The organism is Serratia sp. DFXYC6, assembly GCF_057196085.1.
This window is the reverse complement of record NZ_JBXUNV010000001.1, coordinates 2,471,446-2,527,236: the sequence shown is the minus strand read 5'-3', so window position 1 is coordinate 2,527,236 and position 55,791 is coordinate 2,471,446. Positions and strand designations below refer to the sequence as shown.

The 55,791-nt window shown below is 59.6% G+C and carries 55 protein-coding genes (2 of these 55 cut by a window edge); 25 read left to right on the top strand and 30 right to left on the bottom strand.

All coding sequences use genetic code 11. The features are described 5' to 3' along the window. Positions 1 to 570: the final stretch of a M3 family metallopeptidase gene (locus tag AC2CGQ_RS12355; protein ID WP_156865339.1), read on the top strand. Its footprint begins 1,287 nt before the window's first position; 570 of the gene's 1,857 nt are visible here — the last part of the coding sequence; the start codon falls outside the window, past its left edge; its stop codon occupies positions 568 to 570. A 63-nt stretch (positions 571 to 633) separates the two neighbouring features. Here AC2CGQ_RS12355 and AC2CGQ_RS12350 read toward each other — a convergent pair whose 3' ends face one another. The 3 genes from AC2CGQ_RS12350 to AC2CGQ_RS12340 form a co-directional block, all read right to left on the bottom strand. Next, complete coding sequence (locus tag AC2CGQ_RS12350; protein ID WP_004939270.1) at positions 634 to 1,269, bottom strand: carbonic anhydrase; 636 nt, start codon at positions 1,267 to 1,269, stop codon at positions 634 to 636. Between the two features lie 287 nt (positions 1,270 to 1,556). Next, positions 1,557 to 1,817 carry a multiple stress resistance protein BhsA gene (bhsA, locus tag AC2CGQ_RS12345; RefSeq protein ID WP_004939265.1) on the bottom strand — a complete coding sequence of 87 codons (261 nt, stop codon included), beginning with the start codon at positions 1,815 to 1,817 and terminating at the stop codon, positions 1,557 to 1,559. A 168-nt stretch (positions 1,818 to 1,985) separates the two neighbouring features. Then, entirely contained in the window at positions 1,986 to 2,615 is a 630-nt protein-coding gene (locus AC2CGQ_RS12340; RefSeq protein WP_015377149.1) for a flavin reductase family protein, read from the bottom strand. A 118-nt stretch (positions 2,616 to 2,733) separates the two neighbouring features. On the opposite strand from AC2CGQ_RS12340, the gene rlmF reads away from it, so the two are divergent. The 6 genes from rlmF (at position 2,734) to AC2CGQ_RS12310 (ending at position 10,922) form a co-directional block, all read left to right on the top strand. Next, complete coding sequence (rlmF, locus tag AC2CGQ_RS12335) at positions 2,734 to 3,699, top strand: 23S rRNA (adenine(1618)-N(6))-methyltransferase RlmF (protein ID WP_166444974.1); 966 nt, start codon at positions 2,734 to 2,736, stop codon at positions 3,697 to 3,699. A 210-nt stretch (positions 3,700 to 3,909) separates the two neighbouring features. Further along, entirely contained in the window at positions 3,910 to 6,912 is a 3,003-nt protein-coding gene (locus AC2CGQ_RS12330) for a DUF4214 domain-containing protein (protein ID WP_484593684.1), read from the top strand. 308 nt (positions 6,913 to 7,220) lie between these two features. After that, positions 7,221 to 8,525: a methyl-accepting chemotaxis protein gene (locus tag AC2CGQ_RS12325; protein ID WP_015377151.1), complete on the top strand. Its 1,305-nt coding sequence runs from the start codon at positions 7,221 to 7,223 to the stop codon at positions 8,523 to 8,525. A gap of 182 nt (positions 8,526 to 8,707) precedes the next feature. Next, a complete protein-coding gene (locus tag AC2CGQ_RS12320) occupies positions 8,708 to 9,277 on the top strand; it encodes a TetR/AcrR family transcriptional regulator (RefSeq protein WP_004939249.1) in 570 nt (189 codons plus the stop codon). Between the two features lie 11 nt (positions 9,278 to 9,288). Continuing rightward, a complete protein-coding gene (locus tag AC2CGQ_RS12315; RefSeq protein WP_277496272.1) occupies positions 9,289 to 9,927 on the top strand; it encodes a GNAT family N-acetyltransferase in 639 nt (212 codons plus the stop codon). Next, complete coding sequence (locus AC2CGQ_RS12310; RefSeq protein WP_484593683.1) at positions 9,915 to 10,922, top strand: alpha/beta hydrolase family protein; 1,008 nt, start codon at positions 9,915 to 9,917, stop codon at positions 10,920 to 10,922. The genes AC2CGQ_RS12315 and AC2CGQ_RS12310 overlap by 13 nt, the downstream gene beginning before the upstream one ends. A gap of 2 nt (positions 10,923 to 10,924) precedes the next feature. Here the strand turns inward: AC2CGQ_RS12310 and ybiO are convergent, their stop codons facing one another. The 6 genes from ybiO to dps form a co-directional block, all read right to left on the bottom strand. Further along, entirely contained in the window at positions 10,925 to 13,141 is a 2,217-nt protein-coding gene (gene ybiO / locus AC2CGQ_RS12305; protein ID WP_053091211.1) for a mechanosensitive channel protein, read from the bottom strand. 154 nt (positions 13,142 to 13,295) lie between these two features. Then, the gene (gene glnQ, locus AC2CGQ_RS12300) at positions 13,296 to 14,018 is read right to left on the bottom strand and encodes a glutamine ABC transporter ATP-binding protein GlnQ (protein WP_004939230.1); all 723 of its coding nucleotides are present in this window, start codon (positions 14,016 to 14,018) and stop codon (positions 13,296 to 13,298) included. Beyond that, a complete protein-coding gene (glnP, locus tag AC2CGQ_RS12295; protein ID WP_004939229.1) occupies positions 14,015 to 14,674 on the bottom strand; it encodes a glutamine ABC transporter permease GlnP in 660 nt (219 codons plus the stop codon). The genes glnQ and glnP overlap by 4 nt, the downstream gene beginning before the upstream one ends. A 102-nt stretch (positions 14,675 to 14,776) precedes the next feature. Continuing rightward, entirely contained in the window at positions 14,777 to 15,520 is a 744-nt protein-coding gene (gene glnH, locus AC2CGQ_RS12290) for a glutamine ABC transporter substrate-binding protein GlnH (RefSeq protein WP_004939223.1), read from the bottom strand. A 338-nt stretch (positions 15,521 to 15,858) separates the two neighbouring features. Further along, positions 15,859 to 16,125, bottom strand: a complete 267-nt coding sequence (locus tag AC2CGQ_RS12285; protein ID WP_015377155.1) for a DksA/TraR family C4-type zinc finger protein — start codon at positions 16,123 to 16,125, stop codon at positions 15,859 to 15,861. 140 nt (positions 16,126 to 16,265) lie between these two features. Then, entirely contained in the window at positions 16,266 to 16,769 is a 504-nt protein-coding gene (gene dps / locus AC2CGQ_RS12280; RefSeq protein ID WP_004939215.1) for a DNA starvation/stationary phase protection protein Dps, read from the bottom strand. 355 nt (positions 16,770 to 17,124) lie between these two features. Between dps and AC2CGQ_RS12275 the strand changes: the two genes are divergently transcribed. Continuing rightward, on the top strand, positions 17,125 to 17,676 hold the full coding sequence (locus AC2CGQ_RS12275; RefSeq protein ID WP_131164492.1) for a P-loop NTPase family protein: 552 nt from the start codon (positions 17,125 to 17,127) through the stop codon (positions 17,674 to 17,676). On the opposite strand, the gene nanQ is transcribed toward AC2CGQ_RS12275, so the two are convergent. Together nanQ and rhtA are read right to left on the bottom strand one after the other, a co-directional pair. Beyond that, positions 17,658 to 18,125 carry an N-acetylneuraminate anomerase gene (gene nanQ, locus AC2CGQ_RS12270; RefSeq protein WP_015377157.1) on the bottom strand — a complete coding sequence of 156 codons (468 nt, stop codon included), beginning with the start codon at positions 18,123 to 18,125 and terminating at the stop codon, positions 17,658 to 17,660. The genes AC2CGQ_RS12275 and nanQ overlap by 19 nt on opposite strands. Positions 18,126 to 18,257: 132 nt before the next feature. Next, positions 18,258 to 19,145 carry a threonine/homoserine exporter RhtA gene (gene rhtA / locus AC2CGQ_RS12265; RefSeq protein WP_004939202.1) on the bottom strand — a complete coding sequence of 296 codons (888 nt, stop codon included), beginning with the start codon at positions 19,143 to 19,145 and terminating at the stop codon, positions 18,258 to 18,260. A gap of 400 nt (positions 19,146 to 19,545) precedes the next feature. Here rhtA and ompX point away from each other — a divergent pair, with 400 nt between their 5' ends. Further along, positions 19,546 to 20,064: an outer membrane protein OmpX gene (gene ompX, locus AC2CGQ_RS12260; RefSeq protein WP_004939201.1), complete on the top strand. Its 519-nt coding sequence runs from the start codon at positions 19,546 to 19,548 to the stop codon at positions 20,062 to 20,064. Between the two features lie 90 nt (positions 20,065 to 20,154). Here ompX and AC2CGQ_RS12255 read toward each other — a convergent pair whose 3' ends face one another. Continuing rightward, the gene (locus tag AC2CGQ_RS12255; protein WP_015377158.1) at positions 20,155 to 21,135 is read right to left on the bottom strand and encodes a nitrilase family protein; all 981 of its coding nucleotides are present in this window, start codon (positions 21,133 to 21,135) and stop codon (positions 20,155 to 20,157) included. A 91-nt stretch (positions 21,136 to 21,226) separates the two neighbouring features. Here AC2CGQ_RS12255 and AC2CGQ_RS12250 point away from each other — a divergent pair, with 91 nt between their 5' ends. Then, entirely contained in the window at positions 21,227 to 22,099 is an 873-nt protein-coding gene (locus AC2CGQ_RS12250) for a LysR family transcriptional regulator (RefSeq protein ID WP_021504266.1), read from the top strand. A 4-nt stretch (positions 22,100 to 22,103) separates the two neighbouring features. Here AC2CGQ_RS12250 and AC2CGQ_RS12245 read toward each other — a convergent pair whose 3' ends face one another. From AC2CGQ_RS12245 to ltnD, 6 genes are all read right to left on the bottom strand, one after another. Beyond that, the gene (locus tag AC2CGQ_RS12245) at positions 22,104 to 22,634 is read right to left on the bottom strand and encodes a GNAT family N-acetyltransferase (RefSeq protein WP_099981698.1); all 531 of its coding nucleotides are present in this window, start codon (positions 22,632 to 22,634) and stop codon (positions 22,104 to 22,106) included. Between the two features lie 63 nt (positions 22,635 to 22,697). Further along, a complete protein-coding gene (locus AC2CGQ_RS12240) occupies positions 22,698 to 24,068 on the bottom strand; it encodes a GntP family transporter (protein WP_015377160.1) in 1,371 nt (456 codons plus the stop codon). 106 nt (positions 24,069 to 24,174) lie between these two features. Further along, positions 24,175 to 24,951, bottom strand: a complete 777-nt coding sequence (gene otnI / locus AC2CGQ_RS12235) for a 2-oxo-tetronate isomerase (RefSeq protein ID WP_099981697.1) — start codon at positions 24,949 to 24,951, stop codon at positions 24,175 to 24,177. 3 nt (positions 24,952 to 24,954) lie between these two features. Beyond that, the gene (gene otnC / locus AC2CGQ_RS12230; protein ID WP_015377162.1) at positions 24,955 to 25,587 is read right to left on the bottom strand and encodes a 3-oxo-tetronate 4-phosphate decarboxylase; all 633 of its coding nucleotides are present in this window, start codon (positions 25,585 to 25,587) and stop codon (positions 24,955 to 24,957) included. Continuing rightward, positions 25,584 to 26,843, bottom strand: a complete 1,260-nt coding sequence (gene otnK / locus AC2CGQ_RS12225) for a 3-oxo-tetronate kinase (protein WP_080497485.1) — start codon at positions 26,841 to 26,843, stop codon at positions 25,584 to 25,586. Before otnK ends, otnC begins: the two co-directional genes overlap by 4 nt. Next, positions 26,843 to 27,757, bottom strand: a complete 915-nt coding sequence (gene ltnD / locus AC2CGQ_RS12220; protein ID WP_031299813.1) for an L-threonate dehydrogenase — start codon at positions 27,755 to 27,757, stop codon at positions 26,843 to 26,845. The genes otnK and ltnD overlap by 1 nt, the downstream gene beginning before the upstream one ends. Positions 27,758 to 28,040: 283 nt before the next feature. Between ltnD and ygbI the strand changes: the two genes are divergently transcribed. Continuing rightward, a complete protein-coding gene (ygbI, locus tag AC2CGQ_RS12215; RefSeq protein ID WP_103085776.1) occupies positions 28,041 to 28,811 on the top strand; it encodes a DNA-binding transcriptional repressor YgbI in 771 nt (256 codons plus the stop codon). A gap of 149 nt (positions 28,812 to 28,960) precedes the next feature. On the opposite strand, the gene AC2CGQ_RS12210 is transcribed toward ygbI, so the two are convergent. From AC2CGQ_RS12210 to AC2CGQ_RS12195, 4 genes are all read right to left on the bottom strand, one after another. Next, a complete protein-coding gene (locus tag AC2CGQ_RS12210; RefSeq protein ID WP_103085775.1) occupies positions 28,961 to 29,488 on the bottom strand; it encodes a hypothetical protein in 528 nt (175 codons plus the stop codon). Between the two features lie 122 nt (positions 29,489 to 29,610). Continuing rightward, positions 29,611 to 30,378, bottom strand: coding sequence for a molybdopterin-dependent oxidoreductase (locus AC2CGQ_RS12205; RefSeq protein ID WP_484593682.1), 768 nt, complete (start codon positions 30,376 to 30,378; stop codon positions 29,611 to 29,613). Then, positions 30,371 to 30,976, bottom strand: a complete 606-nt coding sequence (locus AC2CGQ_RS12200) for a cytochrome b/b6 domain-containing protein (RefSeq protein WP_099981694.1) — start codon at positions 30,974 to 30,976, stop codon at positions 30,371 to 30,373. The genes AC2CGQ_RS12205 and AC2CGQ_RS12200 overlap by 8 nt, the downstream gene beginning before the upstream one ends. A 13-nt stretch (positions 30,977 to 30,989) precedes the next feature. Next, positions 30,990 to 31,616, bottom strand: coding sequence for a hypothetical protein (locus AC2CGQ_RS12195; RefSeq protein ID WP_004939163.1), 627 nt, complete (start codon positions 31,614 to 31,616; stop codon positions 30,990 to 30,992). Between the two features lie 140 nt (positions 31,617 to 31,756). Here AC2CGQ_RS12195 and AC2CGQ_RS12190 point away from each other — a divergent pair, with 140 nt between their 5' ends. Next, entirely contained in the window at positions 31,757 to 32,428 is a 672-nt protein-coding gene (locus AC2CGQ_RS12190; RefSeq protein ID WP_021504273.1) for a heavy metal response regulator transcription factor, read from the top strand. Beyond that, a complete protein-coding gene (locus AC2CGQ_RS12185; RefSeq protein ID WP_075685803.1) occupies positions 32,425 to 33,843 on the top strand; it encodes a heavy metal sensor histidine kinase in 1,419 nt (472 codons plus the stop codon). The genes AC2CGQ_RS12190 and AC2CGQ_RS12185 overlap by 4 nt, the downstream gene beginning before the upstream one ends. Positions 33,844 to 33,856: 13 nt before the next feature. On the opposite strand, the gene AC2CGQ_RS12180 is transcribed toward AC2CGQ_RS12185, so the two are convergent. Both AC2CGQ_RS12180 and AC2CGQ_RS12175 read right to left on the bottom strand, forming a co-directional pair. Continuing rightward, positions 33,857 to 35,323, bottom strand: coding sequence for a sensor histidine kinase (locus tag AC2CGQ_RS12180; protein WP_484593681.1), 1,467 nt, complete (start codon positions 35,321 to 35,323; stop codon positions 33,857 to 33,859). Positions 35,324 to 35,326: 3 nt separating this feature from the next. Continuing rightward, positions 35,327 to 36,040 (bottom strand): response regulator transcription factor, encoded by a 714-nt coding sequence (locus tag AC2CGQ_RS12175; protein WP_021504276.1) that lies wholly within the window; start codon positions 36,038 to 36,040, stop codon positions 35,327 to 35,329. Positions 36,041 to 36,190: 150 nt separating this feature from the next. On the opposite strand from AC2CGQ_RS12175, the gene AC2CGQ_RS12170 reads away from it, so the two are divergent. The 4 genes from AC2CGQ_RS12170 to AC2CGQ_RS12155 all read left to right on the top strand — a co-directional run bounded on the left by AC2CGQ_RS12170 (position 36,191) and on the right by AC2CGQ_RS12155 (position 38,460). Continuing rightward, positions 36,191 to 36,802 carry a cytochrome b/b6 domain-containing protein gene (locus AC2CGQ_RS12170; RefSeq protein WP_156865357.1) on the top strand — a complete coding sequence of 204 codons (612 nt, stop codon included), beginning with the start codon at positions 36,191 to 36,193 and terminating at the stop codon, positions 36,800 to 36,802. 10 nt (positions 36,803 to 36,812) lie between these two features. After that, a complete protein-coding gene (locus AC2CGQ_RS12165; RefSeq protein WP_103686858.1) occupies positions 36,813 to 37,589 on the top strand; it encodes a molybdopterin-dependent oxidoreductase in 777 nt (258 codons plus the stop codon). Positions 37,590 to 37,648: 59 nt separating this feature from the next. Next, entirely contained in the window at positions 37,649 to 37,924 is a 276-nt protein-coding gene (locus tag AC2CGQ_RS12160) for a pentapeptide MXKDX repeat protein (protein ID WP_033633740.1), read from the top strand. A 65-nt stretch (positions 37,925 to 37,989) separates the two neighbouring features. After that, a complete protein-coding gene (locus AC2CGQ_RS12155) occupies positions 37,990 to 38,460 on the top strand; it encodes a YkgB family protein (RefSeq protein ID WP_049278850.1) in 471 nt (156 codons plus the stop codon). A gap of 44 nt (positions 38,461 to 38,504) precedes the next feature. Here AC2CGQ_RS12155 and AC2CGQ_RS12150 read toward each other — a convergent pair whose 3' ends face one another. Next, the gene (locus tag AC2CGQ_RS12150; protein ID WP_004939112.1) at positions 38,505 to 40,544 is read right to left on the bottom strand and encodes a choline transporter; all 2,040 of its coding nucleotides are present in this window, start codon (positions 40,542 to 40,544) and stop codon (positions 38,505 to 38,507) included. Between AC2CGQ_RS12150 and AC2CGQ_RS12145 the strand changes: the two genes are divergently transcribed. The 4 genes from AC2CGQ_RS12145 to betA all read left to right on the top strand — a co-directional run bounded on the left by AC2CGQ_RS12145 (position 40,535) and on the right by betA (position 44,837). Then, positions 40,535 to 40,873 carry a hypothetical protein gene (locus tag AC2CGQ_RS12145; protein ID WP_134954089.1) on the top strand — a complete coding sequence of 113 codons (339 nt, stop codon included), beginning with the start codon at positions 40,535 to 40,537 and terminating at the stop codon, positions 40,871 to 40,873. The genes AC2CGQ_RS12150 and AC2CGQ_RS12145 overlap by 10 nt on opposite strands. 71 nt (positions 40,874 to 40,944) lie before the next feature. Continuing rightward, a complete protein-coding gene (gene betI, locus AC2CGQ_RS12140; protein WP_033633738.1) occupies positions 40,945 to 41,547 on the top strand; it encodes a transcriptional regulator BetI in 603 nt (200 codons plus the stop codon). A gap of 14 nt (positions 41,548 to 41,561) precedes the next feature. Then, positions 41,562 to 43,034: a betaine-aldehyde dehydrogenase gene (gene betB / locus AC2CGQ_RS12135; protein WP_016928486.1), complete on the top strand. Its 1,473-nt coding sequence runs from the start codon at positions 41,562 to 41,564 to the stop codon at positions 43,032 to 43,034. 135 nt (positions 43,035 to 43,169) lie between these two features. Beyond that, the gene (gene betA, locus AC2CGQ_RS12130) at positions 43,170 to 44,837 is read left to right on the top strand and encodes a choline dehydrogenase (RefSeq protein WP_004939099.1); all 1,668 of its coding nucleotides are present in this window, start codon (positions 43,170 to 43,172) and stop codon (positions 44,835 to 44,837) included. A 108-nt stretch (positions 44,838 to 44,945) separates the two neighbouring features. On the opposite strand, the gene AC2CGQ_RS12125 is transcribed toward betA, so the two are convergent. The 3 genes from AC2CGQ_RS12125 to AC2CGQ_RS12115 form a co-directional block, all read right to left on the bottom strand. Continuing rightward, complete coding sequence (locus AC2CGQ_RS12125; protein ID WP_015377182.1) at positions 44,946 to 46,571, bottom strand: FMN-binding glutamate synthase family protein; 1,626 nt, start codon at positions 46,569 to 46,571, stop codon at positions 44,946 to 44,948. Between the two features lie 184 nt (positions 46,572 to 46,755). Continuing rightward, positions 46,756 to 47,346, bottom strand: a complete 591-nt coding sequence (locus tag AC2CGQ_RS12120; protein WP_004939094.1) for a LuxR family transcriptional regulator — start codon at positions 47,344 to 47,346, stop codon at positions 46,756 to 46,758. Positions 47,347 to 47,367: 21 nt separating this feature from the next. Further along, positions 47,368 to 48,084 (bottom strand): EAL domain-containing protein, encoded by a 717-nt coding sequence (locus tag AC2CGQ_RS12115; RefSeq protein WP_004939091.1) that lies wholly within the window; start codon positions 48,082 to 48,084, stop codon positions 47,368 to 47,370. A gap of 514 nt (positions 48,085 to 48,598) precedes the next feature. Here AC2CGQ_RS12115 and AC2CGQ_RS12110 point away from each other — a divergent pair. The 4 genes from AC2CGQ_RS12110 (at position 48,599) to AC2CGQ_RS12095 (ending at position 53,568) form a co-directional block, all read left to right on the top strand. Further along, the gene (locus AC2CGQ_RS12110; protein WP_004939088.1) at positions 48,599 to 49,126 is read left to right on the top strand and encodes a fimbrial protein; all 528 of its coding nucleotides are present in this window, start codon (positions 48,599 to 48,601) and stop codon (positions 49,124 to 49,126) included. Positions 49,127 to 49,192: 66 nt separating this feature from the next. After that, complete coding sequence (locus tag AC2CGQ_RS12105) at positions 49,193 to 49,876, top strand: fimbrial biogenesis chaperone (RefSeq protein ID WP_004939085.1); 684 nt, start codon at positions 49,193 to 49,195, stop codon at positions 49,874 to 49,876. Positions 49,877 to 49,903: 27 nt separating this feature from the next. Beyond that, positions 49,904 to 52,519, top strand: coding sequence for a fimbria/pilus outer membrane usher protein (locus tag AC2CGQ_RS12100; RefSeq protein ID WP_015377184.1), 2,616 nt, complete (start codon positions 49,904 to 49,906; stop codon positions 52,517 to 52,519). A gap of 11 nt (positions 52,520 to 52,530) precedes the next feature. After that, positions 52,531 to 53,568: a fimbrial protein gene (locus AC2CGQ_RS12095; protein WP_015377185.1), complete on the top strand. Its 1,038-nt coding sequence runs from the start codon at positions 52,531 to 52,533 to the stop codon at positions 53,566 to 53,568. 75 nt (positions 53,569 to 53,643) lie between these two features. Here AC2CGQ_RS12095 and AC2CGQ_RS12090 read toward each other — a convergent pair whose 3' ends face one another. Together AC2CGQ_RS12090 and AC2CGQ_RS12085 are read right to left on the bottom strand one after the other, a co-directional pair. Further along, the gene (locus tag AC2CGQ_RS12090) at positions 53,644 to 54,102 is read right to left on the bottom strand and encodes a helix-turn-helix domain-containing protein (RefSeq protein WP_004939075.1); all 459 of its coding nucleotides are present in this window, start codon (positions 54,100 to 54,102) and stop codon (positions 53,644 to 53,646) included. 205 nt (positions 54,103 to 54,307) lie between these two features. Next, positions 54,308 to 55,791, bottom strand: partial view of a malate:quinone oxidoreductase gene (locus AC2CGQ_RS12085; RefSeq protein WP_015377186.1) — the 3' portion only. It continues 97 nt past the right edge of the window; only the last 1,484 of its 1,581 coding nucleotides appear in the window; the start codon falls outside the window, past its right edge; its stop codon occupies positions 54,308 to 54,310.

Below are 55,791 nucleotides of genomic sequence, written 5' to 3'. Positions count from 1 at the left end.
TACTTCGAGTGGGCGCTGTATCAGTGGGATGACGAGCAGCGCACGCCGGAAGCCATCACCGCGCTGGCGCGTGAGGTTGAGCAGAAGATCCTCGGCATCAGCGGCAGCCCGCGCCCGACGTTGGCGATCCCGCACCTGCTGTCGCTGGAGTCCGCCTGTTCCTATCAGGGTTATTTGCTGGCGATGATGGCGGTGGAGCAAACCCGTCACTTCTTCCTGCAGCGCGACGGTTATCTGACGGACAACCCGGCCATTGGCCCGGATCTGGCGCAACACTACTGGTTGCCGGGCAACAGCGTCAGCCACGACGACACGCTGCGCAGCCTGACCGGCGAAGGGTTTAATCCGGACTATCTGGCGCAGGCCTGCAACCAGACGGTGGCGCAGGCGTGGCATGAGGCGCAGCAGACGATGGCCGCCGCCGCTGCACGCCCGCAGCCGCCGGCGGATTTCGATTTGCAGGCGCATATTCGGGTGGTGGATGGCGAGACGGTATTGGCAGACAACGCCGACGGTGACGAACGGATGTGCCGCGACTTCGCTGCGGCGATAGAGGCGCGTTTGGTTTAAGGCTGACAGTAAAATCCACGCGGAAGCGTGGATTTTATTTAATGGTTAAAACCAGGCGTGATTTTATTCGAAATACACGTCGGGATTATCGGCCAAAGACACGAAGCTCTTGGTGTTTCTATCCAGCGTGCGAATTTCGCCGCTTTCGATATCGTACACCCAGCCGTGCAGGCGCAGCCCGCTGTTGCGCAGACCCACCGCCACAGAAGGATGGGTTTTGATATTATTTAGCTGAGCAATAACGTTCTCTTCCACCATAGCGTTAACTTTGTCTGTTTCGCTATTCCAGGTTTTCTTCTCGACCACTGCTTTGGCCGCATCCGCATAGTGCAGCCAGTGAGCTACCGCAGGCATGGGGTCGAGGCACTGGCAGGACGCGATAGCCTTCATGGCGCCACAGTTTGAGTGGCCACAAATCACGATATCAGTAACACCCAATGCCACCACCGCGTACTCGATGGTGGCAGAAACCCCGCCCGGCTCCGGGCCGAAGGAAGGGACGATGTTGCCGGCGTTGCGGATAACGAACAGTTGCCCAGGTTCTTGCTGCGTCACCAGCTCGGGCACCAGACGGCTGTCAGAACAGGAGATGAAAAGCGCTTTAGGATTTTGGCTGGAGGCAAGGCTGCGAAACAGTTCCTTACGCTGTGGGAAAATCTCTTTCTGGAAACTGAGGAAACCTTCAATGATATGTTGCATACAACGCTCTCTGCATCTGTAGTCTGCGTAACATGATAATCATCCTCTCCTGTTAGTCCAGCCATGGGCAGGTAAAAAAATGTGTGTGCAAGCCCCCCGCAATCCCCATTGAATACAGGGTTTCTGCCTGTTTGCGACAGAATTTTCCGGTTCGTTTACTCGTGGGGGGATGATAATGCGGGGCGGCAAGAAATTCGCTGTTGTGCCCATTCAGCGCTGACGTACGCGAACATAAAAAAGCCCGCCGGGGTGATATCCGGCGGGCTTTTTGACGTCTGGGGCGGCGATTATTTGTAGATAACCGCGGTGGCGTGCATCAGGTTATTGCCGCTGGTGGAGGTGATGGTGAAAGCCTTGGCGCCTGCGGCATCGGCTTTGGCGGCCAACTGAGACTTCAGGCTGCTCAGGTCGGTTGCGCCGCTGGCGACGATCACGCCGGCTTTTTCGAATTGGGCGGCATCCTGGGCGCTGACGTGTTCAGCGGCGAAAGTGGTGAAAGAAGCGGTGGCCAGGGCGATAGCGGCAGCAAAAGTTTTGATGGTTTTCATGTGGGTAATTCCTGTCAAAGTGAATTAGGGAGAAAGGGGTTTGCCTTTCGATGGGAGGATTATTGCGCAGTGACAGGCAGGATGAAATCGGAGAGTGTTGATAGTTTTATTCAAATTTTTTGATGTTTAATTCCCCCGTTCATCTTCTGCATAAACAGGGGGAGACGATCAGCGCGTCGGGCGCGCCAGATCGAAACGGTGCTGTTCGGAAATGCCATAGTAGGCGGTTGGGCCGCCGGCGCGCAGGATAGGTTCGGCAGCGGCGGTCTGGTAGACGCCGTGTTCGTCCAGCAGCGCCGGATCGAGGTGCACCGCCACTACTTCGCCCAATATCAGCCAGGTCTCCACCTGTTCGCCGGCGGCGGTTTGCAGCTGAATGCACTGGGTCAGGCGGCATTCGAAGTTCACCGGGCTTTCGGCCACGCGCTCGGCTTTGACCCGGCGTCCGGGCAGCGGCGTGACGCCGGCGAAGGCGAATTCATCTTCGCCGCGCGGCAGGTTGATGGCACTGTGGTTCATCGCTTCCGCCAGCGGGCGTGTCGCCAGGTTCCAAACGAACTCGCCGGTTTCCACGATATTCGCCACGCTGTCTTTCCAGCCGGTGCTGGCGAAACCGATGATCGGCGGGCGATAGTTGAAGCAGTTAAAAAAGCTGTAGGGTGCCAGATTACGCAAGCCGGCGGCGCTGCGGGAAGAGATCCAGCCGATGGGGCGCGGGCCGACGATGGCGTTCAGCGGATCGTGCGGCAGGCCGTGGCCGGCGGCGGGTTCATAATAATAACGAGATTCACGGTTCATGGGGGATCCTGCGGCAATCGATGAAGCTTTCATTGTGCCGGGTTTCCCGCCGCTGCGCCATTGCGGGCCGGATGTGTTATCTTACGCGCCGGAAATCCCTTCAAGAGAGCCCGTCACGGTGGAAAAAAAGAAAACCTTCCCGCAGCAGAAAAGCGGCCTGCATCCGCGCAACCGTCATCGTTCGCGCTACGACTTCCCGGCGCTGATCGCCAGCTGCCCGGCGCTGGCGCCGTTCGTAAAACCGAACGCCTGGGGCGATGTCTCGGTGGACTTCGCCGATCCGGCGGCGGTGAAAATGCTCAACCGTGCGTTGCTGCAACACTTTTACGGCATCGAACACTGGGATATTCCGGCTGATTATCTGTGCCCGCCGATCCCCGGCCGCGCTGACTATCTGCATCACCTGGCGGATCTGCTGGCGACCAGCAACGGCGGCGAGATCCCGCGCGGCAAGGGCGTGGCGATCCTCGACGTCGGCGTCGGCGCCAACTGCATTTACCCGATCGTCGGCCTGCGCGAATACGGTTGGCGTTTCACCGGCTCCGAAATCGATCCGGTGTCGCTCAACTCGGCCAAGATGATCGTCGAGATGAACCCGACGCTGCGCAACAGCGTGCGCCTGCGGCTGCAAAAACAGCCTGAGCTGATTTTTAGCGGCATTATCGGCGCGGCCGAGAAATTCGACGCCACCCTGTGCAACCCGCCGTTCCACGCGTCCGAGCAGGAAGCGCGCGCCAGCACCCGCCGCAAGCTGCATAAACTGGGCAAAGGGGAAGTGGCCGACAAGCCGGTGCAAAACTTCGGCGGCAAGAACAACGAGCTGTGGTGCGAAGGCGGTGAAGAAGCCTTTGTGCGCAAGATGGTGGCAGAGAGCGTCGGCAAGGCCAACAACTGCCTGTGGTTCACCTCGCTCATCTCGAAAAACACCACGTTGCCGGCCATCTACCATGCGCTGAAAGTGGCGGGGGCGGCCGAGGTGCGCACCATCGAGATGGCGCAAGGGCAGAAGATCAGCCGCTTCGTCGCCTGGACCTTCCACGACGCCGAGCAACAGGCCGCCTGGGCAGCCGAACGCTGGCGCTAGGTCTTCAGGTGCTTCGGTATGGGAGCAAAGTCCCATACCGAGGATCGGTTTTCCCCGTTTTATTGACTTATCGCATCAGCATTTCTTAACTGTAGTCATACCTATAAAAACCCCTCCAGGCAGTGTGCAATGTCTCTCTTCGCGATGTAGGAGACAGGCCGCGGCGCAGCCATGCCGCGAACTTAGTCCATTACACTGACGGGATTTATTATGATTCCTTTAGCTACGCAACAAGAGGTCGGCGCCTTAATCATCGGCATTTTCGGGCGTTTGCCGACGGCGGCGGAAATCGATTACTACGACAGCGCATTTGATATCGGCAGCCAGCCGCCCGCCTATATGGCCAGCATTTTAATGAGCCAACCCGATGCCGGTTGGATGAGCGGCCAAAGCGAATACGACATTCTCAGCCAGGTTTATTTCTCCGTTTACAATACCGCTCCCGATCCGGATTACATCAATGCCTTACTGCAACAGGGGCATTTCAACAGCGCTGTCGCCAGCGTTGTTATCGACCTCTTTAACTATCTGGGGGACGATCCGGTGATGCTGGCGCAGCGTGATGCGCTCGATCAGCGCATTGCTGAAGGTTTGTACCCCGGCACGGCCGCCGATGCCGCCGGCGGAAGCGGCGACGCGCAGGCGATGTTTTATCTGCTGCGAGCGCCCTGGCAGACCGATGAAATTGCGCATGACGGCAAGCTGCTCAATCAGGGGGGCGATCTGGCTGGGTTGGCGCAGAGCAAGATTGCCACCCTGCCGCTTAACGATCTTTCCGATCATGACTTCATTTTGCATCTGTTCGCACAGGGATTCGAACGGCCGCCGACGGCGCCTGAACTGGCCGCTTACCAGCAACGGCTGGCGGAAGGCGCGACGCGCGGCGATCTGCTGGTGGATATGATCGCGCAGTTGCGCGGGGTGGTGGCGCCGGAAGATGCGGCGGCTCAACAGCATTTCAATGCGGCGGGCCAGGAATATTCACCGGGCGAACTGCCGGCGACCGAGTATCTGGAGCAGATAGCGGCGCTGTTCCGTGCATTGCCCGAGCGGGCGGTGGACAGCGTCTCGCTGGACAATTGGAGCAAAACGCTGGCCTCCGGCACCTTGAGCTATACCGAATTGGTCTCGGCCCTTCTGGCGACGCCGGAATTTCAGGCGCAGATCGGTGGTTTGCAGGGGGACGACTTTATTCAGCACGTCTATCAGGCGGTGCATGGCCGGGCGGCGGATGAACAGCAGTTGGAACACTATCGGGCGTTGGGCGGCGACAAGGCACTGGTCACGCAGGCGGTGATCGCCGATCTGATCAATGCGCCGCCGGCAGGTGACGTTCAGTATGAACAGTGGATGTTCGCGCGCGATGTCGGCGCCAGCCTGGCGTATAAAACGACTGCTTCTCTCGCCACCAGCGAGGGCGGCGGCAACGCGTCGGGTACGGTGAATACGCATGCTCACCATACGCTGAGCAATGCGGAAACCGCCGTGCTGTTCAGGGTGTTCCTGGATGCTGACGCGGACGTTACGGTTGACCTGGGCTATGCCTCGCAGCTTTCTTACCTGATCGTCAATGGCGACGCTGCGGCGGATATCCGGCTGCATAATAACCCTGCGGCTCGGTATGGGGTGGAGATGACGGTAAACAATGCCAATGTGACATTGCATGGCACCCATGGCGACGATCGGGTGCAGCTCACTTCGCAGGCCGATCTCGCCGCCGCCCAAGGGCACTTTTCTCTGAACAACGGCAATGACAGCCTACTGTGGGGAGGCAATGCCGATGGCGGCGCCAATCATGTGGGGTGGATATTCAGCGCCGATGGCGGTGACGGGCACGATATTTTGTCCGCCAACCTGATCGTCAAAATGACCTCGACGCTCGATCTTTTTGGCGTGCGCATCAGTACGGTGAGCAGCAATGCCGCCAATTTCAGTCATTTCGAACAGATAGATATGGCGGGTTACATCGGCCAGGCGGAAGCTACGCTGACGCAAATCGGTTGGAACGGTTACAGCACGAAAGCGCTGGCGACGAGCGCCCATGTGTTTGACTACGGGGTGCTGAGCGGCAACGCCACCGTAGAGGGAACGGACGGAGGGACGGTCGTGCAGAGCCGGGCGGCGCAGGCGCTTGGCCGTGAGGGATTGTTGCTGTCCGGGCGGGCGGATAACGTCAAGGTGATCAACGCCAATGCCGATGCGGCGCGCCTTGAAATCAGCGGCATCGGTGATCATGCGGACAGCCGGCTGGAGATAGCCTTCCTTGAGAATGCCACCGATCGTTTCGACCTGTTGTTCTCCGGGCGCGGTAATGCCGGCTCATTGGCGCTTGACTCGCATGGCGATGAAAATCCATTGACATTGGTTGCCATTAACACCGGCGGCTGGGGAAATGGCGCCTTGACGCTGACAGGGCAAAATGATCAGGTGCAAGACATTACGTTGTCCGGCGGCGCGAATTTCAACCTGACGCTAACGGAGGGGTACACTCAGGTCCGCCAGGTTGACGCTTCGGCCTTTGCCGGTAATGGGTTCACCCTGACGTCCTCTCATGGCGGCAGCGGTGACGGCACGATCATTCAAATGTTGGGCTTGCTGCCGTTAAGTGGTGGCGCGCAGGCCAAATTGGCGCCGCTGCTGGAAGATCTTGGGCTACAGGGCGAACAGCTGTTGGTCAAAGGCGGAGGAGGCAGCGATCAATTTAACGTGCAGGGAGACACGACGATCGTCGCCGGCGCAGGGAAAAGCCACGTTACGCTGCAGAGCAGCACGGCGGCGTCAGGCGTGACGTTAAAAGACTTTTCGCTGACGCAGGGCAGCATCGACGATGTGCTTTCAGGTCTGCGGATCGCTCAGGGGGCCGGCGGCGGGAAGCTGGCGGATTATGGCGTCAGCGATGCGCAAGGCGTGGAGGCGAGAATCGGCGCCCTGACGGCCGAACAGGGCAGCAGCGCCAGCCAGCTGTTGGCCGCGTTGCTCGATCTCGGTCAGCCTGGAGCATTGAGCGCCAAGGTCGGGGTCAGCAGCGTTCTCGGCGAGCAAAACAGCAGCTACCTCATTGTCGATAACAATGATGACCACCGTCTGGATGCCGCGGACAGCGTCATCCTGCTCTTGGGGCAGGATCATCAAAGTTTGCTCAATGAACTGCGCTATGTGCCGGAAATCATGCTCAACGGCACGGTGGTTGAGCCGGAGCCGCTGGTCGCGTAAGAGGCGATGTGTTAGCTCAACGGCGCCGGTTATCCTGCCGGCGCCGACAAAAATCCGCATTTTACCTTTCAATTTTCATCACTTACGTTATTCTCATTACGCATTTAATAATAAAAATCTTAGGTTATTGGTTTATTTAAATTCGAATAATTACTTTACTGAATAAATAAATTTAATCCGGTTAAGAGCAATAACCAGAAGGTTCGGCGCTGCCCGTACCTTCCGCGATGGCACGTCTGCGTGTGGGCGCGGCATGTGGCCAGACAAAATAAGAAAAGCGCCATCATCTGCCACAAGGACTACACCTTATGCTGTTACGATTCAGTCAGTTAACTACCCACAAAGGCGCCGAGCTGGGCGCGATAGAACACGCCGTTCCCATGATCGTATTCTCGCCCGACGGCACGGTCTTGCGCGCCAACGATCTCTTCCTCAACACGCTGGGATTTCAACGCGATGACGTGATTGGCCGGCATCACCGTATTTTCTGCGATCCGAACTATGTCGCCAGCCCGTTGTACCGCAAGCATTGGGAGACGCTGAATAAGGGGCAACCCATCACGGACACCCTAAAACGCATCGCGAAAAACGGCGAGACGGTATGGCTGCAGGGCACCTACGCGCCGGTGCTGAATAAACAGGGTAAGGTGGTGGAAATCGTCAAGATCGCCAGCGAAGTGACCGAGCGAGTGACCCAGGCGCAGGAACACCGCAGCCTGCTGGCGGCGCTGAATCGATCGATGGCGATGATTTCTTTCACGCCGCAGGGCACCATTGTCAGCGCCAACGACAATATGCTGGCGCTGATGGGCTATCGGCTGGATGAGGCGTGCGGGCAGTCGCATGCGGTGCTGTGCCCGCCGGCGTTCGCCGCTTCCGACGACTATCGGCGGCACTGGCAGCGTCTGGCGCGCGGCGAGTTCATCACCGGGCGTTTTGAGCGCGTCAACCGGCGCGGCGAACGGGTATGGCTGGAGGCCAGTTACAACCCGATCCTCGACAATGAAGGCCAGGTGGTGAAAGTGGTGAAAATTGCCCAGGACATCACCCGATTGATGCAACAGCAGCAGCACGAAGAAGAGATGGTGCGCAACGCGCATCATCTGTCGCTGGATACTGACCGGCAGGCGGCGCAGGGCGCGGTCATCGTGCAGCAGGCGGTGAAGGGCATGCAGCAGGTCGAAGCGGCGGCGCGCGAAACCTCGGACGTGGTCACCGAGCTCGGCAAGTGCTCTCAGCAGATCGGCACCATCGTCGAAGCCATTCGTAAAATCGCCTCCCAAACCAACCTGCTGGCGATTAACGCCTCCATCGAAGCTGCCCACGCCGGTGAGCACGGGCGCGGTTTTGCGGTGGTGGCCAACGAGGTGCGCACGCTGGCGGAACAGTCGCGCAAGGCGGCGACCGAGATCGAACGCATGACCAAGTCTATCCAGCAAGGCGTGGCGGCGGCGATCGCCGGCATGGCGACCTGCGTGGAACAGGCCGGCGGCGGTGTGGCATTGACCCATGACGCCGGAGAAGTGATTAACCAGGTCAATATCGGCATGCATGACGTTGTGAAGCTGATGCAGGCCTTTACCTCGGTGAAGCAGGGCGATGCGCTGCACTGAGTCTGCCGGACGCCGCCTCTGAAAACGAGGCGGCGTTTGCCTCCCCCCACCGATTCCTGCGCCGTTGAGCTGCGGTTCAATTTTACCGGTCTATGCTAGACTTGATGTGAACGAACGTTCGTTCATTAATTAATATCAATTTATGGCGCCAGGCGCCCCCTTCACCGTTTCGGGAACTGACGATGGGAAACCGAGAAAAGATTGTCGAGGCCGCGCTGCACAGCTTTACCCATCAGGGATTTCACCAGACCAGCATGCGGGATATCGCCCAGGCGGCGGGCGTCAGCGTGGGCAACCTCTATAACCATTTTTCCGGCAAGGAGGCGCTGATCGGCGAGATAGCGCTGCTGGAAAACGGCGTATTCGCCGAGTTCGCCGCCGGATTATTGGCCGACAGAAAGCGGCCGAAACAGGCGCTGTCGATTTTTTTCACCGCCTATCATGCCTTTGTCGCCGAACCGGCCAATGTTCAGCTGTCGGCGGAGATCGTGGCGGAGGTGGCGCGCAACCCGGCGTTGGCCGAGCCGTTCAGCGCCAACCAGCGGCAGTTGATTGAGGCGCTGGCGACGGTGATCGCCGAGGCTCAGCAAACCGGTGAAATCGCGGCGGCGATAGCGCCGTTACCGCTCGCGCAGCTGGTGCTGGACGTGATCGAAAGCCAGGCCTGGCGGCAGGCGATCTTTGCGTCGCCTGCACCGGAGGAGACCACGCCGGTGCGGCTGTTGGAACAACTGCTCTACCGGCATCCCTAATCGAGGTGGATATGCTGCACATTGAGCCGTATCGCGACGCTGACCGCCTGCAAACGGCGGCGCTGATCTACGCCGCGTTCTGCGACAAGTTCCAGCGCGCGCGCCGTTTGAGCGCCCGCCGGCAGTGGCGTCTGTTTTATCGGCTGTGGAGCTGGCAGCAAAGCGGCAGCCGGGAGCGTAGCTTCGTAGTGAAACAGGATGAGCAGGTGGTGGCGGCTTTTGCCCTCAATGCGGCCGAGGCAGAGGGCGACGGCGGGCTGCGCCCGCGCGCCTTGCCGATTTGGCGGCTATGCCGCCGCTACGGTTGGCTGAACGTTTGGCGCATGTATCTGCAAATTGTGGTATTGCAGCATACTCCGGCGGCCGATGAGCTGTATCTTTCCTACCTGGCGGTGGCGGAAAACCAGCGCGGCAAAGGGATGGGCAGGCGGCTGTTGCAGTGGATGAACGACTACGCCGCCGGACCGGGCGCAGGGCGGCGCCTGAGCCTGCACGTCAGCCGGCGCAACGTCGATGCGCAGCGCCTGTACCGGCGCTGCGGTTTTCTGGTACGGCGCGAAGAGCACTACGCCTTGCTGGGGGTGCTGTTCGGCCAGGCCGATTGGGTATTGATGGAGAAACGCAACGGGGAGGCGATGTGCGCAAAATAGGGCTGTGCCTCGTGGCGCTGGTTTTGGCGGCGCTTGGCTGGGTGATTTACGTCAACGACTTTCGCTTTGTCACCGAACCGGTCACGGTGACCGCCGGCGGCAACCGGCTGAGCGGCACGCTGGTGCTGCCGGAGCATGCGCCGGTCAAACCCGGCGTGGTGGTGTTCATACACGGCGATGGGCCGGCCAACGCCAGCCGCGACGAAGGCTATTACGGCATTTGGGAGGCGATAGCGCAGCAGGGCTATGCGGTTTTATCCTTCGACAAGCCGGGCGTAGGCGGTTCCAGCGGCAACTGGCTGCATCAGATCATGGCGGATCGCGCGCGGGAAACCGCTGATATCATCGACTGGGCCAGACGGGACGGGCGCTTCGATGCGCGCTGCGTGGGGCTGTGGGGCGCTAGCCAGGCGGGATGGGTGATGCCGGAGGTGGCGCGTTTACGGCCTGACATTGCTTTCACTCTTGCACTCTCGCCGGCGATCAACTGGCTGCGGCAAGGGCGCTATAACACCCGGGCGGCGATGGCGGCGGCAGGGGACGATGAAGCGCAGATCCTGGCGCGCGAGGCGCATTGGCGCCATATCCAGACCCTGCTCGAGCAACCGGACGGCTACGCGCAGTACCGTCGCGAGTCTGGCGCCGCCGCATTGAGCGCCGACCGCTGGCGTTTTATCCGCGCCAACATGGCCAGCGACGCGACGGCGGGATTGCGGCATTTCGCCACGCCGGTGCACCTGATCCTGGGCGGGCGCGACGTCAACGTGGACGCGGACGAAACCGAGCGCGTGTATCGGCAAACGATCCCGGCCTCGCTGCTGACGGTGACGCGCATCGACGAGGCCGATCATGTGATGGTCAAGCCGCTGTTCGCGCGCCATCCGTGGCTGATCAACGTGGTGGGCCTGTTTGCCCCGCGCTCGGTGCAATACGACGCCTACCGGCGGGACGTGGCGGCCTTCCTGGCCGCCCATCCTTGCGGCCAGGGGCGTTAGCCTCAGCTCGCGGCAGGCGGCGGCTCTTCATGCGGCTGCGGCGCGCGGGAGATCTGCATCGCCTGCTGCGGCATGCCGATGCCGGCCCGATCGAAATGGATTTTCACCAGCCGATCGAGGGCGTATTGCACCACCCACTGTTTCAGCGCCTGTGTGCGCACCGTCACGCGGGTGGTGAACGAGCGGTCTCCCAGCGCCACCACGCCGTTGAAGACCGGCTCGCCAATCAGGAAATGCTTCACCTGTTCATCTTGCTTCAGCGCCGCGACGGCCTGATGCAGCACCTCATTGACCCGATCGATGTCCTCGTCGCGGCTGACGGTGTAGTTGGCGCGGTATACCCCGAACTCACGCGCATAGTTGGCCAGCGTGGTGATCGAGGAGTACGGCACGATGTGGTAGACGCCGTAGTCGTCGCGCAGGCCGATCGATCGGATGGTCATGCGCTCCACGGTGCCGGTGATGCCGCTGACGGTGACGTACTCGCCGGTGTTCATGCCGTTTTCGAACTGGATGAACACGCCGGTAATCACGTCTTTCACCAGCGTCTGGGCGCCGAAGCTGATGGCCAGCCCCAGCGCGCCGGCGCCCGCCAGCAGCGGCGCGATGTTCAATCCCACCTGCGACAGCACGATCATCACGGTAATGGTGCTGATAACGATAGCCAGCACGTTGCGAAACAGCGTCAGCAGCGTGCGTTCGCGCGCGCTCGGCCGCACGCCGTTGCTCAGCTCCAGCGCCAGACGGTGCTCGATGATGCTGGCCATCAGCGTCCAGCTGAACACGGCGATCAACAGGATCAGCAGGATATGCACCAGCCCGCCGAGCGTCCGCTGGCCATTTTCGCTGCCCGCCCACTGGTACAGGTTGATCAGGTGCCAGGCATCGAGCAGGAACAGCGTCACCGCCAGCACCACCATCACCCGCAGTATCTTCAGCCCGTTGGGGATGTAGGAGTTGATGCGCCGCTCGAGCATCGGGTAGCGCAGATTGACGTCGGTCGGCAGTGAAATGCGGCGGAAAATCCAGCGGGTCAGCATGCCGGACAGCAGCGCGCCGACGCCGACCACCAACAGGCTTTTCACCGTGGCGCTCATCATAAAGCGCAGGCTGTTGCCGATGTCGAACTGGGACAGTACGAACAACACCAGAAAATAGGCGATCGCCAACAGATGCCAGATATGCCCCAGCCCGCGCAGGATCACGCTGAAAAACGCCATCGATCGTTCGGCCAGCAGGTTGATCTGTTGCTGTATCGGCTTGCGGTTGTGCAGGATCAGCCAAATGGCGTACAGCGTCAGCGCCAGCATCACCACCAGGTTGACGGTGGCGGCGGCCGGGTAGCTTATCTGGACCGCCACCACCGGCACCACCACCATCAGGCCGTAGCCGATCAGGCCGCTGAGCCAGGCGAGGCGCGTGTTCCAGTAGTGCGCGCTCCGGTCGCTGAAGGGGAAGGGGCGCAGATAGTCGAAGCGGGGGGCGAAAATCAGCCGCAGCACCGCCTTGAAAAATTCAATCACCGCGAAGGCGCTGAGAAACAGGGTCTGCAGCCGCAGAATGGTGGCGCTGTCGGCGTGGACGTGGCGGGCGAACAGATTGCCCGCCGCCAGCGCCAGCAGCAGTACCAGCAGATCGATGGCGAAAGCGCCGAGAATGGCGGCGGGGCGTTTATACCACGGGCCGCGCTGTAGCCGCGCATTGTGTCCCCAACTGCCCATGCGTTTGTACAGCGGCGCGATCAGCCGCCGGATCAGGTGGAACAGCGCAAAGGTGACCGCCACCGTCAGCAGAAAGTAGCCCAGCGCGCGGAAAAAGCCGGCAGGATTGAAAACGCGCTTCGGGCCGGAGTCGATCAGCTTTTGCAGCGCGCCGAGCTTTTGGTTAAAGGTGCCGATGCCTTCCTGCGCCAGCGAGTTCAGGCTGTCGCTCAGCGTAGCGGGCGTCGATTCCTCCGGCGTTGCCGGCGCGGCGGCGGGGGCGTCGCCGGCGGTCTGTTTCAGGTGGTTGATGAGTTCCGCGCGCGCTTTGTCGTCTTGCAGCAGATCGGCCAGCGCGGCGTAGGCGGCTTTCTGCTGCTCGCTCTTGTCGGCGGGCGCGGGCGGCGCATTTTGCGCCAGCGCCGGTGGTGCGAAGACGTTCAGGGTCAGCAACAGCAGCAGGAAAAGCAGGTGTTCTCGCAGATGAGAACCTCGTCGGGAGTCTGCGTTTGGCGGCATGGTTCCTCTCTTTGGCGTTCTTTGATCGGCGGATGTAAAAGCAATACGATGAAAAACAATGAATATAGTAGGAAAGGTGGCGCGACGGGGCGTGGGAGAGCGTGCGGAATGAAAGCGGCGGGCGCGTGGTGCGCCCGCCGTTAAACCGCCAGGATCAGGACACGTGCTGCAGGAACTCCTGCAGACGCGGGCTTGGCGGATGATTGATCAGATCGTGCGGATTGCCGTCTTCGGCAATCCGGCCCTTGTCGATAAAGATCAGGCGCGACGCCACTTTTTCGGCAAAGCCGACTTCATGGGTAACGATGACCATCGTCATGCCTTCCTCGGCCAGATCCTGCATCACCTTCAGCACTTCATGGCGCAGCTCCGGATCGAGCGCGGAGGTCGGCTCGTCGAACAGCATCATTTTCGGCTTCACCGCCAGCGCGCGCGCGATCGCCACGCGCTGCTGCTGGCCGCCCGACAGTTCGGATGGGTAATGGTGGGCGCGCTCCGCCAGGCCGACCTTGGCCAGCAGTTCGCGCGCCAGCTTTTCCGCATCGGACTTCTTCGCGCCGCGCACGCGGATCGGGCCGAAGGCGACGTTTTCCAGCGCCGTCAGGTGCGGGAACAGATAGAACTGCTGGAACACCATGCCGGCTTCCTGGCGGATCAGCCGATCGTCCACTTTCGGATCGTTGGCTTTCAGGCCGTCGACGATCAGATCGCCGCTGGTGACTTCTTCCAGCTTGTTGATGCAGCGCAGCAGGGTGGATTTGCCGGAGCCGGACGGCCCGATGATCACCACCACTTCGCCTTTGTCGATCTTCAAATCGATGTTGTGCAGCACCTGGGTTTGGCCAAAATGCTTGGAGACGTTTTTAAATTCAATCACAGGATTTTCATCCTTCTTTCCAGACGACGCAGCACGAAGCTCAGCACCAGGGTAATAATCAGATAGATAACCGCCACGGCGCTCCAGATTTCCAGCGCGCGGAAGTTACCGGCAATAATTTCCTGACCCTGACGGGTCAGCTCCGCCACGCCGATTACGATGAACAGCGAGGTGTCTTTGATGCTGATGATCCACTGGTTGCCCAGCGGCGGCAGCATGCGGCGCAGCGCCAGCGGCATAATGACGTAGCGGATGGTTTCGCGGCGCGACAGGCCGAGCGCCAGGCCGGCCTCGCGGAAACCGTTATGGATAGACAGCACCGCGCCGCGGGTGATTTCCGCGATGTAGGCGCCGGAGTTGATCATGATGGTCACCACCGCCGCGGTGAAAGGATCGATGCGCAAATCGGTGAACGCCATCGGCAAGGCGAAGTAGATGAACATCACCTGCACCACGATCGGCGTGCCGCGGATCACTTCGATAAACACCAACGCGATGTGGTTGGCGATCCAACCGCCGTAGGTGCGGGCAAAGCCGGCGACGAGGCCGATGATCAGGCCGCCAATCAGACCGAGGACCGAAATCCACAGGGTCATTTTGGCGCCCTCTAACAAGATAGGAATGGCGGGCCAGATGGCGCTCCAGTCGAACTGCATGATATTTCTCCCGGTGATCCCAAACGTGGGTATCAGATACAACAAAGCGCAGGGGGTTAAGCGCCCCCTGTGCTTAAGTTAATCGCTTGCCAAATTCACAGCTTACTTAGGTTCGGTGCCGAACCACTTCTTGTAAATCTCGTTATAGGTGCCGTTCTCGCGCAGCGTTTTCAGCGCGCCGTTCACCTTCTCGCGCAGCTCGTCGCTGCCTTTAGGGAAGGCGATGCCATACTGCTGCGCTTCCAGCGAATCGCCGACGGTTTTGAACTTGCCGGCGCCGGCCGTCTTAATGAAGTATAGGATGTTTGGCGTGTCGTGCAGCACCGCGTCGGCGCGCTTGGTGCCCAGTTCCATGTAGGCGTTGTCGATGTTAGGGAACTGACGCAGATCCTTGGTTTTGATGTGCTGCTTGGCATAATCCACCGAGCCGGTGCCGCTCTTCACCGCCACCACTTTGCCGTTCAGATCGTCGATGCTTTTCACGCTGTTGTTGTCGGCGTTGACCATCACCAGCAGGCCGCTCTTGTAGTAGCCGTCGGAGAAATCGATGGCTTTCTTGCGCTCATCGGTGATGGTGATGCCGGCCAGCGCCAGATCGACGTTTTTGGTCTGCAGCGCCGGAATGATGCCGCCGAAGTCCATCGGTTTCAGGGTGTAGTCCAACTTCAGCTCTTTGGCGACCGCGGCCCACAGGTCGATGTCGAAGCCGACGTATTTGTCGCCTTGCTTGAACTCAAAAGGAACGAAAGCGGTGTCGGTGGCGACCACCAGTTTGTCTGCTGCGTGGGAACTTACGGCAAAGGCCAGAGAGAGTGCGGCCAGGGAGACTTTAAAAATCGACTTCATGAGAGGAATTCCTGTACAGGTTGCGGATTACCCATTTTTTATATTGCAGTTGGTGCCATGAAAAAATCGTGCCATGTTTTCAACTAATATAAAAACAAAGAGTTACTGCGTGATGTTGTGCCATGACGGCGAATTGTTATGGTTATGCACCACAATGAGGCACCGAAATGGTGCGTAAGAATTATCTTGGTGCACGGGGCTATCATTAACCAAATTTTGGCTGTGAAACAACCGTTCTTTAACATTTTTGCTTCAATATTGATAACTAACTCTAACTTTCATGATCCATTGACGGTGCAAGGGTGACTGCGAGAGGGGCAAAAGGGGAGCAGATAATGCTAACGCAACTGGCTGTCTTTGCTGCCGCGCCGGTTGTACAGGCTGGTGGCCGCGTGTTTTTTGTCTTGTTCGGCCTGACAGGCGACGCAAAAACGCACGCCCTTCAGCGCCTTGCGGCGCGCCTCGGGGATCGGTTCTCCGCATTCCTGGCAATAGCGTTCGCTCTCGCCGTGCCCGAGCGCTTCACGCGCGCGCTGCACCGCATCGTCGACGGTGGAATCAATCTGATCTTGTACGGCGCCGTCCGCCGCCCAGCCGCTGGCCATCATCACCTCCTGACAAGGAAACCCTACCGTTTAATATGGGCCGTTTTTTGTACAATGCAACGGTCGCGCAAAAGAAAACAGGCCGGGCAAAGCCCAGCCTGCGCTGCCCGGAACGACGGGCGATCTGCAACGCTTTCGCGTTATTCGATATTGGATTCGATGAACCACAGGAATTTGTCCAGATCGCGCGAGGCGGCGGTGAACATATCGGCGGTGTCTTCGTCTTCCACTTCGGTAATGGCTTTGCGGATGTCATTCGCGACCGCGCCGTAGCGATCGGCCAGCGCTTTCAGGTGCTCTTGCACGCTGTGGATATTGGTCGGGTAGCTTTTCAGCGGCGTGCGATCGTTGACCACCTGTACGGTGCCCAGCGCCACGCCTCCCAGCTGCACCACGCGCTCGGCGAAGGTGTCCTGATGCTCGATGATGGCGGTGCGGAAGCCGTCCAGCATTTCATGCACCGCGATGAAGTTCGCGCCGCGCATGTTCCAGTGCGCCTGTTTGGTGATCAACGAAAGATCGATGAATTGCACGACCTGATGGTTCAGCGCCTTGATGGCGGCCAGTTTAACTTTTTCGTCCAGATCGTTACGGGTATACAGCAGATCAGAAGATTTCGTTTTCACCAGTTTAGCGGTACTCATATCAGATATCCTCTTGATTAGTCGTTGTCCTATTTCGTTACGGGATTAATTATAGCAGGGATGTTTATTTTTGCCGCACGAAAATGGCTATTGCACAAATAGGGGGGGCCTAATGACAATATTTTTATTTGGTTTTTGTCTATTGTGTAATTTTATGAATTTTATTGTTATTTTGTTTTTTATTATTATTTTTTTCAGTGACAATTTATCCCCGTTATCTTATTTTCTGCGGGCGCGCAGGTTTGGTTAAATATCCACTTTGTTATCGTGGTGTTAATGCCAAGCCTATTCAGATTGATAGGCGTAATTGATACGGCTAAAGTATGGAAATTATCCCAGTCTTTATTGGCGAGTGATGAAAATTAACGTCGTCGGCACCAGCGGCAGCGGTAAAAGCACCCTGGCGCGTCAACTGGCGGAACGTCTTGACGTTCCCTATATCGAGATGGACAGACTCTATTGGCGGCCCGAGTGGCAGGGGACGCCCGATGGCGCGTTTCTGGCGCGGCTTGAGCAGACGCTGGCCGAAGCGGGAGGAGGCTGGGTGCTGGACGGCAACTACAGCCGCACGCAACCGATCAAGTGGCGCGAGGTCGATTATATCCTGTGGCTGGACTACGGCTTCTGCCGCACGCTGTGGCAGGCCGTGCGCCGCGCGTGCCGACGCGCGGCCAGCAAAAGCGAGCTGTGGCCGGGCACCGGCAATCGGGAAAGTTTCCGCCGTTCTTTCTTTAGCCGCGAGTCGATCGTGCTGTGGACGATCCGCACTTACTCGAAGAACCGGCGAAAATACCTGGCGGAGATGGCCCGTACCGATATAGGGGGCCGTTTCAAGCGCTTGCGCTCTCCCCGCCAGGCCGCCGATTTTCTACGGACGCTGCCGCAGGCTCACAGCAGCAGGCGGTGATGGATCCTCACCACCGCTTTCTTGATGTGCTGCGGCCGCTGCCACAGGCAGCCGGTCTTATGCGGTTCCATCTGGAAAAAGATCGCGAACATGCCGTGCGTCATGTGAAGGGTTTGCGGGTGGCGTTTGATGTCCAGCAGCAGCAGATCGCTATTTTCTGCATGCGGATGTTCGCGATGCCCGTCGCCCGCCAGGCCGTATTCGATGCGTTCTTCGCCGCTGATCAGCAGATGCAGCGCGATGTACTCCTGATGCATTTCGGCGCGCTTCTCCGCCGCCGGCGCGGTGGTCAGCGTCATCACGTCCATAAAGATGTTGTCGCCGTCGATCGGGTGATGGCCCAGCGCCAGTTCGGGCAGGTCGCATCGGCGCAACTCGGTCAGGGTTGAAACCAGCGCCGGCGCGAGTCCGCGGCCGAAGCGTGGGTTGAACAGGCTGTTGTGAATCACTGTTATTCTCCATGTGAGCGAAAGTCCAAAGAGCCTGCGATACAGGCTAAGGGGAAGTATGCCGATTTGTCACGAGGAAAACAGTTAACCCGCCTGCATTCCGGCGTTGCGGACGGCAGGCGAGTCAGGCGATCAGGAAAGGCTTTCGAGGCGCGGTTTGGGGCGAATGGTCAGGGCGGAACCCATGGAGGCGGCGATAATCGCCGCCAGCGCCAACCATTGCACGCCGCTCAGGTGTTCGCCGAGGAACAGCATGCCGGACAGCGCCGCCATCGCCGGCTCCAGGCTCATTAAGGTGCCGAAAGTGCGCGCCGGAATTTTGGGCAGCGCGATGATCTCCAGCGAATAAGGCAGCGCGGTGGAGAGGATCGCCACCGCCAGCGCCACCGGCAGAATATCGAGGTTGAACAGCACGCTGCCGGTTTGCCAGGCGCCGATCGGGCAGAACACCAGCGCAGCGATCAACGAACCGAGCGCCACCGTGCCGGGGCCGTGATCGCCGCCGGCCTTTTGGCCGAAAATGATATAGACCGCCCAGCAGGCGCCGGCGCCGAGCGCACAGGCGGCGCCGAACGGATCGATCCCGCCTACGCCGTGGCCGAGCGGCAACAGGAACCACAACCCGGCGATCGCCAGCGCCACCCAGAGAAAGTCGATCGGCCGCCGCGACGAGAACATGGCCACCGCCAACGGGCCGGTAAACTCCAGCGCCACGGCGATGCCGAGCGGCACGGTGCGCAGCGAAAGGTAGAACAGGTAGTTCATCGCGCCGAGCGACAGGCCGTAAATCAGCAGTGGCAAGCGGCTGCCGGCGACGATGCGCATACGCCACGGGCGGAAGATAATGAACAGAATCAGGGTGCCGATGAAAAGACGCAGCGTCGTAATGCCTTCCGCGCCCACGATCGGGAACAGGCTTTTGGCCAACGAGGCACCGCTTTGGATAGACACCATGGCGATGATTAACAGACAGATGGGCAGCAGCGCGGAGGGCGCTCTGCCGGAAGTAGATAACGACATCCTTAACGGGCCTTTTTTGCGCCGTTCCTCAGCCTTGAGAAAACGGTCGAAACGGGGATGCGAGCAGTGTAAATGAAATGGCGAAAATCTGTCTGAGAAAAGCGCGCATCGCGGTGAAATCCGCCGATCCTCGGATGAGATGTGGCGAATTTGGTCAAAAAGTGCGCTTTTTCTTAAGAATTATCTGGATATTAAATTGGTGATTTTTGTCACAGAAAGCCGTAGAATACGGCCGAAAATAGAGCGAAAAGAAGCAGATACACTGTTCTTGAAATCTTCTGTTACACGATATAAAGCATTAGACACTCATTTCAAGGCAGAGTTTCACGCTAATTTTTGTTATATTTTCAAAGCATGAACAAATGGATGTACTTAATAATAAAACGCGTTTGAGGTGGTTATGAAAAAAATTGCATGTCTTTCCGCAGTAGCAGCTTGCGTATTAGCAGTTAGCGCAGGTACCGCATTCGCTGGTCAGAGCACCGTATCCGCTGGCTATGCGCAGGGTGATCTCCAAGGCGTTGCTAACAAGGCCAACGGTTTCAACCTGAAATACCGTTACGAGTTCGACAACAACCCACTGGGTGTGATCGGCTCCTTCACCCACCTGGAAAAAAATCGTTCTGAAAGCGGTTTCTACAAGAAATCTCAGTACGATTCCATCACCGCAGGTCCAGCTTACCGCTTCAACGACTGGGCGAGCATCTACGGTGTGATCGGTGTTGGCTACGGCAAAAACATCGACAACGCCCAGGCTGGCGGTAACAAAGGTGGCAACAGCGACTACGGCTTCACCTACGGTGCAGGTCTGCAGTTCAACCCAATCGAAAACGTTGCCCTGGACGTTGGCTACGAGCAGAGCCGCATCCGCAGCGTGGACGTTGGCAGCTGGAACGTTGGCGTAGGCTACCGCTTCTAAGATTTCTTCATGCCTGCGGGCGTGAATGCGCGGCACAGGTTGCCGCGCGGATAAAAAATCCGCCTTCGGGCGGATTTTTTTTATCTGTCATTAGCCGCTGCGCCCCGTAGGCTGCGTCGAAAAGCGCGCGCTGCGGGCATCGCGCTCATAGCCTTGCGGCTCGGTCAGTAAACCGTACAGCTCGGGGCGGCGTCCGTAAATCCAGCGGCGTCCGGTACTGAGCGGGATCAGCGTCAGATCGAGATCGGCACTGACCAGCCGGTCTTCCGCCGCCCAGGTCTCCGCTACGATGCGGCCGTAGGGATCGAGGATCATCGCATTGCCGGTGCGTACCTCATCGTCATCGCGGCCCACGCCGTTGCTGAATAACAAAAACAGCCCGTTGTCATGAGCGCGCGAGGGCAGCCAGCGCATCAGCCAGCCGCGGCCGTGTTCGCCGCGAAAGGCGGCCTCTATCGCCTGCGGATCTTCCGCTCGCCGCTGCCACAGCGCCTGTGGGATCGGCTTCATGCCGTGCGGGCTGCGCGAATGGGTGCCGCCGGTCTGGTGCGGGGCCATCAACACCTCCGCGCCCAGCAGCGCCGTCGCGCGCACATTCTCCACCAGATTGTTGTCCCAACAGATCAATACGCCCACGCGCACGCCCCAGGGAGTGTCGAACACCGTATAGCGATCGCCGCTGGCGATAGCCGGGTGTTCGAAGGCGTGCAGTTTACGGTGCACATGCAGCGCGCCGTCCGGCAGGCATACGGCGTAGGCGTTGTAGCAACGGCCGTCGTCGCCCAGTTCGATCAGCCCGACGCCGATCGCCATATTGTAACGCTCAGCCAGCGGGCGAATGCGCGCCAGCGAAGGGCTGGACGCGATCGGTTCCGCCAGCGCCCGCACTTCGGCGGCGGACAGATGGCGCACGTGCCAATAGCCGGTGATACACATTTCCGGGAAGGCCAGCAGCTGTACCTGCTGCTCGGCCGCCTGAGCGATAAAGCGCTCGATAGTCGACAGGTTGTAATTCTTATCGTTGGCGCGATGCTGGAATTGCACCGTGGCGGCGCGTAATGAGATGGTCATGGTGTCTCTCCGATTAGGGTCTGCGTTGATTACAGCAGGTGGTTTGATTACTGTATAATCAATTAAATTCCCTATTCGATAACCTAATGGAATGGATATAAAACAACTGCGCGCCCTGGTGGCGCTGGCTGAACAGGGCAACTATCGGCAGGCGGCGAGCCGGCTATGCATCAGCCAACCGGCGCTGAGCAAGCAAATTCAGGCGCTGGAAACCCAGCTCGGCGTTCGAGTGTTCGAGCGTGGCCGACAGGGGGCGGTGCTCACCGCCGGCGGGCAGCGGCTCTACCCGGAAGCGCAGGCGCTGGTGGAGCAGTACCAGCAGTTTCAGCGGCGCGCGCGGCGGGTGGCGCTCGGGGAAGCGGGGCGGCTGGCGCTGGGGTTTGGCCTTTCCAGCTTTCATCTGGCGCCGCAGCTGGTGGCAGCCTTTCGCCAACGGTTTCCCGAGGTGGCGATCGGCCTGGAGGACTTGCCGTCGGAACGCCAGTATCAGCTGTTGCTGCAGGGAGAGTTGCAGGCGGGGTTCGTGCGCTTGCCGGTCAATACGCCGCTGTGCGGCGTGGCATTGCTGAGCGATCGGTTGGTGCTGGCCGCGCCGGGCGCGCTGGCGCTGCGCGCCGACGATCTGATGGCGCGTTTCAATCAGCTGCCGCTGTTGCAGTTGACTCCCAAACGCGGGCGCGGGCTGAGCGATCAGTCGCTGCGGTTTATCGCCGCCCACCGGTTGACGCCGAACGTGGTGCAGCAGGCCGGCGATATCCAGACGTTGCTGGCGCTGGTTGCCGCCGGCGTCGGTGTCGCGCTGCTGCCGCACAGCATCACGCATATCGCGCCGGCCGGCATCGACATTTTACCGCTGAGCGGCGAGGAGACGGAGTGGCAGGTCGGTATCGCCTGGGATCCGCAGCGCGCCGATGCGCTGCGGGACAACTTCATTCAGACGGCGCTGGCGGCGCAACGCACTTAGGCATTCAAAGCGGGCAATGCATCACCACGATCGGGCTCTGGTGATACTCGCTGCGGTGGCTTTCGCTAAAGCCGACTTTTTTCGCCAGCGCCAGCGAAGCCTGGTTTTCCGGTGAGATGATGCAGACGGTTTGCTTGCCAGGCAGGTGCGTTTTACCCCAGGCCAGCGCCGCCCGCAGCGCCTCGGTGGCGTAGCCTTTGCCGTGCGCCGAGCTCACCAGCGTCCAGCCCATTTCCGGCGCGTCGAGCGCCGGGGTGATGTCGCGCAGGAAGTTGGAGAAGCCGATGCTGCCGAGATACTCGCCGCTCTGTTTGTCACGCACCGCCCAATACCCGTATCCCAACAGCGCCCAGTGGCCGACGTAGCGCATCAGGCGCCCCCAGGAGTCTTCCCGGCCGCGCGGCGTGCCGCCGATATAGCGCACCACCAGCGGATCGGCCCACAGAGCGGCCAGCGAGTCGAAGTCGTCCAGCGTGTGCGCGTCCAGCCGCAGGCGTTCGGTGATAAGCGTTGGCGCGGTGTTGATTACGGTCATGTTGCTGCTCCTGCACAGGGTGAAAGGCGATGAAAAACAACGGCGTTCAGTATGCCAGAGAAATCACACCGCCAGCCACAACAGCCAGGTGAACAGAAAGCCGCTCAGGCCGAGCAGGGTGGTCAGCACCGTCCAGGTCTTCAGGCCGTCGGCCACCGACAGCCCCAGATAGCGCGTGACGATCCAAAAACCGGAGTCGTTGACGTGGGAAAGCCCCAGCCCGCCAAAACAGGTCGCCAGCGTCACCAGCACCAGCTGCAGCTGATTCAACCCGCTGACCGCTTCCGACAACAGGCCGCCGGTGGTCAGGATCGCCACGGTGGCGGAACCCTGCGAAGCGCGCAGCGCCAGCGAAATGATAAACGCGGCGGGCACCAGCGGCAGGCCGATGGCCGTCAGCACTTCGGCCAGCGCCTTGCCGACGCCGGATTCCACCAGCACCTTGCCGAACACGCCGCCCGCGCCGGTCACCAGGATCACCACCGCGGCGGTTGGCAGCGCGGCGCCCATCACGTCACCGGCGTGTTGCAGGCTCCAGCCGCGGCGCAGCGCCAGGAAGTAGAAGGCCAGCAGCAGGGCTATCATCAGCGCCACCGCTGGCGACCCCAGCAACGACAGCGCATCGCGCAGCGCCGAGCCTGCCGGCAACAGCGTGGCGGAGACGGTGCCGAGCATGATGATGGCGATCGGGATGACAATCAGCGCCGCCACCAGGCCAGCGCCGGGCGGGTTGATGCGATCGCTGAGCGGCGCTCGCCCTTCCGGCCGCGGCTCCGGCGCCGCCAGCTGCAGCTGTTCCAGCACCTCTATCGATAACGGATAGGTTTTGCGGTTGAGGTAGTTGGCGGCGAAATAGCCGATCGCGCCGACCGGAATACAGATCGCGAGGCCGATGATGGTCAGCCAACCGATGTCGGCGTTGAGCAGGCCGGCGGCGGCGACCGGGCCGGGGTGCGGCGGCAGCGCGACGTGTACCGTTAACATCACGCCGGCCATCGGCAGGCCGAACTTCAGCGGCGACACTTTGGCGACCTTGGCGAAGCCGTAAATAATCGGCGCCAGAATGATAAAGCCGACGTCGAAGAATACCGGAATGCCGAGGATAAATGCGGCGAGGGTCAGCGCGGCGACGGTATGTTTCGGCCCCAGCCCCTGGCTGAAACGTTGCGCCAGCGACTCGGCGCCGCCCGAGTGTTCGATCATGCGCCCGAGCATCGCCCCCAGACCGATGATGATGGTTACCGAGCCGAGCACGCCGCCCATCCCGGCGGTCATCACTTTCATCACTTCACCGGTCGGAATGCCGCTGGCCAACGCCACCAGCAGACTGACCACCAACAGCGCGACAAAGGGTTGTACCTTCGCCTTGATCACCATCAATAACAGCAGCACCACGCCGAGTACGGCAATCAGCAACAGCAGAGAGGTAGACATGAAAAAAGCCTTTCGTTGGGTAAGCGTTGGGCACCGCGATCGCCGCGTGGCGATACGGGTGCGTTTCATTGTTATAAAATCGTTTTCCTGGTGTCGGCGTGCGACGTTAGCGGTAAGGCTTCAGCCAGCCGAGCCCGGCGGCGGTGTCGCCGCGCGGCCGGTATTCGCAACCGATCCAGCCCTGATAGCCGAGCGCATCCAGCCTGTCGAACAACCACGGGTAATTCAGTTCACCCTCGTCCGGTTCGTGACGATCCGGCACTGAGGCTATCTGGATATGCGCGTAGCGCCCGGCCAGCGTCTCCAGCAGCCCGCTGATATTGCCGTCCACTAACTGCGCGTGGAAAAAGTCGAACTGAATGAACACGTTCGGTCTCTCGATCGCCGTCACCACCTCCGCCGCCTGATGTTGACTGGCGAACAGGTAGTCGGGCTTGACCGGTGGGCTGAGCGCTTCGATCAGCACCTTGACGCCGTGCGGGGCGAAGGCGTCGGCGGCATAGCGCGCATTGGCGATAAAGGTGTCGAGATAACGTTGCCGATCCGCGCCCGCGGGCACCACGCCGGCCATCAGGTGCACGCAGGGACAGGAAAGGGCGATGGCGTAGGCCAGCGCGCGATCGATATCAGCGCGCGCATCTTGCTCGCGGCCCGGCAGCGCCGCCAGCCCCCATTCGCCGGCGGCGACATCGCCGGGCGCGGTATTGAACAGCACCTGTTGCAGGCCGTGTTCGCGCCGCTTTTCGGCCAACAGCTCGGCGGGATGCTCGTAAGGGAACAGGAATTCCACCGCGCTGAAGCCCTGTGCGGCAGCGGCAGCGAAGCGCTCTAGGAACGGCACTTCGTTAAACATCATCGATAAATTGGCGGCAAATTTAGGCATGGGTCAGCTCCGTAATTCGGCAATTTCATCATCGGTCAAATAGCGGATCGGACGATCGCCGAGGGTGAAGATCAGCCGCGCCGCATCTTCCATCTCTTCGGTATTGTCCGCCGCCGCTCGCAGGTCTTTACCGGTCACCACCGGCCCGTGGTTGGCCAGTAAAAAGGCGCGGTGGGCCGGCGCCAGGCGCGCCAGATCCTGCGCCAGCCTTTCGTCGCCAGGGCGATAGTAGGGCACCACCGGCACCTTGCCGACGCGCATCACCACATAGGGGGTGAACGGTTTGATGGCGTTGTCGACGTCCAGCCCTTGCAGGCAAGAGAGCGCCGTGAGGTAGGTGCAATGCAGGTGCACCACTGCTTTGCATTCCGGATTGTTCAGATACAGCGCTCGGTGAAAGCTGATCTCTTTCGACGGCTTGTCGCCGGACAGCCAATCGCCGTTCAGGCTCACTTTAGACAGGCGATCGGCCTGCAGCTCGCCCAGGCAAGAGCCGGTCGGCGTCGCCAGCAGCGCCCCGTCCGGCAGCAACAGCGAGAGGTTGCCGGCGGAACCGGTGGCGTAGCCGCGTTGGAAAAATGAGGCGCCGAGGCGCACCATCTCTTCACGCGCTTGCTGTTCGGTCGTCATGCTCATACTGGAAACTCCGTTTGCGCGCGTGAGAAGAAGGCTTCATCGCCAAAATTGCCTGATTTCAGCGCCAGGGAAATCGCCCGATCGCTGGCGCGCACCCAGGGAACGCCGGGGGAAATGCCGGGGCCGATATGGAAGCCGCGAATGCCCAGCGCCTGCGTGACCACGCCGGAGGTTTCTCCGCCGGCGACGATAAAGCGGCTGAATCCCAACTGGCGCAGTTGCACCACCAATTCGGCGAACAGCGCTTCCACCGCTTCGCTGGCGGCGGCGCCGTGCTGCCGTTGCGTTTGCTGCAGCGCTTCCGGTGGCGCAGTGGCGTAGATCAGCGGGGCAAGCGCTTCCCCGGCGTGATGCTGCGCCCAGTGCGCCAACTCGGCGGCGTAGGCGGCGCGTGCCTGTGGTTCGAGGCAACGGCTGATATCGATGGCCTGCGCCGAAGCGCGCTCGCGGTAGTGCGCCACCTGCCGGTTAGTCATCACAGAACACGAGCCCGACAGCACTGCTGCCTTTTCCCCCTGCGGCGCGCCGGCTGCCTCAGCCGCACGATCGCCGCTTTGCGCCCATTGCCGCGCCAGGCCGATCGCCAGGCCCGAACCGCCGGTCACCAGCTTCATCGTTTTCAACGCTTCACCCTGAATGAGCAGATGCCGCTCGTTGAGCGTATCCAGCACCGCGTAGCGCACGCCTTCCTGCGCCAGTTGGCGCAGCTTCTCGCTGACCGCCTCGGCGCCGCGATCCATTTCCGCCGCCGTCACCAGCCCGCAACGCCCGGCGGCCTGGGATTCCATCAGGCGCAGCAGGTTGCTGTCGGTCATCGGCGTGACCGGGTGATGACGCATGCCGGATTCAGACAACAGCTGTTCCCCGACGAACAGGTGGCCCTGATAGACCGTGCGGCCGTTTACCGGCAACGCCGGTGAGACAACCGTGAAATTTTCCCCCAGCGCGGTGAGCAGGGCGTCGGTCACCGGGCCGATATTGCCCTGTGCGGTGCTGTCGAAAGTGGAGCAGTATTTGAAGTAGAACTGGCCGCAGCCCTGTTTTTGCAACCAGGCCAGCGCCTGCAACGACAGTTCGACCGCCTGTTCTGCCAGGCAGGAACGCGATTTCAGGCTGATGACCGCCGCCTGTGCGTTTACCTGCGTTTCGTCCTGCGGCACGCCGTTCAGCTGCACCGTCGGCAGGCCGTTTTGCACCAGAAAACTGGCGATGTCGGTCGCGCCGGTAAAGTCATCCGCGATTACGCCAAGCAGCATCAGAGCGCCTCCTTTTTTTGCGGCAGATCGATGCCGGCAAAGATTTTGATTACCGCACTGTCGTCTTCTTTACCGTAACCGGCGTTGCTGGCGGCGGTAAACATGGTGAAAGCGGTGGAGGCCAGCGGCAGCGGGAAGTGCAGCGCCCTGGCGGTATCCGCCACCAGCCCCAGATCCTTGACGAAGATATCCACCGCCGATTTGGGCGTATAGTCGCCGTCGACCACGTGGCGCATGCGATTTTCGAACATCCAGGAGTTGCCGGCGGCGTGGGTGACCACGTCGTACATCACGTCCAGCGGGATGCCGGCGCGGGCGGCCAGCGCCATGGCTTCCGCTCCGGCGGCGATGTGCACGCCGGCCAACAGCTGGTGGATGATTTTTACCGTCGCGCCCAGACCGATGGTCTCGCCGATGCGGTAAACCTTGCCGGCGATGGCGTTCAGCACGGGTTGCAGACGCTCGAAGGTGGCGTCGGCGCCGGCGGCCATCACCGTCATCTGGCCTTCCTCCGCCTTGGCCGCCCCGCCGGAAACCGGCGCGTCCAGCATCGCCAGGCCGTAGTCCAGCAGCCGTTGCTCGATCTGTTTGGCGTCATCGGCGGAAATGGTCGAAGACACCATCACCGCCGTGCCCGGCTTGAGCTGTGGCGCCAGGCCTTGCTCGCCGAACAGGATTTGCTTCACCTGCGCGGCGTTCACCACCAGCAGCAGCACGGCGTCCAGCTCGGCGGCGAAGTCGCGCGCGCTGGTAGACGCTTGTTGCGCGCCGGCCTGTTGCAGCGCCGCCAGCGCCTGCGGATTGAGATCGGCGCCGTAGGTGGTCAATCCGGCGCGGAGGCATGAACGCGCGGCGCCCATGCCCATCGCCCCCAGCCCGATGACGCAAACGGCATAATTCCCTGGGTGTGTCATACTGCACTCCTGTTAATTTTAGTGATAATTTGTTTTGTTGTGTTAAATGTAAGCGCTTGTCGGCCGATTATCCGCGATCGTTATCACAATAATTAACAATGTGTGAAACGGATTTTTCGTCTGATTTCTGGCCTGAATCAACATTACTATTATGTTTTTAAATAAGTTTATGTTTACCTGGCCTAACTGCGTGCGCCGTCACGCCGCGAAAATTTAGGGCTATCGGCGAACGAAAATTGACGTAAAATCACAATTATTATCACCGCAGCAACGAGAGGGAACCGTGATACCTGTAGAACGCCATCAACAAATTCTTGCGCTGGTATCCGAACGCGGCGTCGTCAGCATTGCCGAGCTGACCGAACGGCTGGGGGTGTCGCACATGACGATCCGCCGTGATTTGCAAAAACTGGAGGAACAGGGCGCGGTGCAGTCGGTCTCGGGCGGCGTACAGGCGCCCGAGCGGGTGGCGAGCGAACCTTCGCACCAGGCCAAAGAGGGGATGTTCAGCCGGCAGAAAATCGCCATTGGCCGGCTGGCGGCGCGACAAATTCCCGCCAACAGCTGTATCTATCTGGATGCCGGCACCACCACGCTGGCGCTGGCGAAACAGATCGGAGAACGTGACGATTTGACGGTGGTGACCAACGACTTTGTCATCGCCGGGTTCCTGATAGAGCATAGCCAGTGCCGAATCATCCACACCGGCGGCACCGTGTGCCGGGAAAACCGTTCCTGCGTCGGCGAGGCGGCGGCGCAGGCGCTGCGCGGTCTGTTTATCGATCTGGCGTTCATCTCCGCCTCTTCGTGGGGCATGCGCGGCCTGTCGACGCCGAACGAAGACAAGGTGATGGTGAAGAAGGCCATCGTCGAGGCCAGCCGCCGCCGCATTCTGCTCAGCGATACGTCCAAATACGGCAAGGTCGCGACCTACCTGGCGCTGCCGATCGCCGCCTTTGACGCCGTCATTACCGACGAGGGGTTGCCCGCCGCCGCGCGGGAGGCCATTGAGCAAGCGGGGATTGCATTGCTGACGGCGGGAGAAGAGGAATAAGAACGAAGCGTAATCAGGATGAAAGTTCGGTATCGATGCCACGTGTGGGCGGTTCACTGGCTTCAACGCCGCCGCGTTCACGCCATTCGCGGCGCCTTTGTTCCCACCACTCTTCGTGGAAAGCTTGCATCTCTTTCAGGCGCTGTTCCTTAACGTGCTGCTGGTAAGTGTGGGATGCTATGGGGGTTACGCGGGATTTCGATGACATAGAGGCCGTCCTTTATAAACTCTATTTTGTATAAATAATGCCCTTTGTGGGCGTATTTTTTCAACAATAAATCATAAATTTTAGCTAATGCTGGCCTTAACGGTGCGCTTAAGATGAGCCTGGCATGATACTGATAGGCAAACTTGAGAAGGGTTTCCCCGATGCCAACTACGAATAAGCGTTCGCGTTGGAAAAGGGTATAACGCATTGCGGTATAGGTATCGAAAGCTGAGCGCCGATGCCTGTTTGCGTCGCTCAACGCCTTAACATCATAAAACTCCAGAGAGAAAGCATTATTGAGGAGAGCAGTGTCCACATACACTGGGGCAAACCAATGGTGCATGTTTTGCCCAATTTTCTTGAAATCCAAATGATAGATGGCCGTTTTACCATCATCTTTACTTACTGCAATCTGATACCTGTATGTGTCTGCTACCTCTGTGTGTGACTCCCTCACATCAATCTCCATGATAAAATCCTTTTTACTATTATTTTTCCTATAGTTATCCCCATTGTGACAAACAGATTATTAACCGCGACGGAGAGGCTCCTCCAGCCGCCGATGAGGCTTATGCGCAGCGCCGCGCAAAACTAAATGCCGCTGAACCAGTTGTAGCCCTGATCTTCCCAGTAGCCGCCCGGATTGACGTCGCTGACGAAGATCGCGGCGATATGTTTGGCGTTTTTGAACCCCAACTTGGTTGGCACGCGCAGCCGCAGCGGGTAGCCATAGTCCGCCGGCAGCGCCTTGCCGCCGAAATCCAGCGCCAGGATGGTCTGCGGGTGCAGCGCGGTGGCCATGTCGAGGCTGGCGTAGTAGCGATCGGCGCATTTGAAGCCGACGTAACCGGCATTCAGATCCGCGCCGACGTGCTGCAGAAAGGTGCGCAGCGGCACGCCTCCCCATTGGCCAATGGCGCTCCAGCCCTCAATGCAGATCAGGCGCGTGATCTGGCTTTGCTGCGGCAGCCGCTGCAGCTGTTCCAGCGTCCAGGGCGCTTTTTTCTCCACTTTCCCCGCGACCTCAAGCCGATAGCCGGCGAGATCGATCTCGGGGACGTTGTATTCCGGGTAAAATGCGTTAAAGGGGAAAGGGTGGGTGATCTGGTCCGGCCGGTAAGTTTGCGCCAACCGGTGGCCGCTGAACAGCCAGGCCTGCACCCGGTCGTTCCAGCGCGACATGGCCCACAGCACTTTATCCACCCGATCGCCGGCTTGCAGGTTGCAACCGGTAAGCATGGCGATGCCGCCCAGCGTCAGGCCGGAACGCAGCATCAGGCGGCGCTGCAGATTGACCAACTGCTTTTTTTGGTCCGGTTCCAGTTTTGGCGCGGTTGCCCGCGGTTTTTTCTCATTCATGTTTGCCACCCGTTATCATCGCCCACAGCGTTTTGGGCACGACGATCACCATGAAGACGTGGATCGCCACAAACAGGCCGATGCCGGCCATGGCGAAGAAATGCACGTAGCGCGCGAAGTCGAAGCCGCCAAACAGCGCGACCAATCCCTGCAGCTGAACCGGTTTCCAAATCGCCAGGCCGGACAGCACCAGCAATAGGCCCAGCGCCAGTACGCCGAGGTACATCAGTTTCTGAATGGCGTTATAGTGGCCATGCCGGTGGCGCAGGCGCAGCGTCAACGCCAGCCAGATATCCTGCCGCAGCGCGCCGATGCGAAGCGGCAACAGATCGCGGCGAAAATGACCGCTGAACAGGCTCCACAGCAGATAGCAGACGGCGTTGAGCGCCAATAGCCACATCACCGCCAAATGCCAACCAATCGCGCCGCCCAGCCAACCGCCCAGCGTCATCTGCGGCGGAAAGCGGAAATCGAACAGCGGCGAGGCGTTGTAGATTTCCCAACCGCTCATGAACATGCACACCATGGCGAACAGGTTGATCCAATGAGTGATGCGAACCGGCCTGCGATGCACCGGCGGCGACGCGTTGGTCTTCATGGCATTCCTCCGGTTACATCGGCGGCACGGTGCCGTCTTTGCCAGCGGAAATGCGGGTGGCGACGCGCTCGCCCTTTTCGTTGGCGGCGGAGAACAGCACGATATGCACGCCCGGTTTCAGCAGGCTCAGATCGCCCGGATCCAGCGTCACGATCGGCACGTCTTCCGGCACGACGACGGTTTTCTGCTGGTTGCCGTAGGTGACGGTCAGGGTGCGGCCATTGGATTTCACCAATTTGCCGACGGTGCCGTTGGTCATGGTGTCCACTTTGCCGTCGGCGGATTCCCAGGCCGAGTGCCCTTCGCCGGTGCCGCGCAGGCTGGCGGCGAACACATGCACCTCCAACGCCTTGAGCGTGCCGTCCGGCTGCGGCACGGCGGCGGTGCCGATGAAGCTGTCCGGTTTGATATCGTCCAGCGTGGCTTTGGAAACGCTGAGCACTTTGGTCTGATCGTTCAGCTTGACGCTGAGGGTCTCGCCCTTGCGATCGGTCAGCTGCAAATTGCCGTCGGCAACCTGGCTGATGGTGCCGCGCAGCGGCGCAATCACCTTGCCCGGCGGTTGGGCGGCGGCGGCCAAGCCGCTGGACAGCAGCAAGGTGGATAACAGTAAACCGGCTATACGATGACGGGTAATCATAACGTTCTCCTGAAATGAGTTTGCCGGTTAAGCATGGTTGAGCCATTGGGTCAGCGCCATGGCCGTTTGATGACATTAATGTCATCAAGTTTGTCCGCCGAAGCTGCTAGTATTTTTGCAGACGTAACGAGGTGGCGAGCATGCGAATACTGGTAGTTGAAGACGATATCGGCACAGGGGATTACCTGAAGAAAGGGCTGGGGGAAGCGGGCTACGGCGTCGATTTGGCGCGCACCGGCACCGACGGGCTGTTTCGCGCGTTGGAGCAGGACTACGATGCGATCGTGCTCGACGTGATGCTGCCGGGGCTGGACGGCTGGCAGATCATCGAGGTGTTGCGCAAGAAAAGCGACGTGCCGATCCTGTTTCTCACCGCCCGCGATGGCGTACAGGATCGCATCCACGGTCTGGAGCTGGGCGCGGACGACTATCTTATCAAACCCTTTTCCTTTACCGAGCTGGTGCTGCGTTTGCGCACCTTGCTGCGCCGCGGGCCGGCGCGCGAAGCCGATCATTACGCCATCGCCGATCTGCAGTTGGACGTGCTGCGCCGCCGGGCGGTGCGCCAGGATCAGGTGATCCCGTTGACCAATAAAGAATTCATGTTGCTGCATCTGCTGGTGCGGCGCGAAGGTGAAGTGCTGTCGCGCACGCAGATCGCCTCCCAGGTGTGGGACATGAATTTCGACAGCGACACCAATGTGGTTGACGTGGCGATCAAACGCCTGCGTGCCAAAATCGACCGGCCGTTCGACGTCAAGCTGATCCACAGCGTGCGCGGCATCGGCTATGTTTGCGAGCCGCGCTCGTGAACGCCCGCGCTTCACGTCGGCCGGTGTCGCTGACGCTGCGCACCGCCATGCTGTTCGCGCTGGTGGCCGCCTGCGTGGTGAGCGGGGCGGGCTGGTATCTGTTCGGCGCCATGCGTCAGGAAATGACGCTCCGCAGCGATCTGCAGGTGACCGGGCGCGTAGAGTATTTCCGCCATTTACTGGGGCAGCGCTTTCCTTTGGCGCGCCTGACGGCTAATAACGGCCTGTTCGAAAATATGCTGGGCAATGAACAGGATGTGTTGATTTTCCAAATTCCGGGGCAAAAACCGCTCATCAATGTGAATCCGGCCAGGGTGGCCCTGCCGCCGATCGCGCCGACGCCGCCCGAACAGGCGCAGACGCTGGCCGCCGTGCGCGGCGGGGAAACGGCGCAGGGGGTGCCGCTGCGCGCGGCGTCGGCAATGGTGCGCCTGGAAGACGGCAGTTTGCTGCAGATTTCCGCCGCGCACGTGATGGTCAACGAACAGAAAATGCTGGCGCGCTACCTGTGGCGCATTGTCGCGGCGGTCGTTGTGGCTTTCCTGCTGATTGCGCTGCTGGGCTATGGGGTCATGCGCCGCGGATTGCGGCCGCTATGGCGCATGGCGGCGCAGGCGTCGGAGATCGCGCCCAATACATTGTCGACGCGCCTCAGTGAACAGGGGGCGCCGAAGGAGTTACAGCAATTGACCCGGGCGTTTAATGCGATGCTCGATCGGTTGAATGAAGGCTATCAGCGGCTGACGCAGTTTTCCGCCGATCTGGCCCATGAGATCCGCACCCCGGTGGGCGCGTTGATGGGCCAGTGTCAGGTGGCGCTGTATCAACCCCGCAGCGTGGAGGAGTACGAAACCCTATTGTCGAACAATATGGATGAGCTGGAGCGTATTTCGCGCATGGTGGAAAACATCCTGTTTCTGGCGCGCGCCGGTGAGGCGCAGTCCGCGCTGAACTACAGTCGTCTGGATGTGGCGGTCGAGCTGCGGCGGGTGGCGGATTACTTCGAAGGGCTGGCGGAAGAACGCGGCATCGCGCTGAACTGCGAAGGGGAAGGCGAGCTGAAGGCGGACGCGATGTTGTTCCAGCGGGCGCTGAGCAATCTGGTGGCCAACGCGGTGCGCTATGCCGATGAAAACAGCCTGATCGTATTGCGGGCTGAACGGCGCGCCGATGCCTGGTGGGTGCAGGTCATCAATCAGGGGCCGCCGATCGCGCCGGCACAGCTGGAAAAACTGTTCGATCGTTTCTACCGCGCCGATCCCGCGCGCAGCGCCGGCAGCCATGCCAGCGGTCTCGGGCTGTCTATCGTACGCGCCATCATGACGCTGCACGGCGGTGAGGCGCGCGCCGAATGTACCGGGCGCGCGTCTGCCGCCAGCCTCATTTTCAGCCTGCGGTTCCCGTTAGCGCAATAACCGTTAAGCCGGATTAACGCGGCGGAATGGCAAAGCGGAAGCAGGCGCCGCTTTGCGGTTGTTCGATCAGCTGAATATCGCTGTCGTGCAGCTGCAGAATGCGCCGCACGATCATTAACCCCAGCCCGCCCGCAGGGCGCCGGGCGCCGCTCAGGACAGACGGCCGCACGAACAGATCGGCGCGCAGCGTCTGCGGAATGCCGGGGCCGCTGTCGTTGATCTGCACCATCACCCGATCTTCCAGCCGCCACAGCCGCACGCCGATGTCGCCGCCGGGCGGCGTATGGCGAATGGCGTTGTCCAGCAGGTTGGTCAGCACCCGCTCAATCATGCTGAGATCGGCGAACACCGGCGGCACGCCGGGGGCGATGTCGGCATGCAGCCGCTGATTACGCGCCTCCGCCGCCAGCTCGAACTTTTGGAACACGTCCTGCAACAGCTCGCTGAGGGAGAAGGGCTCTTTCTGCGGTTTCACCACGCCGTACTCCAGCCGCGCCAGCTCGAACAGCTCCTGCGCCAGCTTGCCCACTTTGCGGCTCTGCGCCAGGGCGATCTCCAGATAGCGCCGCCGATCGGCGTCGCTCAGGGTGGCGGCCTTGACCGACAGCGTTTCCAGATAGCCGTGCAGCGAGGTGAGCGGGGTGCGCAGATCGTGCGAGACGTTGGCGATGAATTCGCGCCGCAGCCGATCCTGCTGCGCCAGCGTTTGCCACTGTTCGGCGAGGCGCTGCGCCATGCGGTGAAAGGCCTGTTGCAGCTGGCTGACCTCGTCGCGCCCGGCCGGCGCCGCCGGCCGCGCCGCGTAGGCCTGCACCGCCTCGATGCCGCCGCTGTCCAGCGCATTGACCTGACGGGTCAGGCGCCGGATGGGGCGAGTGACCCAGTAGAACGCGAAACCGCCGGCCAGCAGGCTGAACAGCACCATCACCCCGGAGGTCCACAGCGCCATCCTGGCCGCCGAGTTGAACTGGGCGTTGCTGGCCAGCGCCGTGTACTCTTCACCGAGCAAGACCACATACAGATAGCCCTCGACCCGGCCGTCGACCTTCAGCGGCGCAACGCTGAACACCTTGCGCCCGTCCGCGCTGCGCGGATCGTCGCCGTACACCGGCATCTGCGCGCCATCGAGCAGCGCCTGCAGCGGCGCCAGCGCGACCCGCTGCCGCTTCAGATGCCCGGCCGGCGCGGCGTTGCCGATAATCGTGCCCTGTTTGTCGAGCAGGTAAACCTCAACGCTGGGGTTCACCGCCATCAGCTGATCGAACAGGATATGCACCGCCTGCGGCTCCGGCCCGTTCACCCCCAGCAGCGGATTGCTGTCGGCGATATGCTGCGCCAGGTTGCCGGACAGGCGCTGGATCACCGCCTGGCTGTACTGGGTATTGCTGCGCACCTGCATCCAGCCGGAAAAGGCGCAGCCGATGACGATCAGCAGCGCGAAGATAATCGTGAGGCGTTGCGCTAACGTAAGGTTTTTCATGGCTCACTCTTGCGGCGCGGCCGCGAATTTATAGCCCATGCCCCACACCGTGAGGATGCGCTCGGGTTCCGCCGGATTGCGCTCAATCTTGATGCGCAGCCGGTTGATATGGGTGTTGACGGTGTGCTCATACCCTTCGTGCTGATAGCCCCAGACCTGATTCAACAGGCTGAGGCGCGAGAATACCTGGCCCGGGTGGCGGGCGAAAAAGTACAGCAGGTCGAATTCGCGCGGCGTCAGCTCGATCGGCTGTTGGTGCAGGCGCACCTCGCGGGCGATAGGATCGATGGTCAGATCGTTGAAGCTGAGCGCGCCGGCGTCCAGGCGCAGGTTGCGGCTCATCGCCTCCTGGCGGCGAAACAGCGCCTTGACCCGCGCCACCAGCTCCAGCATGGAAAAAGGTTTGGCCAGATAGTCGTCAGCGCCCAGCTCCAGCCCCAGCACGCGGTGCACCTCGCTGGAGCGCGCGCTGGTGATGATGATCGGCGTGTAGCGCGTCATGGTGCGCGCCCGGCGGCAAATCTCCAATCCGTCGACGCCCGGCAACATCAGATCGAGGATGAGGGCGTCCCAGCCGCCCTGTTCCAGCATCGCCATGCCCTGATTGCCGTCGGCGGCGTGGCTGATGGCGTAACCCTCGTCACGCAGATGCAGCTGCAGCAGATCGGCGATGTCGCCGTCGTCCTCGACGATCAAAATTCGTTTTGGCTTGTCCATTCTCATTACCGCTGATTGCCCGATTCTCTCTGAAGTCTACACAACCGCCACCGGCGGAGTTATCACATTTTATTTAACTTTGCGTGAGGTCTTGGGGAACAAATCCGGGGAATACTGGGCTCATCGCATCGTTAGCTGGCAGGAATCGCTATGAGCTTCACCCTCACCCCGGAACAACGACAGACGGTACATCCTCTCTGGCTGCGGTTGACGCATTGGCTGAATGCGCTGGCGATGCTGATCATGGTCACCAGCGGCTGGCGCATCTATAACGCCTCGCCGCTGTTCAACTTCAGTTTTCTCAACGAGCTGACGCTTGGCGGCTGGCTGGGCGGCGCGCTGCAGTGGCACTTCGCCGGCATGTGGCTGTTTGGCGTCAACGGGTTGTGTTACCTGCTGCTGAACCTCGCCAGCGGGCGTTTCAAACGCAAATATTGGCCGCTCAGCCCGAGGCAGTTTCTCGCCGATGTCGGCGCGGCGCTGCGCGGCCGGCTGCAGCACGCCGATTTGCGCCATTACAACATGGTGCAGCGCGTGGCCTATCTGTCGGTGATGCTCCTTGGCGTGCTGAGCGCGTTGTCCGGATTGGTGTTGTGGAAATCGGTGCAGTTTCCGCTGCTGCGCACGCTGCTCGGCGGCTATGAAGCGGCGCGCTATATCCACTTTTTCGCCATGTCGGCGCTGGTGACCTTCGTCGCGATCCATCTGGTGATGGTGGCGCTGGTGCCTCGCACGCTGCTGGCCATGCTGCGCGGACGTTAAGGAGTTCACGATGAAAAAGGATAAACAGATCATGACGATCGTTGAAGGGCAGGCGATCGTCAAAGAAGCGCAGCGCTTGTTGACCGCGTCGTCCCGCCGCCGCTTTCTGCGCAACGGTCTGACGCTGGGCGGCATTGCCATGCTCACCGGCTGCGATCTCAGCGGCAACGCCAACGTTGAACAGGCGCTGAGCCGCATCTCGCGTCTCAACGATCGGGTGCAGGGCTGGCTGTTCAACGGCGATCGCCTGGCACCGGTCTACCCGGAATCGATGATCACCCGGCCATTCCCGTTCAACGCCTTTTACGCCGAGGAGGACGCGCCCGACATCAACGGCGACGACTATCGGCTGGAGGTGGCGGGGCTGGTGCAGGACAAGCGCGCCTGGAGCCTGCCGCAGCTGCACCAAATGGCGCAGGTCAGCCAGGTGACGCGTCATATTTGCGTCGAGGGTTGGAGCGCCATCGGCAAGTGGGGCGGCGTGCCGTTCGCCACCTTTCTTAAGGTAATCGGCGCGGATCTGAGCGCCCGCTACGTCAGCTTCAAATGCGCCGACGACTACTACACCAGCATCGATATGGCCACCGCGCTGCATCCGCAGACGATTATCGCGCTGACCTACGACGGCCAGATCTTGCCGCGCAAGTACGGCTACCCGATGAAGCTGCGCATGCCAACCAAGCTGGGCTACAAGAATCCGAAGCACATTCAGGTGATCGAGGTCACCAACCGCTTCCCGGGCGGTTACTGGGAAGACCAGGGCTACAACTGGTTTGGCGGCAGCTGAGGCGGCCGCCGGCCATTCTCCGGCACTCCGGTGCCTTTGACATGACGGAAGGAAATACCATGAAAAAGTTATTCGCAATGATGATGTGCAGCGCGCTGATGCTGGGTGTGGCCGGTGCCAACGCCGCCGATGGCATGAGCAAAGACGCGATGAAAAAGGACGGCATGAGCCAGATGTCGCACGACGGCATGAAGAAAGAGTGCATGGGCAAGGACTGCATGAAGAAAGACAAGATGGGCCAAGACGCCATGAAAAAGGATGGCATGGCGAAAGACGGTATGGCCAAAGACGGCATGAAGAAAGATGAGATGAAGAAGGATGCGATGGGGCACTAAGCCGCCGTACCCCGTGGCCGCAAGCGGCAGATCCGCTGCGGCTGCGGGCAACATAAGGAGAGAGGATGATGCTGGCGACATGGCTGCGGCGCTTTCAGCGCTCGAACGGGGACGTTATGTTTATGCGCGCGGCGTTGGTGGTGATTTTCGTCGCCTTCGGTTACGCCAAGTGGTTTGATTACGAAGCGCAGGGGCTGGTGCCACTGATCGGCAACAGCCCACTGCTGAGCTGGATGCACCAGGCGTTCGGCATTCGCGGCGCCAGTTATGCGCTGGGCGTCGCCGAGTGGAGCTTCGGTTTGCTGCTGCTGGCGGGATTCTGGTCGCGGCGGTTGGGGTTGCTGGGGGCGATCGGATCGACGGTGACCTACCTGACCACGCTGACGCTGATCTTTTCCACGCCGGGCGCCTGGGAGCCCTCCGCCGGCGGTTTTCCCGCCATGGCTGGCGCCACCAGCTTTTTAATCAAGGATCTGGTGTTGTTGGCCGGCTCCCTGGTGCTGCTGAAAGCCGACTTGCCGGCCGAGCAGGCATAAAAAAGGGCGTAGCCTGGCTACGCCCTCTGGTTATTGATTGACCGTCACATATCCGGGAAGGTCAGGGTGCCCCCCGGCGCTTCGCGATGAATGTGCAGGAAGTTCAGGTGCTTCTCGTACTGGTCGAGGATATCGCCAATCACCTGTTCCTTGCTGTAGTCCATCAGGTCATTGCCCTGGGTGCCTTCCATCAGGAAGGTTTCCAGCCGGTAGTAGTGCGACTTGCCGGAGCGGGCGCGGTAGGTGAAGCCCGGCACCGAGTAGCGCATCGGCCAGATCTGATAGATGAAGTTCTGTTCCTCGCCCAGGTGCACCAGCAGCTCCAGGTGGTTCAGGCGTTCGTCTTCGGTCGGCGGCACTTCGCTGAACTCCACTTTCGCGCCGCGCAACTCCAGCTCGCGCGCCACGTCCTGCATCGCCGGGCGGCAAACCTTATCCAACATTTTCTGCGTGTACTGCGTGCCCGGGTAGTTCATCACCCGCGACAGGCGCTGTTTCCAGTTGAGCACGTCGTGGCTGGAGACCGGCACCGGCGCCAGGGTGCTGAGCGCGCTGGCCTTGCGGTAGTCCTCCACCCGCAGCGATTTGTACAGCCCGGCCATCACGAAGAAGATCACGAAGCTGAACGGCAGACCCATGATCACCGTGGTTTTCTGCAGCGCCGGCACACCGTCGGTCATCAGCATGCCGATGGTCAGCAGGCCGATGGCCACCGACCAGAAAATCCGCAGCCAGTTCGGCGCATCATTATTGATGTCGGCCAGGCGCGAGGTGAAGTTACCCAGCACCAGCGAGCCGGAGTCCGCCGAGGTGACGTAGAACAGCAGGCCGGTGATGGTGGCGACCGAGGCGCTGAAGGTGAAGCCGGGGTATTGCGCCAGCAGGCTGTAGAAGCCGCGCTCCGGGAACTGCATCACTTCCTGAGCAAACTCGGCGTTGCCGTGGATGATCTGGTACAGCGCGCTGTTGCCGAAGATAGACAGCCACAGCAGAGTGAACACGAACGGTATGATCAGCGTGCCGACCACGAACTGGCGAATGGTGCGCCCGCGCGAGATGCGCGCCAGGAACAGGCCGACGAACGGCGACCACGCCACCCACCAGGCCCAGAAGAACAGCGTCCAATTGTTCATCCACTCCACCGGCCGATCGAAGGCGAAGCTGTTGAGCGTCATGCCCATAAAGCGATTGACGTAATCGCCGACGTTGAGCACCAGCGCGTTGAGCAGGAACTCGGTGTCGCCGAAGAACAGCACGAACAGGATCAGGCCCAGCGCCAGCAGCACGTTCAGCTCGGACAGGATGCGGATGCCCTTGTTAACGCCCGAAGTCACCGAGATGGTGGCCATGATCACCGACAGCAGGATCAGCGAGCCCTGCACCGTCAGGTTTTCCGGGATCTCGAACAACACCTTGAGGCCGTAGTTGAGCTGCACCACGCCGATGCCCAGCGTGGTGGCGATGCCGAAGATGGTGCCTAGCACCGCGGCGATGTCCACGCTGTGGCCGATCGGGCCGTTGATGCGCTTACCGAAGATTGGGTACAGCGCCGAGCGGATGGTCAGCGGCAGATTGTAGCGATAGCTGAAGTAGCCGAGGGCGATGCCCATCAGCGCATACATCGACCAGCCGGTCAGGCCGTAGTGGAACAGCGTCCAGACCATGGCCTGGCGCGCGGCCTCCAGCGTTTGCGCGTCGCCTTCCGGCGGCATCATGTACTGGGTCACCGGCTCGGCGACCGAAAAGAACATCAGGTCGATGCCGATGCCGGCGGCGAACAGCATCGCCGCCCAGCTCATCAGGCTGAACTCCGGCTTGGACTGCTCCGGCCCGAGCTTGATGGAACCGAAGCGCGAGGCGGCGATAAACACCACGAACACGATGTACAGCGTCGCCGCCAGCAGGTAGTACCAACCGAAGGTGGTCGACACCCAATTCAGCGTGCGGGTGATCCACTGCCCGGAGAAGTCGGTGAAAAAGATGGTCATCAGCGAGAAGGCCAGGATCAGCCCCGCCGAGGTGAAGAAAACCACAGGGTTGAGGCGGTCCTGCTGCGGTTTGGAGGAGGTTTCGCGTGTTGTCATCGTCATCCTCTGAACTGAGTAAAATCGTGCCGCTCCGCATTTCGGGGCGCGTTGGCGCCGCCGAAAAACGGGCGAATGAAGGCGGCGACCATCCCCATCGGAATGGCCTGAGTAACGCCGCTTTCGCCTGTTGCCGAAGCACCGGAGCGCTTCGCGGTGGGAACCGCTTACAGCCACTGATTTTGGTCAGATTCGTTAATTACCTCACAAAAATCAGCCAGTTCCACAACCAGATAGTACAAATTTTTAACCAGGCGGCAATAAAATATATGCAATTTTTATTGAACGTTCAATCAAAAAAAAGTTTAATAGTCCGCATGATGACCTGAATCACGGGCGAAACGGCAGTGAAATTTGCCCGCTGAGATAAGGCCGAAGTCGGTTTTGTGAGAGTCGAAATATGCCAAAGGTAGGAATGCAGCCAATCAGAAGGCAGCAGTTGATTGATGCCACGCTCGCCGCGGTAAACGAAGTGGGAATGCATGACGCCACCATCGCGCAGATCGCGCGGCGGGCCGGCGTTTCCAACGGCATCATCAGCCATTATTTCAAGGACAAGAACGGCCTGCTGGAAGCCACGATGCGCTATCTGATCAGCCACCTGGGCGAGGCGGTGAAGCTGCGGTTGCAGGCGCTGACCGATAACAGCCCGGCGGCGCGGCTGCAGGCGATCGTCGCCGGCAACTTCGACGACAGCCAGATCAACAGCGCGGCGATGAAGACCTGGCTGGCCTTTTGGGCCAGCAGCCTGCACCAGCCGCAGCTCAACCGACTGCAACAGGTGAACGGCCGCCGGCTTTATTCCAACCTGTGCGCCGAGTTTCGCCGCGTCATGCCGCAGCCGCAGGCGCGGTTGGCGGCCAAGGGGCTGGCGGCGCTGATCGATGGGCTGTGGCTGCGCAGCGCGCTGCGCGGCTCCGCGTTCAATCAGGCGCAGGCGCTGGCGCTCACGACCGAATACATCACGTTCCAACTCCGGGGGCAAACGCTGCCCGGAGGATAACTCAAGGAGATCCTATGTCCCGTTTTGGCTTGCAGAAGCTCTATATTCATGGCGCCTATGTAGACAGCACCGCTGGAAAAACCTTCAACGCCATTAATCCGGCGAACGGCGAAGTTCTGGCTGAAGTCCAGTCCGCCGGCGCTGAAGACGTCGATCGTGCGGTGGCCAGCGCGGCCAGCGGGCAGAAGGTGTGGGCGGCGATGACGGCGATGGCGCGTTCGCGCATCCTGCGTCGCGCGGTGGATATTCTGCGCGAGCGCAACGATGAGCTGGCGGCGCTGGAAACGCTGGATACCGGTAAAGCGATGTCGGAAACCACCGCGGTGGACATCGTCACCGGCGCCGACGTGCTGGAGTACTACGCCGGCCTGATCCCGGCCATTGAAGGCGAGCAGATCCCGCTGCGCGATACCTCGTTCGTCTACACCCGCCGCGAACCGCTGGGCGTGGTGGCCGGCATCGGCGCCTGGAACTACCCGATTCAGATTGCGCTGTGGAAGTCCGCGCCGGCGCTGGCGGCGGGCAATGCGATGATTTTCAAACCGAGTGAAGTCACGTCGCTGACGGCGCTGAAGCTGGCGGAAATCTACACCGAAGCCGGCCTGCCGGACGGCGTGTTCAACGTGGTGACCGGCAGCGGGGCGGAAGTGGGGCAATATCTGACCGACCATCCGGGCATTGCCAAAGTCTCTTTCACCGGCGGGGTGAAAACCGGCAAGAAGGTGATGGCCAACGCGTCGGGTTCGACGCTGAAGGAAGTCACCATGGAGCTGGGCGGCAAGTCGCCGCTGATTATCTTCGACGACGCCGATCTGGATCGCGCCGCCGATATCGCCATGATGGCCAACTTCTACAGTTCCGGCCAGGTGTGCACCAACGGCACCCGCGTCTTTGTGCCGGCGGCGCTGCAGGCGCAGTTTGAGGCGAAAATTCTCGAGCGCGTGAAGCGCATTCGCCTCGGCGATCCGACCGATCCGCAAACCAACTTCGGGCCGCTGGTCAGCTTTGCGCACATGGAATCGGTGCTGCGCTTTATCGAGAGCGGCAAAAACAGCGGCGCGCGCCTGCTGTGCGGCGGCGAACGCGTCACCCACGGCGAATTCGGCAAGGGCGCTTACGTGGCGCCGACGGTATTCAGCGACTGCCGCGACGACATGGAAATCGTGCGCGAAGAGATCTTCGGGCCGGTGATGAGCATTCTCAGCTACCAGAGCGAAGAGGAAGTGGTGCGCCGTGCCAACGACACCACCTTCGGCCTGGCCGCGGGCGTGGTGACCCACGATCTGGCCCGCGCGCACCGCGTGATCCACCAGCTGGAAGCCGGCATTTGCTGGATCAACACCTGGGGCGAGTCGGCGGCGGAAATGCCGGTCGGCGGTTACAAGCAGTCCGGCGTCGGCCGCGAAAACGGCCTGACCACGCTGGAGCACTACACCCAGATCAAATCGGTGCAGGTTGAGCTGGGCGAATACGCCTCGGTATTTTAACTATCCCCGTCGTCTTTCGAGCCGCAGCCGGGTTGGCTGCGGCCGACACTCCCCGAGAGCCAAATACACCGCCTGTTGCGGATCCGCGTTTCGCGTTTTCGTCTCATGCAGGCCAATAAAGTAAGGAGATAATGAATGGAATTTGACTACATCATTATCGGTGCCGGTTCCGCCGGCAACGTGTTAGCCACCCGATTGACTGAAGACGCCGACGTCAGCGTCCTGCTGCTGGAAGCCGGCGGCCCGGATTACCGGATGGATTTCCGTACCCAGATGCCGGCCGCGCTGGCGTTTCCGCTGCAGGGCCGCCGCTATAACTGGGCGTATGAAACCGATCCTGAGCCGCACATGAACAACCGCCGGATGGAATGCGGCCGCGGCAAAGGTCTGGGCGGTTCGTCCCTGATCAACGGCATGTGTTACATTCGCGGCAACGCGATGGATTTCGACAACTGGGCCAAGGCGCCGGGTCTGGAAGACTGGACCTATCTGGACTGTCTGCCGTATTTCCGCAAGGCGGAAACGCGCGATATCGGCCCGAACGATTACCACGGCGGTGATGGCCCGGTGAGCGTCACAACGCCGAAGGCCGGTAACAACGAACTGTTCCACGCCATGGTGGAAGCCGGCGTGCAGGCGGGCTATCCGCGCACCGACGATCTGAACGGTTACCAGCAGGAAGGCTTCGGCCCGATGGATCGCACCGTGACGCCGAAGGGACGCCGCGCCAGCACCGCCCGCGGTTATCTGGATCAGGCGCGTTCCCGGCCGAACCTGAAGATCGTCACCCATGCGCTGACCGACCATATCGTGTTCGACGGCAAGCGCGCAGTGGGCGTCAACTATCTGCAGGGCGACAGCAATCAGCTGACCCATGCCAAAGCGCGCCGCGAAGTGCTGCTGTGCGCCGGCGCCATCGCCTCGCCGCAAATTCTGCAGCGTTCGGGCGTCGGCCCGGCGGCGCTGCTGAAAAGTCTGGACATCAACGTGGTGCACGATCTGCCGGGGGTGGGGGAAAACCTGCAGGATCACCTGGAGATGTATCTGCAGTACGCCTGTAAGAAACCGGTGTCGCTGTACCCGGCGTTGCAATGGTTCAATCAGCCGAAAATCGGCGCGGAATGGCTGTTCAACGGCACCGGCGTCGGCGCCAGCAACCAGTTCGAGGCCGGCGGTTTCATCCGCAGCCGCGCAGAGTTCGCCTGGCCGAACATTCAGTATCACTTCCTGCCGGTGGCGATTAACTATAACGGCAGCAACGCGGTGAAAGAGCATGGCTTCCAGGCCCACGTCGGTTCGATGCGTTCGCCGAGCCGCGGCCGGGTGCAGGTGAAATCGAAAGATCCGCGTCAGCATCCGAGCATTCTGTTCAACTACATGTCGACCGAACAGGATTGGCAGGAGTTCCGCGACGCTATCCGCATCACGCGCGAAATCATGGCGCAGCCTGCCCTGGACGAATACCGCGGCCGCGAGATCAGCCCAGGGCCGGAGGTGCAGACCGACGAGCAGCTGGACGCCTTCGTGCGCGAGCACGCCGAAACCGCCTTCCACCCGTCCTGCTCGTGCAAGATGGGCGAAGACGAGATGGCGGTGGTCGACGGCCAGGGCCGGGTGCACGGCATGGAAGGATTGCGGGTGGTGGATGCGTCAATCATGCCGCTGATCATTACCGGCAACCTGAACGCCACCACCATCATGATCGCCGAAAAGATCGCCGACCGCATTCGCCAGCGCGCGCCGCTGCCGCGCAGCACCGCCGACTACTACGTCGCCGGCGATGCGCCGGTGCGCAAGCAGTAACCGACACGCCCTCTCGCCGTTGAGGGGGAGGGCCGCCGTAGCAAGCAACCCCTCTCCATATGCTCTTCCCCAAGGCGAGGGGGCAACTCTCTTTTATCCCTTATCCCATCATGCCGCCGGCAGCGAGATCGCCTGATCGAAACTGGTGGGCGTCGCCATGCGCCACATGCGGGCGTAGAACTCGCTTTTGATCTCCGGCTGCAGCAGCGCGCCCGGCTCCAGATAGTAATAGATATCGGCGTACACCTTGATCTCGGTCGGCGTGATGCGGCGCAGCATATGGTGCGAGGTCAGCTGCTCCGGGCGGCTGACGCCGGCCGCCGCCAGCATGTCTGCCAGCGCTTTCACCGTATTCTGATGGAAGTGGTAGACGCGTTCCGCCTTGTTCGGTACCACCAGCGCCTTTTGCCGCAGCGGATCTTGCGTCGCTACGCCGGTCGGGCAGTGGTTGGTGTGGCAGCTTTGCGACTGGATGCAGCCGACGGCGAACATAAAGCCGCGCGCCGAATTCACCCAGTCGGCGCCGAGCACCAGCACGCTGGCGATGTCAAAGGCGCTGATGATCTTGCCGCTGGCGCCAATCTTGATTTGGTCGCGCAGGCCGCAGCCCACCAGCGTGTTATGCACGAACAGCAGCCCTTCGCGCAGCGGCATGCCCATATAGTTGGAGAGTTCGAGCGGCGCGGCGCCGGTGCCGCCCTCCTTGCCGTCCACCACGATGAAGTCCGGCAGAATGCGGGTGTGCAGCATCGCCTTGACGATGGCGACGAACTCCCACGGGTGGCCGATGCACAGCTTGAAACCGACCGGTTTGCCGCCTGACAGCTCGCGCAGCTGTTGGATGAACTGCATCATTTCCAGCGGGGTGGTGAAGGCGCTGTGCGAGGCCGGCGAGATGCAATCCACGCCTTCCGGCACGCCGCGGGTGGCGGCGATTTCCGCATCTACCTTCTTCGCCGGCAGAATGCCGCCGTGGCCCGGCTTGGCGCCCTGGCTGAGCTTGATTTCAATCATTTTCACCTGCGGGCTTTGCGCCTGTTCGGCAAAGCGGCGCGGATCGAAATGGCCGTCGGCGGTGCGACAGCCGAAATAGCCGCTGCCCAGCTCCCACACCAGGTCGCCGTTGTTTTCGCGGTGATAGCGGCTGATGCTGCCCTCACCGGTGTCGTGGTAGAAGTTACCCTTGGCCGCGCCGAGGTTGAGCGCGCGGATGGCGTTGGCGGAGAGTGCGCCGAAGCTCATGGCCGAAATGTTGAAGATCGACGCGGAGTAGGGCTGGCGGCAGTCGGCGCCGCCGATGGTGATGCGGAAACTGGTTGGGTCGGCGGCTTCCACCGGCCGCATGGAGTGGCCGATGCACTCATAGCCGGTTTGATACACGTCCAGCAGGGTGCCGAACGGTTTGTCACCCATCTCGTTTTTCGCCCGGCGATACACCAGCGTGCGCTGGGTGCGCGAAAACGGGATCTCTTCATTATCCTGCTCGAGGAAATACTGGCGCAGTTCCGGACGGATGAACTCGAAGAAGAAGCGCAGGCGGCCGATGATCGGGTAGTTGCGGCAGATGGCGTGGCGCTGCTGCGTGAGATCGTAGATACCCAGCACCATCAGGCAACCGCAGGCCAGGGCCGGCAGCCAGAACCACGGATGGTTGTGCATCATGATCAAGAAAACCAGGGTGAGCAAGATGCTCAGCACAAAGCAGGTATAGCGGCTGAATAAGGACGACTTCATAACATCTCCTGATGTTTATTTTTAATCCACACGACATGACTCACGGATAATCCGTGTGCAAATCGTAACCAACAGGAGAGGATGTTGTGTGTCTGTTGCTGCTTTGTCGCCGGTTGTTACATTAATTTAACCTGGCGGAAGGGAGGGGTTGCCGCGCGGCGTGCCGCGCAACAAGCCAAGATGTTTATTTGCCGGCGACGAAGATGGTGCTCATGCTGCGCAGCCGCAGCTTTTTCATCGCGCTGTATTTTTGCGAGAAGATGGTTTTCGGGTGCGTGCCGCGCTTTTCCGCAATGTGCAGCAGGCTGTCGCCGCGCAGCAGATTGAAGATCACGTCGCTTTCCGCCGGGCTAAGCTCGCGGGTTTTCTGCACTCTGATGCCGCCCGGTTCTTTGCTTTCCAGCAGCCGCTGGATTTTTTCCTGCAGCGAATAAAGCGGAATGCGGGTAGAGACCAATTCAACGGAAATCCCCAGGATCGACAGCAGTTTCACGACGCGCTCGTCGTCATAGAACACCAGCAGGCGCGTCTTGCTGTTGTATTGCTGGTGCAGGGACACCAGGCTTTCGATCACGTTGACGCTCTGTTCCAGGTTTTGCGAGGTGAAAATCAGCGCGATATCGTGCTTGGTGATCTTCTCTGCTTTAGCGCCGCCGTGCATGAAATCAGAAAACAGGCGGATATCGTAGGCGCCGTAATGTTTCTTCAGCAGCACCGACAGGCCAACATAGCTGTACTTACACTCACTAATCACAAGAACGTTGTTTTTAGACATAGGGCAAACACCAATACCGAGTTAAAAGTATTCAGCTGTAAGAAGCGAGTTCAAATCCTTGATGCTGGATTCCTTCCACAGCTTTCCCTGCAGTGCGTAATATGGCATTTCATCCAGCCATTTCTTGTGTTCGGGAGTTTCAACTCCTTCGATAATTACCTTGTAATGATTAAGGTAAAAGAAGCGCAGTAACGCGCGCATCAAGCCCTCGCCGCCGGACTTTTTCATAAAGTCCCAGAGCAGAAAACGATCGAGCTTAACGAAGCGGAACTGGCTGTTGTACAACGCGGAAAAACCCGCATAGCCAGAACCAAAATCATCGAGCCAAAATGAATAACTATTCAATGACGGATCGCCGTGCACGCGATCTTTCACCAGCCGGGTTGAATTCTCGCTGATCTCAAAATGAATACAGCGCAGGGCATTAATTCTTTCGGCAAAGTGACTATTCGCCAGCGATTGCAGGGAATAATCGTCAACATTCAAAGTGGCTATCACTTGGTTTTCATGAAACCAGTGTTTGTATTTATCGATCAGATTGATCTGATCCATCAAAATCTCAATCCGGGTGGCGCTGTCGGCGTGACGAAAGAACTGTTCAGGAGAAAAATGGGCATATTCGCTATTAAACGTAAAGCGAGACAGACATTCAACGGCCAGCAATTGTCCCGATTTCGCGAACATTGGCTGAAAAACATAATTAATGCCGTTATTTTTCTCTCTGAAAGAACCGCTCATTTCCCAATCCTTGGATTGATATTTAACTTGTTGATTTTAAATGATTAAAAAGAAAGTTACTCCAGGTTTATTGGTAAATTTCTTATTTAAAGCGTCAGGATGGCCGAAACGTGTCGACAGACCATTAAACGCGTAATTCGTGCCAAAGTCCAAACGTCGCAATATGTTACTAAATGTAAATATTCGGGATAATATTCTGATTTTCAGGCCTTAACGCAAAATCTTGAACTCTGCAGCTTTCCCAAACACAGATTATTCCTATTCATATGAATCGTCAACATCGATCGATAGGTATCCGCCGATAGTTTATTCCTATCAAGAGGGGGCTTATGAATGTTTTAAACGATTTAACATTAAGAATATGCTTAGTCTATATTTCGTCCGGCAATGAGTTCATCGAGGCAACGCTCCTTTTCAGCAAGGGAGTGCTATCGCTGAGTGTATGCTCAGTGGCGGCAATATATATATAAGCCCGCCACTGAATCGATTATTTTATTGTTCTATGGAGCTGGAAATGAAAAAAGTATTATTGCCTTTGGCTGCCCTGGTATTGTCTGCAACTGCTTCCAACGCAATGGCAGCAAACGGCAACGTTAAATTCACCGGTGAAATTGTACAGTCCACCTGTAAAGTTGTTGATAAAGACCAGAATAAAGAAGTTTACCTGGGTAAATATCCTACCACCGCTTTCCCAACTGCCGGTTCTACCAGCGGTGCTAAAGCTTTCGATATCAGCCTGGAGAAATGTGAAGCGGGTAACTACACCCTGCGTTTCGACGGTAACACCCCAGCCGGCCACCCAGAGCTGTTGGCTGTAACTGGCGGCGCGACTGGCGTTGGCGTTGAAATTCTGGATAACAACGGTTCTACTCTGCCAATCTCTCAGGAAGTGGCTACCCCAGCTACCGTAACTGTTGCTGCTGATGGCGATAACCCAGGCGCTGCGACTTTCAACCTGCGCGCTCGTTACAAATCCTTCCAGGATCTGGTAACTGCCGGTCAGGCAAACTCTAACGCTACCTTCACCATCGAATACAAATAATTCGCTGGCAGGATAGATAGAGTTATTGGCCAAGGATGGCTAAATTTTGAGAGTTGAGACATTCCGATGAAAAAAATTCTGACTGGTATTTTATTCGCATTCTCTGTTAATGCCTTTGCCGGCATTCAGGTTGATGCGACGCGTGTCATCTATAACAGTGCAAGTAAATCCGCATCGCTCTCAATCAGCAATGACAGCGACGATACCTACATGGTGCAAACCTGGCTGGATACTGGCGATGCAAGCCAGATGCCTAAGAATTTGCCGATCGTGGTGACGCCACCCATTTTGAAGCTGGCTGCCAAGAAAGACGCCATTTTGCGTTTTATCTATTCCGGCAGCGGTTTGCCGCAGGACAGAGAATCTCTGCTCTGGGTCAACGTACAGGAAATTCCGCCAACGCCTAAGCAAGATAACGTGCTGCAGGTGGCGATCCGTACTCGTATCAAACTGTTCTATCGCCCGGATTCGTTGAAAACCAACCTGCAACAGCAGGCGGAAGCGCTGAAGTGGAAGCGCCAGGGCGGCAATTTAGTCGTGACTAACGATGGCCCGCTGTTCGTCACGCTGGGCGTCTTGAACCTGAAGAGCGGCGGCAAGAGCTGGAAAGTGAACGCCGACATGGTCAAGCCACACGACAGCCTGCGTATTTCCCTGCCTCAGGGGGCGCAATCAGCCAACAATATGTCGTTTACCTATATCAACGACTATGGCGGTCACACCGAGATTAAAAACGTCGCACTGAATTGATTTGAAGCACTTCAAGGAATGAAAGAAATGGCACACAAAAGAATAACAACCCTCGCGCCAAAACGTTTGGTGAAGCTGATTAATGGTGTAATTTATTTTTCTGCTGTGCCTTTTTCATTCTCACATATGGCCATGGCGGAGGAGCAGTTCAACACCTCCTTCATCCATGGCGATGACAATATCGCCCAGGTGGCGTCGTTGGCCAGCGGGGATGACATTCTGCCGGGTAAATATCCGTTTGATATCTATCTCAACGGGCAGCGTATCGATCACCGCGAAATCGAGTTCAAGAAAGAATCCAAAGACTCTCCGGTAGCGCCGTGCCTGACGGCCGCGGACTATCAGGATTACGGCGTAAAGCTGCCCGGCGATCTGACCACCGCCGGTGCCGCGCAATGCTACGCATTGCCACAACAGATCTCCGGCGCCAAGCTGAGCTATGACGCCGCCGTACAGCGTATGGATCTGGAAGTGCCGCAGGTGTTTCTGATCCCACGCCCGCAAGGTGCCATTTCGCCGAAAGTTTACGATCGCGGCATCAATGCCGGCTTTGTTAACTATAACTTTAGCGGCACTCATAACCGCTACGGCAACAATCAGAACGACAAGACTTCCGACTATTACTTCCTGAGCCTTAACAATGGCCTCAATATTGGCGATTGGCGCCTGCGCAACAACTCGACGTTGAACCAACAGTCGGGCGCCGGTACGCATTGGAAGAACATTTCCAGCTGGGCGGAAACGGACATCGTTTCTCTGCGCAGCCGTCTGGTGATCGGCCAGACCAACACCAATAACAATGTTTTCGACAGCATTCAGTTCCGCGGTGTGCAGATGTCCAGCGCCGACGACATGCTGCCGGAAAGCCAGCGCGGCTATGCGCCGGTGGTGCGCGGTGTGGCGACGACCAACGCGCGCGTTGAAGTGCGTCAGAACGGCTATACCATTTACAGCACCAACGTGCCGCCAGGGCCGTTTGCACTGACGGACATTTTCCCAAGCACCCTGAGTGGTAACCTGGACGTGACGGTTATCGAAGCCAACGGTTCGAGAACCTCTTTCGTCGTGCCGTTCTCCTCGGTGCCGAACATGCTGCGCGAAGGGATTTGGAACTATCAGCTGACCGCCGGTAAATACCACGACGGCACCAGCCGCTATCAGCCCAAGTTTGTCCAAGGCACCTTGTCGCACGGTATGGCGTATGACATCACGCCTTACGGTGGCGTGCTGGTGGCGGAAAACTACCGTTCAGCGGTCGTAGGCCTCGGTAAAAACCTGGGGAACTGGGGGGCTGTCTCTTTTGATATGTCCTATTCCGACACCAACCTGGTGAACGGCGATGACAAGCAGGGGGAGAGTTTCCGTTTCCTGTATTCCAAGTCGCTCAACGATTGGGGGACGGAATTCCGCATTGCCGGTTACCGTTACTCGACCTCCGGCTATTATGATTTCTCCGATGCGGTTGCCGAGCGCGAACGCTATGAGAACGGTTATTACCGTAACGATTACTACGATCAAAACGATCGCAACCTGGGCGTGCCGGACTGGGCGGAATCTCGCCGTCGCAGCTATTACACCAGCCGTTTCAACAACAAACGCCAGCGCGTTGAGCTGTCTGTCAACCAGCGCATCGCCGGTAATTCGACGCTGTACGCCAACCTCAGCAACCAGTCTTACTGGGGCGGATCCGGTGAAGACCGTACCGTACAAACCGGTTTTAACAGCAGCTATAAAAATATCAGCTATGGCGTCTTTTATCAGGACAGCCGCAGCAACTACGGCTATAAAGACCGCAGCGTCAACCTGACCGTATCGATTCCGTTCAGCTTCTTCAGCAAGGATTCGTCGGACATGACCGCCAGCTTCAACGCCGGCCACAGCAAGCAGAGCGGCAACACCTACAGCGCCGGCCTGAGTGGCACCGCGCTGGATGACAACCGCTTGAACTATGCGGTGCAAAGCGGTCATGATCGTTATTCGGGCCAAACCAGCTCGGCCAACGTCGGTTATCAGGGCAGCATGGGGACCATCAATGCCGGTTATAGCTACAGCAAAGATTATCAGCAGTCTTCGTTGGGCGTGGCGGGCGGTATCGTCGCACACTCCGGCGGCGTGACGTTGACCCAGCCGCTGCAGAATACGTTTGTGCTGGTGGAAGCCAAAGACGCCAAGGGCGTTCGTATCGAAAACCAACCCGGCGTCGCCATCGACCGCTTCGGTTACGCGGTGATGACCTCTGCGTCGCCATACCGCCATAACCGCGTGGCGCTGCGCACCGAAGATATCGGCAACGGCCTGGATATCCCGATGGCGGCAAGAGACGTGGTGCCGACTTACGGCGCAATCACCCGCGTGAAGTTTGAAACGCACACGGGCCAAAGCCTGTTGGTACACAGCAAGATGACCGACGGCAGCGTACCGCCGATTGGTGCCAATGTCTTCAGTGCGGATGGTAAGAACAACGGTACTGTCGGTACCAACGGCGATATTTATATCTCAGGTGCCTCCGCAGGGGATCGTCTGCTGGTGAAATGGGGCAACGACGCGGGCGAAAGCTGCTCACTGGTGGTGCCGGAATTGAAAGCGGCGACCGAACAGTTGATGGGTTATCAGGAACTTTCGCTGACCTGCGGAAAACCGTAAAAGGAAAGGATATGTCTTCTTTGTTAAAGCATAAGAATCTCGGATTGGCGGCTGGGCTGCTGGTCACGCTGGGCGGGTTTTCGCAGAGCAGCTATGCGTTGTCGTGTAAGCAGAACGGCAGCATTCGCCAGGATATCGTGCTGGATAAGGCCATCAAGGTGTCGACGGCTAATACTGCTCCGGGGGCATTGCTGTGGCGTTCGCAGCCCTTTACCTCTACGTTCCAGTGCTCTGATACAGACAATATGCCGAAAGGCGAAGACGCATTTTTGTATTGGGATCCGCAGAATAAAATGCAAAACATCCACAATTCAATCGAAGTGGGTGTGACATTTAAAGGGATTGACGTCAAGCCGGTAAAGAATCAGCGTGAGAATGTTGGTCCGGGTACAGTATGTAGCAACCCGCCACGTTGTAGCAGGCCGGCGACGAGCCAAAGCGTCACCGTAACATACTCTATCTACATTAAAGCGACCGGCAAGGCACCGCCGGCGGGCGGAAAAATCACAGACAATAATGCCTATTCGGTGTTCCAGGTTGATGGCGTCGGCGGCTTGAACAGCCGTCCGAACAGCAACTTTAACGCCTACATCTCCGGGCTGGGCAATATTCAGTTTATCTCCTGCAACCCGAAAATCACCGTGGTGGCCAACAACGGTTCGACGGTGAACTTTGGCACCATTCCGCGTCAGAATGCGGTGGTGGGTAAAATCGAGAAGCAGGTGCCGTTCTCGGTCGCCGCCAATATGTCCGATCCAACGACCGGTCAAGACTGCAAAGGGGAAACGCTGCAGGCCAGCTTCAGCACCACCTACCCATTGCAGGATAACAGCGTGATCCTGCCGACCAGCGACAGCGGCTTCGGTATTTTGATCTCGCAGGCGGCGACGCCAAATACGCCGATCATGATGAACAGCCCGGTCGATCTGGGCCTGGTCAACGGCACCATCGTTGAAAAGAACTTTATGGCCAGCCTGAAATGGTTGAGCACCAACCCGAAGGTAGGGCCGTTCAGCGCATCGGCGAATATTGACGTCACCTTCAAATAATTCGGTGTCTCGTCAATAGAGAAAGGGTTCAGTTCTCGCGAACTGAACCCTTTTTTGTGCCTTATACCGCGCTGATTAACGCAGCCCCATCCAGCTGGTGCAAACGCCTTCCGGCGGCTTGCCGGCGTACCAGCGGGGCAGCGTGGGGGCATCGTGGCGCGGTTCGGCCTGCATTTCTATCGGCTGCGCCGGCCATTCTGCGACGTCCCAGCGGGTGGTGCGGCGATAGACCGCCGGGGTTTTGCCGAACTGTTTCTTGAAGGCACGCGAGAACGAAGGCTGAGAGTCGAAATGGTATTGCAGGGCGATATCCAGGATCGGTCGTGGAGTGGAGCGCAGCGCCTGCGCCGCCTGCGAAAGACGCCGCTCGCGGATATAGCTGCCGAGCGCGTGGCCGGTGGTGCTGCGGAACATGCGCTGCAGGTGCCATTTGGAGTAGCCCGACTTGGCGGCGACATTGTCCAGCAGCAGCGGCTGATCCAGATGAGTTTCAATCCAGTCTAGTAAATCGTGAATGATATTGACGCGATCCATGGTTTTAGTTCTCCCGCAAAAACGACATTCAGGTCACAGTGACTTAGCTTAATTATCCAAGAATATGCTTTGATAATAGGCGTGACTACGCCGTTACGCAAGGGTAAGCCGGGGATAAAAAGGTGGCCAAAAATGCTCTTTGAACGGCAGGGGAATAAAAGAAAGGCCGCATAAAGCGGCCTTTTCAGTAGGAAGTGACGGAAAATCAGTTAGTTTCCGGTTTCACTTCAATGTAGTTCAGACCCAGCACGCTGCTGGTGTAACCGCGGATCTTGTTGGTCATCTCGATATCGCCGTTCAGCTTGTGGCCGTAGGACGGGATGATCTCTTTCAGCTTGCTCTGCCATTCCGGCGTCGCCACTTTGTCTTTGAACACGGTTTCCATCAGGTGCAGCATGATTGGCGCAGCGGTGGAAGCGCCCGGCGAAGCGCCCAGCAGAGCGGCGATGCTGCCGTCTTCAGAGCTGACGACTTCGGTGCCGAACTGCAGCACGCCGCCTTTATCCGCGTCTTTCTTGATGATCTGTACGCGCTGGCCTGCGGTCCACAGCTTCCAGTCTTCCTGCTTGGCGTCCGGGAAGTACTCTTTCAATGCGGCGAAGCGATCGTCGTCGTTCATCATCAGCTGGCCGACCAGGTATTTCACCAGATCGAAGTTATCCAGACCGACGTGGGTCATCGGCATCAGGTTCGAGGTGCTCAGCGAGTGCAGCAGATCAAACAGCGAACCGTTCTTCAGGAACTTGCTGGAGAAGGTGGCGAACGGCCCGAACAGCAGCACGCGCTTGCCGTCCAGCATGCGGGTATCCAGGTGAGGCACGGACATCGGCGGCGAACCTACGCTGGCCAGGCCATACACTTTGGCCAGGTGCTGGTTGGCGATCTCCGGGTTGGTCGTGACCAAGAACTGGCCGCCGACCGGGAAGCCGCCGTAACCGTCGGCCTCAGGGATGCCGGATTTCTGCAGCAGGGTCAGGGACGCGCCGCCTGCGCCGATGAACACGAACTTGGCGTTAACGGTGGTTTCTTTACCGTCGCGGTTCAGATCGGCAACGGTTACGCTCCAGGTCTGGTCGGCGTTGCGCTTGATGTCGCGCACTTCGTGGCTCAGGTTCAGCTTGAACTTGTCGCTGGCGCTCAGTGCGTCAACCAGCTGGTGGGTGATCACGCCGAAGTTAACGTCGGTGCCCAGCGGCATGCGGGTCGCGGCGATTTTCTGCGCCGGATCGCGGCCGTTCATCACCAGTGGCGCCCACTGTTTGATTTGCGCAGGGTCTTCGGAGTATTCCATGCCGCGGAACAGGGTGCTGTGCTGCAGCGCCGCGTAGCGTTTACGCAGGAAGTTGACGTTGTCGTCGCCCCACACGAAGCTCATGTGCGGCACGCTGTTAATGAAAGATTTCGGATCTTTCAGGACATTGTTTTTCACCTGATAAGACCAGAACTGACGGGAGATTTCGAAAGACTCGTTGACCTTCACCGCCTTGCTGATGTCGATGGTGCCATCGGCTTTTTCCGGCGTGTAGTTCATTTCGCTGAAGGCGGAGTGGCCGGTACCGGCGTTGTTCCAGCCGTTGGAGCTCTCTTCCGCCACGCCGTTCATGCGCTCGTACATGTCGATGGTCCAGGTCGGCTCCAGCTCATGCAGATAGGTACCCAAGGTGGCGCTCATGATGCCGCCGCCGATCA

Coding starts and splice junctions, on each gene's coding strand:
- AC2CGQ_RS12350 (WP_004939270.1), bottom strand. CDS start 1,269: ATGCAACATATCATTGAAGGTTTCCTCAGTTTCCAGAAAGAGATTTTC.
- bhsA (WP_004939265.1), bottom strand. CDS start 1,817: ATGAAAACCATCAAAACTTTTGCTGCCGCTATCGCCCTGGCCACCGCT.
- AC2CGQ_RS12340 (WP_015377149.1), bottom strand. CDS start 2,615: ATGAACCGTGAATCTCGTTATTATTATGAACCCGCCGCCGGCCACGGC.
- AC2CGQ_RS12330 (WP_484593684.1), top strand. CDS start 3,910: ATGATTCCTTTAGCTACGCAACAAGAGGTCGGCGCCTTAATCATCGGC.
- AC2CGQ_RS12325 (WP_015377151.1), top strand. CDS start 7,221: ATGCTGTTACGATTCAGTCAGTTAACTACCCACAAAGGCGCCGAGCTG.
- AC2CGQ_RS12320 (WP_004939249.1), top strand. CDS start 8,708: ATGGGAAACCGAGAAAAGATTGTCGAGGCCGCGCTGCACAGCTTTACC.
- AC2CGQ_RS12315 (WP_277496272.1), top strand. CDS start 9,289: ATGCTGCACATTGAGCCGTATCGCGACGCTGACCGCCTGCAAACGGCG.
- ybiO (WP_053091211.1), bottom strand. CDS start 13,141: ATGCCGCCAAACGCAGACTCCCGACGAGGTTCTCATCTGCGAGAACAC.
- glnP (WP_004939229.1), bottom strand. CDS start 14,674: ATGCAGTTCGACTGGAGCGCCATCTGGCCCGCCATTCCTATCTTGTTA.
- glnH (WP_004939223.1), bottom strand. CDS start 15,520: ATGAAGTCGATTTTTAAAGTCTCCCTGGCCGCACTCTCTCTGGCCTTT.
- AC2CGQ_RS12285 (WP_015377155.1), bottom strand. CDS start 16,125: ATGGCCAGCGGCTGGGCGGCGGACGGCGCCGTACAAGATCAGATTGAT.
- dps (WP_004939215.1), bottom strand. CDS start 16,769: ATGAGTACCGCTAAACTGGTGAAAACGAAATCTTCTGATCTGCTGTAT.
- AC2CGQ_RS12275 (WP_131164492.1), top strand. CDS start 17,125: ATGAAAATTAACGTCGTCGGCACCAGCGGCAGCGGTAAAAGCACCCTG.
- rhtA (WP_004939202.1), bottom strand. CDS start 19,145: ATGTCGTTATCTACTTCCGGCAGAGCGCCCTCCGCGCTGCTGCCCATC.
- ompX (WP_004939201.1), top strand. CDS start 19,546: ATGAAAAAAATTGCATGTCTTTCCGCAGTAGCAGCTTGCGTATTAGCA.
- AC2CGQ_RS12255 (WP_015377158.1), bottom strand. CDS start 21,135: ATGACCATCTCATTACGCGCCGCCACGGTGCAATTCCAGCATCGCGCC.
- AC2CGQ_RS12250 (WP_021504266.1), top strand. CDS start 21,227: ATGGATATAAAACAACTGCGCGCCCTGGTGGCGCTGGCTGAACAGGGC.
- AC2CGQ_RS12245 (WP_099981698.1), bottom strand. CDS start 22,634: ATGACCGTAATCAACACCGCGCCAACGCTTATCACCGAACGCCTGCGG.
- AC2CGQ_RS12240 (WP_015377160.1), bottom strand. CDS start 24,068: ATGTCTACCTCTCTGCTGTTGCTGATTGCCGTACTCGGCGTGGTGCTG.
- otnI (WP_099981697.1), bottom strand. CDS start 24,951: ATGCCTAAATTTGCCGCCAATTTATCGATGATGTTTAACGAAGTGCCG.
- otnC (WP_015377162.1), bottom strand. CDS start 25,587: ATGAGCATGACGACCGAACAGCAAGCGCGTGAAGAGATGGTGCGCCTC.
- otnK (WP_080497485.1), bottom strand. CDS start 26,843: ATGCTGCTTGGCGTAATCGCGGATGACTTTACCGGCGCGACCGACATC.
- ltnD (WP_031299813.1), bottom strand. CDS start 27,757: ATGACACACCCAGGGAATTATGCCGTTTGCGTCATCGGGCTGGGGGCG.
- AC2CGQ_RS12210 (WP_103085775.1), bottom strand. CDS start 29,488: ATGGAGATTGATGTGAGGGAGTCACACACAGAGGTAGCAGACACATAC.
- AC2CGQ_RS12205 (WP_484593682.1), bottom strand. CDS start 30,378: ATGAATGAGAAAAAACCGCGGGCAACCGCGCCAAAACTGGAACCGGAC.
- AC2CGQ_RS12200 (WP_099981694.1), bottom strand. CDS start 30,976: ATGAAGACCAACGCGTCGCCGCCGGTGCATCGCAGGCCGGTTCGCATC.
- AC2CGQ_RS12195 (WP_004939163.1), bottom strand. CDS start 31,616: ATGATTACCCGTCATCGTATAGCCGGTTTACTGTTATCCACCTTGCTG.
- AC2CGQ_RS12190 (WP_021504273.1), top strand. CDS start 31,757: ATGCGAATACTGGTAGTTGAAGACGATATCGGCACAGGGGATTACCTG.
- AC2CGQ_RS12180 (WP_484593681.1), bottom strand. CDS start 35,323: ATGAAAAACCTTACGTTAGCGCAACGCCTCACGATTATCTTCGCGCTG.
- AC2CGQ_RS12175 (WP_021504276.1), bottom strand. CDS start 36,040: ATGGACAAGCCAAAACGAATTTTGATCGTCGAGGACGACGGCGACATC.
- AC2CGQ_RS12170 (WP_156865357.1), top strand. CDS start 36,191: ATGAGCTTCACCCTCACCCCGGAACAACGACAGACGGTACATCCTCTC.
- AC2CGQ_RS12165 (WP_103686858.1), top strand. CDS start 36,813: ATGAAAAAGGATAAACAGATCATGACGATCGTTGAAGGGCAGGCGATC.
- AC2CGQ_RS12160 (WP_033633740.1), top strand. CDS start 37,649: ATGAAAAAGTTATTCGCAATGATGATGTGCAGCGCGCTGATGCTGGGT.
- AC2CGQ_RS12155 (WP_049278850.1), top strand. CDS start 37,990: ATGATGCTGGCGACATGGCTGCGGCGCTTTCAGCGCTCGAACGGGGAC.
- AC2CGQ_RS12150 (WP_004939112.1), bottom strand. CDS start 40,544: ATGACAACACGCGAAACCTCCTCCAAACCGCAGCAGGACCGCCTCAAC.
- betI (WP_033633738.1), top strand. CDS start 40,945: ATGCCAAAGGTAGGAATGCAGCCAATCAGAAGGCAGCAGTTGATTGAT.
- betB (WP_016928486.1), top strand. CDS start 41,562: ATGTCCCGTTTTGGCTTGCAGAAGCTCTATATTCATGGCGCCTATGTA.
- betA (WP_004939099.1), top strand. CDS start 43,170: ATGGAATTTGACTACATCATTATCGGTGCCGGTTCCGCCGGCAACGTG.
- AC2CGQ_RS12125 (WP_015377182.1), bottom strand. CDS start 46,571: ATGAAGTCGTCCTTATTCAGCCGCTATACCTGCTTTGTGCTGAGCATC.
- AC2CGQ_RS12120 (WP_004939094.1), bottom strand. CDS start 47,346: ATGTCTAAAAACAACGTTCTTGTGATTAGTGAGTGTAAGTACAGCTAT.
- AC2CGQ_RS12115 (WP_004939091.1), bottom strand. CDS start 48,084: ATGAGCGGTTCTTTCAGAGAGAAAAATAACGGCATTAATTATGTTTTT.
- AC2CGQ_RS12110 (WP_004939088.1), top strand. CDS start 48,599: ATGAAAAAAGTATTATTGCCTTTGGCTGCCCTGGTATTGTCTGCAACT.
- AC2CGQ_RS12105 (WP_004939085.1), top strand. CDS start 49,193: ATGAAAAAAATTCTGACTGGTATTTTATTCGCATTCTCTGTTAATGCC.
- AC2CGQ_RS12100 (WP_015377184.1), top strand. CDS start 49,904: ATGGCACACAAAAGAATAACAACCCTCGCGCCAAAACGTTTGGTGAAG.
- AC2CGQ_RS12095 (WP_015377185.1), top strand. CDS start 52,531: ATGTCTTCTTTGTTAAAGCATAAGAATCTCGGATTGGCGGCTGGGCTG.
- AC2CGQ_RS12090 (WP_004939075.1), bottom strand. CDS start 54,102: ATGGATCGCGTCAATATCATTCACGATTTACTAGACTGGATTGAAACT.